The 54,434-nt window shown below is 45.3% G+C and carries 43 protein-coding genes (1 of these 43 only partly in view); 23 read left to right on the forward strand and 20 right to left on the reverse strand.

Features of this window, described 5'->3' with window-relative positions; genetic code table 11:
• From R7P35_RS08530 to R7P35_RS08555, 6 genes are all read left to right on the forward strand, one after another.
• Positions 1–145 carry the end of an ABC transporter ATP-binding protein gene (locus tag R7P35_RS08530; RefSeq protein ID WP_005380041.1) on the forward strand. 851 nt of this gene lie to the left of the window's left edge, so 145 of the gene's 996 nt are visible here — the last part of the coding sequence; its start codon lies beyond the left edge, outside the window; it ends in the stop codon at positions 143–145.
• A gap of 63 nt (positions 146–208) precedes the next feature.
• Entirely contained in the window at positions 209–1,948 is a 1,740-nt protein-coding gene (locus R7P35_RS08535) for a glycoside hydrolase family 9 protein (protein ID WP_053306756.1), read from the forward strand.
• A gap of 2 nt (positions 1,949–1,950) precedes the next feature.
• Positions 1,951–2,841 carry an N-acetylglucosamine kinase gene (locus R7P35_RS08540; protein ID WP_318091979.1) on the forward strand — a complete coding sequence of 297 codons (891 nt, stop codon included), beginning with the start codon at positions 1,951–1,953 and terminating at the stop codon, positions 2,839–2,841.
• Between the two features lie 8 nt (positions 2,842–2,849).
• Positions 2,850–4,769 carry a beta-N-acetylhexosaminidase gene (locus R7P35_RS08545; RefSeq protein WP_025768196.1) on the forward strand — a complete coding sequence of 640 codons (1,920 nt, stop codon included), beginning with the start codon at positions 2,850–2,852 and terminating at the stop codon, positions 4,767–4,769.
• A gap of 84 nt (positions 4,770–4,853) precedes the next feature.
• The gene (locus R7P35_RS08550; protein WP_025768195.1) at positions 4,854–7,262 is read left to right on the forward strand and encodes a GH36-type glycosyl hydrolase domain-containing protein; all 2,409 of its coding nucleotides are present in this window, start codon (positions 4,854–4,856) and stop codon (positions 7,260–7,262) included.
• 125 nt (positions 7,263–7,387) lie between these two features.
• Positions 7,388–8,800, forward strand: coding sequence for a phosphoglucomutase/phosphomannomutase family protein (locus R7P35_RS08555; RefSeq protein WP_025768194.1), 1,413 nt, complete (start codon positions 7,388–7,390; stop codon positions 8,798–8,800).
• Positions 8,801–8,957: 157 nt separating this feature from the next.
• Here the strand turns inward: R7P35_RS08555 and R7P35_RS08560 are convergent, their stop codons facing one another.
• The 10 genes from R7P35_RS08560 to hrpB all read right to left on the reverse strand — a co-directional run bounded on the left by R7P35_RS08560 (position 8,958) and on the right by hrpB (position 25,284).
• Positions 8,958–9,989 carry an ABC transporter ATP-binding protein gene (locus tag R7P35_RS08560; protein WP_005380055.1) on the reverse strand — a complete coding sequence of 344 codons (1,032 nt, stop codon included), beginning with the start codon at positions 9,987–9,989 and terminating at the stop codon, positions 8,958–8,960.
• Positions 9,989–11,614, reverse strand: a complete 1,626-nt coding sequence (locus R7P35_RS08565) for an ABC transporter permease (protein ID WP_170890512.1) — start codon at positions 11,612–11,614, stop codon at positions 9,989–9,991. Before R7P35_RS08565 ends, R7P35_RS08560 begins: the two co-directional genes overlap by 1 nt.
• 99 nt (positions 11,615–11,713) lie before the next feature.
• The gene (locus R7P35_RS08570) at positions 11,714–12,727 is read right to left on the reverse strand and encodes a Fe(3+) ABC transporter substrate-binding protein (protein WP_005386566.1); all 1,014 of its coding nucleotides are present in this window, start codon (positions 12,725–12,727) and stop codon (positions 11,714–11,716) included.
• A gap of 152 nt (positions 12,728–12,879) precedes the next feature.
• Positions 12,880–14,109 carry an ammonium transporter gene (locus R7P35_RS08575; protein ID WP_047102648.1) on the reverse strand — a complete coding sequence of 410 codons (1,230 nt, stop codon included), beginning with the start codon at positions 14,107–14,109 and terminating at the stop codon, positions 12,880–12,882.
• A 27-nt stretch (positions 14,110–14,136) separates the two neighbouring features.
• Positions 14,137–14,475 (reverse strand): P-II family nitrogen regulator, encoded by a 339-nt coding sequence (locus tag R7P35_RS08580; protein WP_005386570.1) that lies wholly within the window; start codon positions 14,473–14,475, stop codon positions 14,137–14,139.
• Positions 14,476–14,663: 188 nt separating this feature from the next.
• On the reverse strand, positions 14,664–15,032 hold the full coding sequence (locus R7P35_RS08585) for a YacL family protein (protein WP_054579081.1): 369 nt from the start codon (positions 15,030–15,032) through the stop codon (positions 14,664–14,666).
• Between the two features lie 99 nt (positions 15,033–15,131).
• A complete protein-coding gene (gene acnB, locus R7P35_RS08590) occupies positions 15,132–17,729 on the reverse strand; it encodes a bifunctional aconitate hydratase 2/2-methylisocitrate dehydratase (RefSeq protein ID WP_005380009.1) in 2,598 nt (865 codons plus the stop codon).
• A 268-nt stretch (positions 17,730–17,997) separates the two neighbouring features.
• Positions 17,998–20,328: a patatin-like phospholipase family protein gene (locus R7P35_RS08595; RefSeq protein ID WP_033905586.1), complete on the reverse strand. Its 2,331-nt coding sequence runs from the start codon at positions 20,326–20,328 to the stop codon at positions 17,998–18,000.
• Positions 20,329–20,450: 122 nt separating this feature from the next.
• Complete coding sequence (gene mrcB, locus R7P35_RS08600; protein ID WP_213904898.1) at positions 20,451–22,823, reverse strand: penicillin-binding protein 1B; 2,373 nt, start codon at positions 22,821–22,823, stop codon at positions 20,451–20,453.
• A complete protein-coding gene (gene hrpB / locus R7P35_RS08605) occupies positions 22,816–25,284 on the reverse strand; it encodes an ATP-dependent helicase HrpB (RefSeq protein WP_213904897.1) in 2,469 nt (822 codons plus the stop codon). The genes mrcB and hrpB overlap by 8 nt, the downstream gene beginning before the upstream one ends.
• A 66-nt stretch (positions 25,285–25,350) precedes the next feature.
• Between hrpB and sfsA the strand changes: the two genes are divergently transcribed.
• The 7 genes from sfsA to panC all read left to right on the forward strand — a co-directional run bounded on the left by sfsA (position 25,351) and on the right by panC (position 31,297).
• Positions 25,351–26,067, forward strand: coding sequence for a DNA/RNA nuclease SfsA (gene sfsA / locus R7P35_RS08610; RefSeq protein ID WP_017635909.1), 717 nt, complete (start codon positions 25,351–25,353; stop codon positions 26,065–26,067).
• Between the two features lie 136 nt (positions 26,068–26,203).
• Positions 26,204–26,650, forward strand: coding sequence for an RNA polymerase-binding protein DksA (gene dksA / locus R7P35_RS08615; protein WP_005386584.1), 447 nt, complete (start codon positions 26,204–26,206; stop codon positions 26,648–26,650).
• 95 nt (positions 26,651–26,745) lie between these two features.
• Positions 26,746–27,609, forward strand: coding sequence for a tRNA glutamyl-Q(34) synthetase GluQRS (gene gluQRS / locus R7P35_RS08620; protein ID WP_054576325.1), 864 nt, complete (start codon positions 26,746–26,748; stop codon positions 27,607–27,609).
• Positions 27,610–27,711: 102 nt separating this feature from the next.
• Entirely contained in the window at positions 27,712–29,079 is a 1,368-nt protein-coding gene (gene pcnB, locus R7P35_RS08625) for a polynucleotide adenylyltransferase PcnB (protein ID WP_005386589.1), read from the forward strand.
• A complete protein-coding gene (gene folK / locus R7P35_RS08630) occupies positions 29,076–29,561 on the forward strand; it encodes a 2-amino-4-hydroxy-6-hydroxymethyldihydropteridine diphosphokinase (protein WP_017635910.1) in 486 nt (161 codons plus the stop codon). The genes pcnB and folK overlap by 4 nt, the downstream gene beginning before the upstream one ends.
• Before the next feature lie 24 nt (positions 29,562–29,585).
• Positions 29,586–30,380 carry a 3-methyl-2-oxobutanoate hydroxymethyltransferase gene (panB, locus tag R7P35_RS08635; protein ID WP_005386592.1) on the forward strand — a complete coding sequence of 265 codons (795 nt, stop codon included), beginning with the start codon at positions 29,586–29,588 and terminating at the stop codon, positions 30,378–30,380.
• Between the two features lie 11 nt (positions 30,381–30,391).
• A complete protein-coding gene (panC, locus tag R7P35_RS08640) occupies positions 30,392–31,297 on the forward strand; it encodes a pantoate--beta-alanine ligase (protein ID WP_005380005.1) in 906 nt (301 codons plus the stop codon).
• Between the two features lie 53 nt (positions 31,298–31,350).
• Here the strand turns inward: panC and R7P35_RS08645 are convergent, their stop codons facing one another.
• From R7P35_RS08645 to R7P35_RS08660, 4 genes are all read right to left on the reverse strand, one after another.
• On the reverse strand, positions 31,351–32,280 hold the full coding sequence (locus R7P35_RS08645; protein ID WP_318091990.1) for a Kdo(2)-lipid IV(A) acyltransferase: 930 nt from the start codon (positions 32,278–32,280) through the stop codon (positions 31,351–31,353).
• A gap of 127 nt (positions 32,281–32,407) precedes the next feature.
• Positions 32,408–33,178: an ABC transporter permease gene (locus R7P35_RS08650; protein WP_005380002.1), complete on the reverse strand. Its 771-nt coding sequence runs from the start codon at positions 33,176–33,178 to the stop codon at positions 32,408–32,410.
• Positions 33,179–34,096, reverse strand: coding sequence for an ABC transporter ATP-binding protein (locus tag R7P35_RS08655; protein WP_005380000.1), 918 nt, complete (start codon positions 34,094–34,096; stop codon positions 33,179–33,181).
• Between the two features lie 250 nt (positions 34,097–34,346).
• The gene (locus tag R7P35_RS08660; RefSeq protein ID WP_005379997.1) at positions 34,347–36,017 is read right to left on the reverse strand and encodes a SulP family inorganic anion transporter; all 1,671 of its coding nucleotides are present in this window, start codon (positions 36,015–36,017) and stop codon (positions 34,347–34,349) included.
• Between the two features lie 281 nt (positions 36,018–36,298).
• On the opposite strand from R7P35_RS08660, the gene can reads away from it, so the two are divergent.
• Positions 36,299–36,967 carry a carbonate dehydratase gene (can, locus tag R7P35_RS08665; RefSeq protein ID WP_005379996.1) on the forward strand — a complete coding sequence of 223 codons (669 nt, stop codon included), beginning with the start codon at positions 36,299–36,301 and terminating at the stop codon, positions 36,965–36,967.
• A gap of 79 nt (positions 36,968–37,046) precedes the next feature.
• Here the strand turns inward: can and hpt are convergent, their stop codons facing one another.
• The gene (gene hpt / locus R7P35_RS08670) at positions 37,047–37,577 is read right to left on the reverse strand and encodes a hypoxanthine phosphoribosyltransferase (RefSeq protein WP_005379995.1); all 531 of its coding nucleotides are present in this window, start codon (positions 37,575–37,577) and stop codon (positions 37,047–37,049) included.
• A gap of 319 nt (positions 37,578–37,896) precedes the next feature.
• Here hpt and opaR point away from each other — a divergent pair, with 319 nt between their 5' ends.
• Positions 37,897–38,511, forward strand: coding sequence for a transcriptional regulator OpaR (gene opaR, locus R7P35_RS08675; protein WP_318091993.1), 615 nt, complete (start codon positions 37,897–37,899; stop codon positions 38,509–38,511).
• A 138-nt stretch (positions 38,512–38,649) separates the two neighbouring features.
• On the opposite strand, the gene lpdA is transcribed toward opaR, so the two are convergent.
• The 5 genes from lpdA to ampD form a co-directional block, all read right to left on the reverse strand.
• A complete protein-coding gene (gene lpdA / locus R7P35_RS08680; RefSeq protein WP_005379993.1) occupies positions 38,650–40,077 on the reverse strand; it encodes a dihydrolipoyl dehydrogenase in 1,428 nt (475 codons plus the stop codon).
• 267 nt (positions 40,078–40,344) lie between these two features.
• Entirely contained in the window at positions 40,345–42,237 is a 1,893-nt protein-coding gene (aceF, locus tag R7P35_RS08685) for a pyruvate dehydrogenase complex dihydrolipoyllysine-residue acetyltransferase (protein WP_005396678.1), read from the reverse strand.
• A gap of 19 nt (positions 42,238–42,256) precedes the next feature.
• Positions 42,257–44,920, reverse strand: a complete 2,664-nt coding sequence (aceE, locus tag R7P35_RS08690; protein WP_005379990.1) for a pyruvate dehydrogenase (acetyl-transferring), homodimeric type — start codon at positions 44,918–44,920, stop codon at positions 42,257–42,259.
• A gap of 48 nt (positions 44,921–44,968) precedes the next feature.
• Entirely contained in the window at positions 44,969–45,736 is a 768-nt protein-coding gene (gene pdhR / locus R7P35_RS08695) for a pyruvate dehydrogenase complex transcriptional repressor PdhR (RefSeq protein WP_005379989.1), read from the reverse strand.
• A gap of 405 nt (positions 45,737–46,141) precedes the next feature.
• Positions 46,142–46,693 carry a 1,6-anhydro-N-acetylmuramyl-L-alanine amidase AmpD gene (gene ampD, locus R7P35_RS08700; protein ID WP_042521337.1) on the reverse strand — a complete coding sequence of 184 codons (552 nt, stop codon included), beginning with the start codon at positions 46,691–46,693 and terminating at the stop codon, positions 46,142–46,144.
• 92 nt (positions 46,694–46,785) lie between these two features.
• On the opposite strand from ampD, the gene nadC reads away from it, so the two are divergent.
• The 8 genes from nadC to yacG all read left to right on the forward strand — a co-directional run bounded on the left by nadC (position 46,786) and on the right by yacG (position 53,990).
• Positions 46,786–47,673 carry a carboxylating nicotinate-nucleotide diphosphorylase gene (nadC, locus tag R7P35_RS08705; RefSeq protein WP_005386616.1) on the forward strand — a complete coding sequence of 296 codons (888 nt, stop codon included), beginning with the start codon at positions 46,786–46,788 and terminating at the stop codon, positions 47,671–47,673.
• Positions 47,674–47,934: 261 nt separating this feature from the next.
• The gene (locus R7P35_RS08710) at positions 47,935–48,384 is read left to right on the forward strand and encodes a pilin (protein WP_054574816.1); all 450 of its coding nucleotides are present in this window, start codon (positions 47,935–47,937) and stop codon (positions 48,382–48,384) included.
• A gap of 3 nt (positions 48,385–48,387) precedes the next feature.
• The gene (gene pilB / locus R7P35_RS08715; RefSeq protein ID WP_136976641.1) at positions 48,388–50,073 is read left to right on the forward strand and encodes a type IV-A pilus assembly ATPase PilB; all 1,686 of its coding nucleotides are present in this window, start codon (positions 48,388–48,390) and stop codon (positions 50,071–50,073) included.
• A 23-nt stretch (positions 50,074–50,096) separates the two neighbouring features.
• On the forward strand, positions 50,097–51,320 hold the full coding sequence (locus R7P35_RS08720) for a type II secretion system F family protein (RefSeq protein ID WP_005385411.1): 1,224 nt from the start codon (positions 50,097–50,099) through the stop codon (positions 51,318–51,320).
• 64 nt (positions 51,321–51,384) lie between these two features.
• The gene (locus R7P35_RS08725; RefSeq protein WP_136976640.1) at positions 51,385–52,254 is read left to right on the forward strand and encodes a prepilin peptidase; all 870 of its coding nucleotides are present in this window, start codon (positions 51,385–51,387) and stop codon (positions 52,252–52,254) included.
• A complete protein-coding gene (coaE, locus tag R7P35_RS08730; protein ID WP_213904896.1) occupies positions 52,255–52,869 on the forward strand; it encodes a dephospho-CoA kinase in 615 nt (204 codons plus the stop codon). It abuts the gene before it with no gap.
• Positions 52,870–52,896: 27 nt separating this feature from the next.
• Positions 52,897–53,637 carry a cell division protein ZapD gene (zapD, locus tag R7P35_RS08735; protein WP_136976639.1) on the forward strand — a complete coding sequence of 247 codons (741 nt, stop codon included), beginning with the start codon at positions 52,897–52,899 and terminating at the stop codon, positions 53,635–53,637.
• Positions 53,638–53,795: 158 nt separating this feature from the next.
• Positions 53,796–53,990: a DNA gyrase inhibitor YacG gene (yacG, locus tag R7P35_RS08740; RefSeq protein WP_017635922.1), complete on the forward strand. Its 195-nt coding sequence runs from the start codon at positions 53,796–53,798 to the stop codon at positions 53,988–53,990.
• Positions 53,991–54,434: the final 444 nt, after the last annotated feature.

Genomic DNA, 54,434 nt, shown 5'->3' on the forward strand with positions numbered 1-54,434 from the left:
AATCCCACTTTGGACACCAGAATCTGTCGGCTGTCCATTTGCTGGACGTTGTGTACACGCTACCGACAAATGTCGCGAACGACTACCAGGCGTCACTCAACTGTCCGACAACCACTTTGTCCGCTGTTACTTATTTGAAGATTAATCATAACGAGGGTCAGGTTCAGCCTGACCCACTCCTGTTTTTATCGTTTCCCGGAGACATTGAATGCTGCTACTGACTAACCACATTGGTTATGAACGTCTGGGCCCAAAGAAAGCCATTATCCAGACCGAACAACCACACTTGTCTTCTTACACTGCTCAATTGATTTGTGCCACTAGCGAGCAAACCGTGGCAACTTTTGCGGTTGAAGAACAAGGTAAAGTGGCGAACTGGCATCAGGGCTATTTCTACCTCATCGACTTTTCCTCTTTCACAACGTCAGGTGACTATTTCTTGCAAGTAGAAGATACGCGCTCTTCCTCTTTCATCGTTGGCGAACACATTCTGTTGGATCAAACTTTGTCAGATGTGATCCACTATTTCAAATCGCAACGTTGCGGCGGAATCTTCGATCAACAAGATCGACAACTTCCAGTACTAAACTCCAATAAAAAGGTTGATGTACACGGCGGCTGGTACGACGCATCAGGAGACGTTAGCAAGTATTTAAGTCACCTTTCATACGCGAATTATTTGAATCCTCAACAAACCCCAATGGTGGTTTGGAACATCCTAAAAGGGGTTTCGTTGCTTGAAGGAAGCGAAGACATTACAGCTTTCACACGTACACGTCTGATTGAAGAAGCCCTGTTCGGTGCAGACTTTCTTGTGCGTATGCAAAACGAAAAAGGCTTTTTCTACATGACGGTCTTTGACAAGTGGAGCAAAGATACTGCGCAACGCGAGATTTGCGCGTACGAAACTCAACTTGGTCACAAATTTGACGACTATCAAGCAGGCTTTCGACAAGGTGGCGGTGTCGCCATTGCAGCGCTAGCGGCAGCGTCGCGTTTAAGTGTTCACGGTGAATACGATCAACAAAAATACCGCAACGCTGCCGAAAATGGTTACTGGCACTTAAAAGAGCACAATACGCAGTACCTCAATGATGGGGAAGAAAACATTATCGACGAATACTGTGCGCTACTGGCTTGTGTAGAACTGTTTAAAGCAACCAAAGAAACTCGCTACTTGGAAGAGAGCCGTTTGTGGGCGCAACGTTTAGTTGCACGCCAAATGAGCGACGAGCAGATTCAACACTTTTGGTCAGCAAACCAAGACGGCAGCCGTCCATATTTTCACGCAGCCGAAGCTGGTCTACCAGTTATTGCCCTATGCGAATATCTATCAATTGAAGACGACTCAGCACGAGCGGAATCGGTAAAACGTATCGTCAACCTAGCGTGTGAGTTTGAGATCACAATATCGAATAAAGTGATCAACCCATTCGGTTACCCTCGCCAATATGTTAAAGGCGTAAATGAGTCAAAACGCGAGGCATTTTTTGTCGCACACAACAATGAATCCGGCTATTGGTGGCAAGGCGAGAATGCTCGACTGGGCTCAATCGCGACCATGGCGTACCTTGCTCAACCGCATATAGCGTCGCAAGAAGTACAGCAACAACTTTCTGTGTTTGCTCAAGATGCATTGAACTGGGTTGTAGGCTTAAACCCATACGACATGTGCATGCTAGATGGCCATGGTCGTAACAACCCTGATTACCTCCCTCAATATGGTTTCTTCAACGCAAAAGGTGGCGTGTGTAACGGAATCACTGGCGGCTTTGAAGACGAGGAAGACATTGCATTTAACCCACCAGCACAAAAAGAAGACGTGTTACAAAACTGGCGCTGGGGCGAACAATGGCTCCCGCATGGCGCTTGGTACTTACTCGCGATAATGAGTCAAGCTCAGCATGTTTCTCAGTTGGCGACCTCTAAAAATATGAAGGAAGAATAATCATGGGAATGTATTTTGCCGGTATCGATGGTGGCGGCACGTCATGTCGAGCCAGGATTAAAGATTCACAAGGTAATTTTGTTGGCGAGGCCAAAAGCGGCAGTGCCAACATCATGCTAGGTGCTGAAATAGCAATGGCTTCGATTCTTGAATCCATCACTTCGGCTACCGAGCAAGGCGGTCTAACACAACAAGATTTCGCGTCGATGCACGTCGGCTTAGCCCTTGCTGGCGCAGAGCACAAAGCATCTTGGCAAGCCTTCATGTCTCTTCCTCATCCATTTGCCAGTATAACTCTGAATACCGATGCTTACGGTGCGTGCGTTGGTGCGCACAATGGCGAAGATGGCGCAATCATGATTGCGGGAACCGGTTCTTGTGGCATTTACCTTAAAGGATTGGAGCAACACGTTGTCGGTGGTCGTGAGTTCCCTATTTCGGATCAAGGTGGCGGCGCAGTGATGGGGCTACGCCTAGTTCAGCAAGTTTTGTTAGCTGAAGATGGCATCAGAGAAAAAACGCCCCTAGCACAACACTTTATGACGCATTTCGAAAATGAGGTCGACAACGTGGTGGCGTGGTCAAAACAGGCGCTTCCTCGTGATTATGGGCAGTTTTCTCCGGCTATTTTCCAACATGCGGAACAAGGCGATGCACTGGCCATTGAAATACTGAAGCAAACCGCAGCGGATATAGAAATGTTTCTCGTGGCATTAAACAAGCGCGGCGCAACACGTATTTGTTTAATGGGTAGCATTGCTGAACGCATTTTACGTTGGCTCTCACCACCAGTTCAGCAATGGATTGTTGAGCCACAGTTTGACGCGATTGAAGGCGCAATTATGTTTGCTGGCAAACCAGAACATAACCTTTACTCGCTCAGTGCGGCGTAGGAGTAGATATGGAATATCGTGTTGATCTCGTGGTCCTTTCTGAGCAGAAACAAAACTGCCGCTTTGGCCTCACCTTTCATAACTTGAGCGACCAAGACCTAAACAGCTGGAGCTTAACTTTCGCTTTCGATCGTTACATTCTTCCAGACAGCGTTTCAAATGGTCAACTGACTCAAATTGGTAGTTTTTGCACACTTAAGCCAGAAGGGCTGGTACTGGCTGCCAACCATCACTATTACTGTGAATTCAGTATTGGTTCGAACCCATTCCGTTATTACTCGGATGGCTTTAACGAAGCGATGATCAACTTTGTCGTTGATGGAAACCCACAGCGCGCACAAGTGGATGTCACGCCTATCGTATTAGCTTCACCATACCGTGAACGCAGTGAGATTCCGGCAAGTTTAACCCATGCACAGCCCTTGCTGCCAAAACCAAACCATATTGAGGTCAGCGATCACTATTTTAGCTTTGATCATCATGCTGGCGTCGCGGTTTATTCAAGCCTGGCCAATTCAGCTAAAGAATGGCTACTTGAAGAGCTTAAGCGCATTCACCAATTTGAGTTCGCATCAGACAATGGCAGTCAGATCATCTTCAAAGGCAACCCAACCTTGGATGAAGGCGCTTACAAACTGAAAGTAGCCGAAGAGTCAATCAAAATTGAAGCAGGATCTTCGTCTGGTTTTACCCATGCTTGTGCAACGTTATTACAACTAATCAAAGTTGGCGATCAACCTAACTCAATGGAAGTAGTTTGTTGTTCAATCAAGGACAGGCCACGTTTTCGTTACCGCGGTATGATGCTGGATTGTGCTCGTCATTTTCACTCCGTTGAGCAAGTCAAACGCTTGATCAACCAACTGGCTCATTACAAGTTCAATACGTTCCATTGGCATCTTACCGACGATGAGGGTTGGCGAATTGAAATCAAATCACTGCCTCAACTGACCGATATTGGTGCTTGGCGCGGATTGGATGAGATCAATGAACCACAGTACACGCACTTTGATGAACGTTACGGCGGCTTCTACACGCAAGAAGACATCAAAGACGTTATCGAATTTGCATCGCAACGCGGCATCACCATCATTCCTGAAATTGATGTACCTGGTCATTGCCGAGCCGCCATCAAGTCGTTACCACACCTATTGGTAGAAGCGGAAGATACCACCGAATACCGCAGTATTCAGCATTACAACGACAACGTCATTAACCCTGCTCTGCCGGGGAGTTATGAATTTATCGACAAAGTGCTAGAAGAAGTCTCTGCACTTTTTCCTGCGCCTTACGTTCATATTGGTGCCGACGAAGTACCTAACGGCGTATGGTCAAAAAGCCCAGCATGCCAAGCACTAATGGAACAACTGGGTTACAGCGACTACAAAGATTTGCAAGGACACTTCTTACGTTATGCCGAAGACAAACTTCGTAAATTGGGCAAACGCATGCTGGGCTGGGAAGAAGCTCAACACGGCGACAAAGTCAGTAAAGATACGGTGATCTACTCATGGCTAAGCGAAGAAGCGGCCTTGAACTGTGCTCGCCAAGGCTTTGATGTGGTGCTGCAACCAGCACAAACCACTTACCTAGATATGACCCAAGACTACGCACCTGAAGAACCGGGCGTGGACTGGGCAAACCCACTGCCACTAGAAAAAGCTTACAACTACGAGCCGCTCGCTGAAGTGCCTGCCGACGACCCAATACGTAAGCGCATTTGGGGCATTCAAACAGCATTATGGTGCGAAATTATCAATAACCAACCTCGCATGGACTACATGATCTTCCCTCGTTTAACTGCAATGGCAGAAGCATGTTGGACAGACAAACAACACCGAGATTGGACCGACTATTTATCACGCTTGAAAGGCCATCTACCTCTGCTTGATTTGCAGGGAGTGAATTACCGTAAACCGTGGAAGTAATACAAAACTGATGTCGAAACATCACGCTTGAAGAGTTTTTAAATTTTGGCTGCTGATGCAGCTTCGTAAAAAGGAAAGACACAAATGAAATACGGCTATTTCGATAACGAGAATCGCGAATACGTCATCACTCGCCCTGACGTACCAGCACCATGGACCAACTACCTAGGTACTGAGAAGTTCTGTACGGTTATCTCGCACAACGCGGGTGGCTACTCGTTCTACAACTCTCCAGAATACAACCGTGTTACTAAATTCCGTCCAAATGCGACATTCGATCGCCCAGGACACTACGTTTACTTGCGTGATGATGAGACAGGTGATTACTGGTCAATCTCTTGGCAACCAGTTGCGAAGAGCCTAGACGAAGCAAACTACGAAGTTCGTCACGGCTTGTCTTACTCTAAATTTAAGTGTGAGTACAACGGTATTGAAGCTGAAAAGACGCTATTCGTACCAAAAGGCGAAGACGCTGAAATCTGGGATGTAGTGATTAAAAACACCTCTGACAAACCACGTACGATCAGTGCATTCTCATTTGTTGAGTTCTCATTCAGCCACATTCAATCTGATAACCAAAACCATCAGATGTCTCTGTACTCGGCAGGTACGGCTTACAACGAAGGCGTGATAGAGTACGACCTGTACTACAACACCAACGATTTCGAAGGCTTCTACTACCTAGCTTCAACATTTGACCCAGATTCATACGACGGCCAACGTGACAGCTTCCTAGGCCTATACCGTGACGAAGCAAACCCGTTAGCGGTAGAACAAGGTAAGTGTTTCAATACAGCACAAACGTGTTACAACCACTGTGGCTCTTTGCATAAGCAATTTACTATTCAGCCGGGTGAAGAAGTTCGCTTTGCTTACATTCTAGGTATCGGTAAAGGCAACGGTGAGCGTCTACGTGCTAAGTACCAAGACCTTGCAGAAGTCGACAACGCATTTGCGGGTATCAAAACACACTGGGATGAGCGCTGTGGCAAGTTCCAAGTGAAATCACCAAACGAAGGTCTAGATACCATGATCAACGCTTGGACGTTATACCAAGCGGAAACGTGTGTGGTGTGGTCTCGCTTTGCTTCATTCATCGAGGTGGGAGGCCGTACTGGTCTTGGTTACCGCGATACAGCGCAAGATGCAATCTCAGTTCCTCACGCTAACCCAGCAATGACGCGCAAACGTATCGTTGACCTACTGCGCGGCCAAGTAAAAGCGGGCTACGGTCTACACCTATTCGATCCAGATTGGTTTGATCCAGAAAAAGCGGATGTTAAACCATCTAAATCTCCAACCGTAGTTCCAACACCTTCTGATGAAGACAAAATTCACGGCATCGAAGACACTTGTTCTGATGATCACCTATGGCTAGTTCCAACCATCTGTAAGTACGTGATGGAAACCGGTGAGCACAGCTTCTTCGACGAAGTGATCCCTTACGCCGACGGTGGCGATGCAACGGTTTATGACCACATGAAAGCCGCGCTAGACTTCTCGGCTGAATACGTAGGTCAAACCGGTATCTGTAAAGGTCTGCGTGCAGACTGGAACGACTGTCTGAACCTAGGTGGCGGCGAATCGTCAATGGTGTCGTTCCTACATTTCTGGGCACTGCAGGAGTTCATCGACCTAGCTAAATACCTAGGGAAAGAAGCCGACGTTGAAAAATACACGGTGATGGCAGCAAACGTTCGTGAAGCGTGTGAAACCCACCTTTGGGACGAAGAAGGCGGCTGGTATATCCGTGGTCTAACGAAAAACGGCGAAAAGATCGGTACAGCGCAACAAAAAGAAGGTCGTGTACACCTAGAGTCAAACACACTTGCGGTACTTTCTGGTGCGGTATCTCAAGAGCGCGGCGAAAAAGCGATGGACGCTGTCGATGAGAACCTGTTCTCTGAATACGGCCTTCACCTAAACTCACCATCTTTTGCAACACCGAATGATGATATCGGCTTCGTAACTCGTGTTTACCAAGGCGTAAAAGAGAACGGTGCGATCTTCTCGCATCCAAATCCATGGGCTTGGGTAGCTGAAGCGAAACTGGGTCGTGGTGATCGTGCAATGAAGTTCTACGATGCACTTAACCCATACAACCAGAACGACATCATCGAAAAACGTATTGCAGAACCTTACTCATACGTACAGTTCATCATGGGTCGTGACCACCAAGACCACGGTCGTGCAAACCACCCATGGTTAACAGGTACATCTGGCTGGGCTTACTTCGCTGTTACCAACTTTATCCTTGGTGTGCGTACAGGCTTCGATGGCCTAACTATCGATCCATGTATCCCAACGAACTGGCCTGGTTTCGAAGTGACTCGTCAATGGCTAGGTGCAACGTACAACATCAAAGTAGTTAACCCAGACTCAGTAAGCAAAGGCGTTAAGTCGATTACTGTGAACGGTGATGCAGTGAATGGTGCCTCTGTCCCAGTTCAAGCGGAAGGTTCAGTAAACGAAGTTATCGTTACTCTAGGTTAATCATCTTTTGGGGGAGTCCTTCTCCCCTTTTGATTTATCCGGTGCATTTATGTTTTACAAGTGCATCGGTTCGCTAGCAAAGATTTAAGACGCGGTGGGATGCCGCTCTTATCGAGGATCGAATCATGATCAAATTTGGTACAGGCGGTTGGCGTGCATTTATCGGTGAGGAGTTCACCAAAGATAATGTACGTTTGGTCGCTCAAGCAGTTGCAAACATCACGAATAACGAATCGGTTGCTGATCGCGGTTTTGTGATTGGCTATGACCGTCGTTTTCTTTCCGATAAAGCAGGTCGTTGGTTCGCTGAAGTTCTAGCAGCAAACGGCATTGTGGTTAGCTTTATCGACAAATTTGTCCCAACACCTATCGTAATGTTTAAAGCGAAAGAAATGGGCTGCGCATACTCGGCATGTATTACCGCATCACACAACCCTGCCGATTACAACGGCATTAAAGTCTTCATTGAAGGCGGTCGTGACGCAGATGAAATCATCACCCAAAAAATCGAATCACAAATAGACGCGCTCACTGCGCACGATGTAAAAAGCGTCGACTTTGAACAAGCGGTTGAAGATAAGCTGATTGAAATCATCAATCCGATGAACGAATTCGTTGACTCAATCATCGACTTTATCGACATCGAAGCGATCAAGAAGGCGAATTTACGTGTTTTGATCGACCCAATGTTTGGTGTCGCGAAAAACGCACTGCAAACCGTATTAATCAACGGCCGCTGTGACGTTGATGTGATTAACGATGGCAAAAACCCAGATTTCGGTGGGTTAATGCCTTCGCCAAGCGCTGCAACACTCTACCGTTTGATGCACCTAGTGAAAGAGCAAGGTTACGATATTGGCATCGGTACTGATGGCGATGCGGACCGTCTTGGTATTATCGACGAAAAAGGTAACTTCATTCATCCAAATGAAGTGCTACTGCTGCTTTACTACTACCTACTTGAATACAAAGGCTGGAAAGGCTCCGTGGTACGTAACATCGCAACCACCCACCTTCTCGATAAAGTCGCCGAAGATCATGGCGAGAAATGCTTTGAGGTTCCTGTAGGCTTTAAGCACATCAGCTCCCAAATGGAAGCGGATGACTCACTGATTGGCGGGGAAAGCTCTGGTGGCCTAACCATTCGCGGCCACATCAAAGGTAAAGACGGCGTATTCGCATCAAGCCTATTGGTAGAAATGATTTCAGTAACCGGCAAGAAGCTGTCTGAGTTGCTGGATGAAATCTACGGCAAGTACGGCTATGCCTACATGGCAGAAGGCGATTGCAAGTTCAAACCAGCGCAAAAAGACGTACTGTTCAACAAGATTTATGTTGAAAAGCAGTTGCCTGAGTTCGAGTTTGAAATCGAAAAAGTCAGCTATGAAGATGGTGCGAAAGTCTACTTCAAGAACGGCGGTTGGATCATCGCTCGCTTCTCTGGCACTGAGCCACTGCTACGAATTTTTGCAGAGATGCAAGATAAGGACACTGCGGAACGTGTTCTTCAACAGTTTAAAGACTTCTTGTCTTTATAACTGAACCTTGTGCCCGCTTCGAGCACTATGATGAGAGTCAACGCTGTCTGAAAAGGCGCTCATCAACAGGAGAAGAGCACTTGCCCGGCTCCACAGCCGGGCTTTTTTATTGTATGTTGGGAAGTCGTAAACGAGATAGAAAAGATACTCAGGAGCGTTAAGCAAATGCCAGGACGCCTTGCGTTTCAATTTTCACCGCGACGGACTCACCTATATTTAATGCTTGCGAAGCTGTAGCTAACAAACGGTCACCATTCGCGTTAATCACATAACGGCAGTGATCACCCATAAAATGCTGTTCCAATACGGTTACCGAACTATCTTCATCGGATTGAATTTGCACATGCTGCGGTCTTAGCAGTAAAGAGCACTCCGCCTGTACTGGAATATCTTGTTGAGCCGTGGCTTCAACCACGCCCAAGTGGGTTTCATATTCTGAATTCGAAACCCGTTTAGCAGCAAGGTAACTGCCACCACCTAAGAAATCAGCGACAAATTTACTTGAAGGCTGGTAGTAAAGCTCAGATGCTGTGCCATATTGCTCGATGACTCCATTGTTCATCACTGCCATTTTATCGGCGAAAGCAAAAGCCTCTTCACGGCTATGCGTAACAAAAATGGCAGTCACACCTTGGGCCTTAAAAATCTTACGGATCTCACTTATCAACTCATGGCGAACTTGCGTATCAATATTAGAAAACGGTTCATCAAGTAACAATAAGTCTGGGCTGTAAGCTAATGAGCGAGCAATCGCAACACGCTGCTGCTGTCCACCAGACAATTGATGAGGATAACGATCGCCATAACCTTGAAGATGCACGAGTTCTAACATCTCTTGAACTTTGGCATTTTTCTCTTTTGTCGAGCACTGCTTTAAGCCAAAGGCAATGTTTTGCTCCACCGTCAAGTGAGGAAAAAGTGCGTAATCTTGGAAAATCATCCCGATATTACGCTGTTCTGGCGGCAACCAGTTTTCCCCATCATCAATTGTGACGCAATTTAGACTCATTTCGCCTGACGTTAACGGCAATAATCCCGCAACGGCCTTTAATAGTGTTGTTTTCCCACAGCCACTGGCTCCTAGCAAACAGACAATCTGCCCTTGTTCTACCTCAAGAGACAATGATTCGAGTACAGTTTGATCGTCATATTGGCACGTTAGGTTTTTAATTGATAATGCACAGCTCATCAGTGATTTTGCTCCAGTGAACGGTTAACAACAACAAGCGGGATCAACCCAACAAGAACCAACAGAACCGCTGGCAAAGCGGCCAATTCTAAATGCTCATCCGAGGCGAAGTTATAAACGTATGTGGCTAGTGTTTCAAAGTTAAACGGACGAAGTAACAAAGCCGCATTAAGCTCTTTCATCGACTCGATAAACACTAATAAAGCCGCAATCAGTGCACCGCGCTTAACCAGCGGAAAGTGCACGCGCCACAGCATGGCATTGGGCTTACAACCCATAGTGCGCGATGCCATATCTAACGACGGAGAAATTTTATTTAAATTACTTTCGATACTACCAATCGCTACCGCGGAAAAGCGCACAACCATGGCAAATACTAGTGCGAACATGGAACCAGAAAAGATAAGTCCCGGCCTTCCCCACTCCATGGCTTTAGCAACATCGTTGACACGATGATCCATAAACAGCACAGCGACCATCACACCGATGGCTAGTACCGTTCCTGGTACTGCATAGCCCATAGAAGAAAGACGCATAAATGCCAAGCTTTCTCGTTTACCACTGACTCGATGGGTAAAGTTAACGATCAGTGCGACAGCAACACCAATAATCGCAGCAATAACAGACACAACTAAGCTATTCCATGCGTATTCACGAAACTCTGAGGTCCAACTCTGCGCAAAATAAGTGATCGCATAATCAATCAGCTGTAGTAGCGGCAAAATAAAAGCGACTGAAACCAAGCCCCAACACCAAACCAGTGCGGTCCACTTTTTCCAGCCCGTCAACTCGTAACGAAAATCTTCGTGACTGTTAAATTGGCTTTGAAAAAGCTTTTGTTTACGGCGGCTGTATCGTTCGGCACTAAGAAGCAGTACTACAATGACGAGCATCATGGCAGAAATCTTGGCTGCCGCATTAAGATTAGAGTACCCCAACCAAGTATCGTAGACCGCTGTGGTTAACGTATTCACCGCGAAGTAACTTACCGTACCAAAGTCACCGATGGTCTCCATTGCGACCAATGATAAACCTACTGCGGTAGAGGGTCTTACTAACGGCATCGAGATGCGCCAAAAGCTTTCCCATGGAGAGCACTTGAGCAAACGCGCGCTTTGCAATAAAGAGACATTTTGCTCCATAAACGCAGCCCGGCACAATAAATACACGTAAGGATACAACACCAAAGCCAACACAAAGGTCACACCAGGCAACGTACGAATGTCAGGGAACCAATACTCGCCAGGTCCCCATCCGGTTACATCACGCAAAAAGATCTGAATCGGGCCTGCAAAATCAAACCAATCAGTAAAAATATAACCAATGATATAACCTGGCATTGCAAGAGGTAGCACCAATGCCCACTGCAACCATTTTTCGGTCGGCAGTTTACACATGGCCATTATCCAAGCGCTTGGAATACCAAGAATTAAGGACAGCACCATTACGCCAACAGTTAGCGCAACCGTGTTAAAAATATAAGTCGGCATGACCGTTGCCATTAAATGAGCAAACAAATCATCCGTTTCACCAATTGCGGTGTAGAAGATCGCTAAGATCGGCAAAACCAGTAGCAGAGTTATTACCCCACTACTGGTTTTCCATAAAGAGTGTTTATCTTTCATCGCCTAATTACTGCAAGGCTGTATGAAATACAAATGCTGTTGCAAATACATCTCATATCCTTTAATCAAATGGGGGTACTGTTATACCCCCACAAGGAATTAAAGGTCAAATTTCACTTCATCTAATAGCTTAATTGCCGCTTCGTGGTTGGCTGCAATATCGTCTAGAGAAAGCTTGTCTGCTTTAAAGTCACCCCAAGATTCCACAAGCTCAGAACGCTTCACGCCTTCTTTAACTGGGTACTCGTAGTTAACTTCTGCGTACATTTGCTGCGCTTTGTCACCCGTTAGGAATTCCATTAGCTTCACAGCATTGTCTTTGTTTGGAGAGTACTTCGCCATCGCCATACCAGAGATATTCACGTGAGTGCCTGTAGTCTCTTGGTTAGGGAAGTTGATGTAAACTGCATCAGCCCAAGCTTTTTGCTCTTTGTCGTTAACCATTTTACCTAGGTAGTAGCTGTTACCTAGAGAAACATCACATAGGCCTTCTTTGATCGCTTTAACTTGTGCACGATCGTTGCCTTGTGGTTTGCGAGCAAGGTTTGCTTTCACGCCTTCTAACCACTCTTTGGTTTCTGCTTCGCCATTGTGAGCAATCATTGCTGAAACTAGAGAAACGTTGTACGGGTGCTTACCGCTACGAGTACAAATTTTACCTTTGAACTCTGGCTTAGCTAAGTCTGCGTAGTTGAAATCTGCGCCTAGTTTACCTACGCGATCACGTGATGAATAAACGCTACGAGAACGTAGAGTTAGAGCAAACCACTCATTCTCTTTATCTTGGTATTGAGCAGGTACGTTTTCTTCAATGATTTTGCTATCGACTTTCTGAACTAAACCTTTGTTTGTCAGTTCAGCTAGACGGCTGATGTCTGTCGTAAGAATAACGTCAGCAGGGCTGTACTCACCTTCTTGAGCTAGCTTTTCTGCTAAGCCTTTTTTAGCAAATTTTACGTTTACTTTGATACCAGTTTCTTTAGTGAACTCATTGAACATAGGTTCAACTAGGAAAGGTTGACGGTAAGAGTAGACGTTCACTTCTTCAGCAGCCATTGCTGTTGGAGCTAGAGTAGCGCAAGTTAGTGCTGAAAGAGTTAGCAGTTTTTTCATTGTTTAATCCTTTACCATGCTAATGATAACGTTTATCAGTTGCGTTATTATATGTATGTTCAATAAGAAGACAATGACGAATATTAAAAAACCTGCTCATCGGAGCAGGTTTTATTGTGTTAAGTGTGTAACCATTTATTACAAGCTAATGATTATTTCACCGTAACAAACTCTGGGTAAGCACCAACACCACAATCATGCATGTCCATACCTTCCATTTCTTCATCTTCTGTAACGCGAATCCCAACGGTTGCTTTCAAGATTGCCCACACAACTAGGCTGGCACCAAATACCCAAGCAAAGATAACTACGGCACCTAAAAGCTGTGCACCAAACGTTGCATCACCGTTGCTCAGTGGCACTACCATTAGGCCGAAGAAACCACACACACCGTGAACTGAGATAGCACCTACTGGATCGTCAATTTTAAGTTTATCTAGAGCAATGATACTGAATACAACTAGTGCACCCGACACCGCACCAATCGCAACCGCGTACAGTGGTGATGGCGATAGAGGGTCTGCAGTGATGGCAACCAAGCCAGCTAGCGCGCCATTGAGAATCATCGTTAAATCGGCTTTACCCCAAGTAGTTTTACAAACGAATAGCGCCGCAATTGCACCGGCAGCCGCTGCTGCGTTAGTGTTTAGAAAGATCTGACCTACCGCTGTAGCATTCTCAAAATCTGAAACCATCAACTGAGAGCCACCGTTAAATCCAAACCAGCCAAACCAAAGGATAAAAGTACCCAACGTTGCCAAAGGCATGTTAGAACCTGGAATCGGATAGATTTCACCATTTTTACCGTACTTACCCTTACGCGCGCCAAGCAGTAACACACCAGCAAGAGCAGCAGAAGCACCTGCCATATGTACGATACCAGAACCCGCAAAGTCACTAAATCCAGCTTCTGCTAGGAAGCCTCCACCCCATGTCCAGTAACCTTCCATTGGATAGATAAACGCTGTTAAAATCGCAGAGAAAATCAAGAAAGACCAAAGCTTCATGCGCTCAGCTACCGCACCAGAAACGACGGACATGGCAGTTGCAACGAAGACAACTTGGAAGAAGAAGTCAGACTCTAAAGAGTGGTCGGCCCCTTCACCTTGAGTACCAATTAACGTACCAAATGAAGGTAACCAGCCTCCTTCTCCATTATCGACATACATGATGTTATAACCGACAATCAGAAACATCGTACATGCGATGGCGTACAAACAGATGTTCTTCGTAAGAATTTCTGTTGTGTTTTTAGAGCGCACAAGGCCAGCCTCTAGCATCGCAAAGCCTGCTGCCATCCACATTACCAACGCACCGGAAATGAGGAAGAAAAAGGTGTCAAGTGCGTAACGTAACTCGGTTACTGTTGTTGCTAATTCCATAATAAGTATCTCCAATCCTTTGAATTCTTAAAGTGCTTCTGCGTCCATTTCGCCAGTTCGGATACGCACCGCTTGGTTCAGATCGTAAACAAAAATTTTACCGTCGCCGATTTTTCCGGTTTGCGCAGCTTTTGTAATTGCTTCAACAACGCGATCTACATTGTCTGCGTGAGTCGCGATTTCAATTTTCACCTTTGGTAGAAAATCGACTTGATACTCTGCACCGCGGTACAATTCCGTGTGACCTTTTTGACGACCGAACCCTTTAACTTCTGATACTGTCATCCCTTCGATACCGACATCAGCCAATGCTTCTCGTACATCGTCTAATTTAAACGGCTTAATAATGGCATTGATTATTTTCATTGAGTTATCTCCGAAGCTTTCATCCTGAAACACTTCTTATAATCCAATCTACGTGCCAAGTTTTTAAGTTATTGAATAATAAAAGCTAACCTCAATTTACATATCTATAAACAAAAAGAGCGCACCATATCGGTGCGCCCTTTTCACAAATTTAAAGCAACGGCAGAGAAGTTACCCAAAACTGTGCATTAAATGTTCAAAAAGTCTTTCCACTGTTCGATAAGTGCCATGAAATCCTCTATCCCACAACTTGCTGTACTTTCTGCATTGTAGAAGTCGAACTCACTTTCCATCTCGACATCATATTCATGGGCTAATGCGTTTTCTTGTACAAGAACTTCGTCGCCCTGAATCATCAAGCTAATTTCCGTGCCTGTTAGGTTATGCTCCTGAGAAGGCGCTAAAAATGACCGCTCAATTAGCTTTTCAACTTGTGCAATCTTCATCGGATCTTTGCCAATTTCTTCTTGCAACCAGCGCCCTACAATCTCATGTCCCATGCTACATTTTACGTAGTACTCGCCCATCAACGTGTTACGAATGAATTCAAATTCCACCGAGATTGCCTATTTCGTATCAATTTGGTGCGAGTATAGCGAATTGCTCCCATAAAAAAAGCACCTCATGTGAGGTGCTTTTGAATTGTGCATTTCTGATTATGCTGGTTCTTGGAAGATCACTTCGTCCGCTTTCTTGGTGTATTGATCCATTTTATGGAAGTTCAAGTAGCGGTACGTATCCGTTGCCGTAGCGTCGATTTGCTTCGCGTATTCTAGGTATTCTTCTTTGGTTGGAATCTTACCTAGGATTGCACCTACTGCAGCTAGCTCAGCTGACGATAGGTAAACATTCGCACCAGTACCCAGACGGTTCGGGAAGTTACGCGTTGAAGTCGACATTACTGTTGATTTATCTGCAACACGCGCTTGGTTACCCATACAAAGTGAACACCCTGGCGTTTCAATACGCACCCCTGCACGTCCGAAGATACCGTAGTAGCCTTCTTCAATCAGCTGGTCTTTATCCATCTTCGTTGGTGGCGCTACCCAAAGGCGCGTCGCTAACTGGCCATTGAACTTATCAAGCAATTTACCTGCTGCGCGGAAGTGACCGATGTTCGTCATACAAGAACCGATGAACACTTCATCAATCGCTGTGCCTTGTACTTCAGACAACAAACGAGCGTCATCTGGGTCATTCGGTGCACATAGTACTGGCTCATTGATTTCAGCCATATCGATTTCAATCACATGTGCGTATTCAGCGTCTTTATCTGCTTGCATCAACTCAGGGTTTGCTAGCCACTCTTGCATTGCAGTAATGCGGCGCTCGATAGTACGGCGATCACCGTAGCCTTCAGAGATCATCCACTTCAGCATCACGATGTTAGAGTTTAAGTACTCTTCGATCGACTCTTGAGACAATTTCACAGTACAACCTGCCGCCGAACGCTCTGCAGATGCATCAGAAAGCTCAAATGCTTGCTCAACCGTTAGCGTTTCTAAGCCTTCAATCTCAAGGATACGGCCAGAAAATTCGTTGATCTTGCCCGCTTTTTCTACCGTTAGTAGACCTTGCTGAATCGCGTAGTAAGGGATGGCATGAACAAGATCACGCAGTGTGATACCCGGTTGCATTTCACCTTTAAAACGAACCAAGATTGACTCTGGCATGTCTAGCGGCATAACGCCTGTCGCAGCTGCAAAGGCAACCAAGCCCGAGCCAGCTGGGAATGAAATACCCAGAGGGAAACGAGTATGTGAGTCACCACCCGTACCGACAGTATCCGGCAGCAGCATACGGTTTAGCCATGAGTGGATAATACCGTCACCAGGACGAAGAGATACACCACCGCGGTTCATAATAAAGTCCGGAAGTGTATGGTGAGTGTTAACGTCTACTGGTTTTGGATAAGCCGATGTGTGACAGAAAGACTGCATGACAAGATCAGCAGAGAAGCCGAGACACGCCAAGTCTTTAAGTTCATCACGAGTCATAGGGCCAGTAGTATCTTGCGAACCTACTGTCGTCATTTTCGGCTCACAGTAGGTACCAGGGCGAATGCCTTCTACGCCACACGCTTTACCAACCATTTTCTGTGCAAGCGTGTAACCCTTGCCAGAATCTGCGATTTCACCAGGTTTACGGAATACATCCGAAGGCTCAAGACCTAGCGATTGACGCGCTTTGTCTGTCAAACCACGACCGATGATCAATGGGATACGACCACCAGCACGAACTTCATCAATCAGTACTTCTGTTTTTAGCGAGAACTCAGCTAGAACCTCACCAGTTTCGTGGTTGCAAACTTTACCTTCATATGGGTAAACATCGATAACATCGCCCATGTTGAGCTTAGTTACGTCAACTTCAATTGGTAGTGCGCCAGCATCTTCCATTGTGTTAAAGAAGATAGGGGCAATTTTGCCACCAAGCACATACCCACCAGCTCGTTTGTTTGGAACGTAAGGGATATCATCACCCATAAACCAAAGCACTGAGTTGGTTGCAGATTTACGTGAAGAGCCAGTACCAACAACATCACCAACGTAAACCAATTGATGACCTTTGTCTTTTAACTCTTCAATTTGCTTGATCGGGCCAATAGTACCCGGTTGATCAGGGTTTATTCCTTCACGCTCGTTTTTAAGCATCGCCAGTGCGTGTACTGGAATATCAGGGCGAGACCAAGCGTCAGGTGCAGGTGAAAGGTCATCCGTGTTCGTTTCACCTGTTACTTTAAATACGGTTAGAGTGACTTTTTCTTCAAGCTTAGGCTTAGAAAGGAACCACTCAGCATCAGCCCATGATTGAAGTACTTTCTGTGCATGCGCATTGCCTGCTTTTGCTTTCTCTTCTACGTCATAGAAAGCATCAAACATCAGCAGCGTATGAGACAGCGCTTTTACTGCGATCTCTGCCAGTGCTTCATCATCCAATAGCTCAACTAGTGGCTCGATGTTGTAACCACCTTGCATAGTGCCTAGCAGTTCAGCCGCTTTTTCACGACTCACTAATGGTGATTTAACTTCACCTTTTGCTACTGCTGTTAGGAAACCCGCTTTTACATAAGCAGCTTCATCAACACCTGGAGGGATACGGTTTTCAAGTAGGTCAAGAATGACTTCTTCTTCACCTTGCGGGGGATTTTTCAGAAGTTCTACAAGTCCAGCAACTTGTTCTGCGTCTAGCGGTTTAGGAACAACTCCTTCAGCAGCACGCTCTTCGACGTGTTTACGGTAGGCTTCAAGCACGACTTTTTCCTCTCATTGCGGTTCCTCCTCTATTATTACTATTGTTAAAGTAAAGGAGTGAACATCCTTGGAAACTTGGCTCTCCATTGCCCTTGTTTTCATTCAATTATGATTGAGAAACAGCGCCGTAGAGGCCAAACTGTGGGCAAAATAATAGCAAATTTAACCTTAAATTAAAATCTTATCATTTTGACCAACATAGCAACTTACGACTAAAGTTCTGCTAATTTTGACCAAATATGCCAAGTTTTTGCTTTCTCATACCCGGTTAATTAAACGATGTTCCTACGATCAAATACACAGCATCCAAATCTTGCTCAGTACGACCGTATGCCAACATTATTGGTCCTATTGGTGAGTCAACACCAAAGAAGATGGAGCCAGCATTGTAAAGCGGCGCTTCGTTTAGTTTCAGATCATTATCAGACCAAACACCGCCATATTCGACCGATGCGCCCAGGTAGACTGGAGCTTCAAACAATCCGAAATCATTATCAAACCACTTATATCGGTACACCAAACTGCTGAAAAATAAGTTCTGTCCGATCAGGCTATTTCTTGGGATTCCCGATAGGCTTAAGAAGCCGCCCAACTCTCTGGGATCAAGCGGTAAAGATGAGTTTTTACTCTCTACAAAACTATATTCAGCATGTCCGACTAAAGTATGACGCTGATGACTCACTGCACCTTTAAATCGTGCAGAGATTTCATAAACGGTATCTTCAATAATTTTGTCAGTCTCTAAAAGGCTAACGCCTTGAGGACTTTGATCATGAGACACTAAATATTCGAGATCGACTAACAGTCCACGAGTCGGAAATGCGAAATCATCAAGTGTATCCAGACGATAGTTGGCAAACAGGCCACGACGTTCAAAATCCAATTTACCAGCAGAAGCCAAAGTAGAAAGCTCAATATCTCCGGTTGAGTAGCGAGCGCCAAATCGAAGTTCTTGCCACAATGTGGGTTGGATACCTATCGCTAACTCTGTTGTAAAATCATCGTAAGTGACCGGAAAAAAGTCATTTACTGACTCTAAATCTGGTGCTTGAGGCTCTGTTAAAGGTAAGTTTCGGCTCTCACTGCCATAGGAAATACGCCCAGATACAAAAAGTTCTTGGCTAGATAAAACAGGGGAATACAACTCAGCTTCAATCAGCTTATCCGTGCCCATTTCTACGTTGAACGCCAACTCCGCGCCATGAGAGTTTAAATTGGTAAAGTTGGTCGATATTCCTATGCCGTACTGGCTATCTGTATCGAAGTCATCTTCAAGAAAAAATCGGAAGTTGAGATAATTAGGCCCCCACGACTTCTCGTTAACATCAAAAACCAACAATGTCTCACCATCCACCTCTTCAAAGTGATAAGTGATGAGCTCGAACCTATCTAACGCGTAGAGGTTTTCAACGGCTTTCTCAATTTCGGCCGTTGAAATACGACGTCCGGTTTCTAGTTCAATACGATTCGTCAATAGCACATCGCTGTAGTGCGTGTTATTTACAATCACAATGTCATCAACCACACGCTGATCGCCATAAATCAAAGTTTTACGAACTTCTTGTTTGCGATCGATGTATTTTTGATAGTCCGCGTTGGACAAGCGTAACTCTTTCAGCTTGTCTTTTAACTGCTTGGTAATATCGTACCCAGCTTGAAAAGCCCAAGGCATTTTGTCGAACTCGACGGTTTCCATGGTGCCCACATTGGGACGAATATAGATATCTTGAGGTTCAAGCTCGTCCACTTGCTGTTGTGTACTACGACGAACGAGATAGTTAGAGAGTTGATCCGCGACAGTAAACAGCCCCGTAAATTCATCTTCGGTTTTGTAATCGGTGCTAATATCGACGGCAATAACGACATCAGCTCCCATGGCGCGAGCCACATCGACAGGCATGTTATTGACGACGCCGCCATCGACAAGCATATGACCATTGAGCTTATAGGGAGGAAGTGCTCCTGGTACAGACATGCTAGCCATCATGGCATCCACAAGGTAACCATTACCCAGTACGACTTCTTCTAGGGCAAGAATATCAGTCGCAACAGAACGATAAGGAATGGCAAGCTCATCAAAAGAATCGAATCGCCCTAAGTTCCCTGTAGTCTCACGCAATACTCGCAACATGTTCTGGCCTTGCACCACACCCGTTGGTGCTCGTACCTCACCGAACCTTAAGCCGAGGTCGGTATTAATTTGATAGCGGTCTTCATACTCTTTGTCACGAACTCGACGTTGGCTACGGTCAACACGATCTCGATAACCGCTGCCCCAATCGACGGTGTAGATAAAACTCTCAATTTCATCAGCACTCATCCCCGTGGCATAGAGCCCACCCACATAGGCGCCCATACTGGTACCGGTCACAATATCGACAGGGATCTGCATTTCTTCCAATGCTTTTAAAACCCCAATGTGTGCCGCCCCTTTCGCTCCGCCACCAGCGAGCACAACCGCCACCTTTGGTCGAGGTTCCAAGTCATCCGTTTTTGTTAGAGAGTTTGCGAGGGAAACAGAAGGAGTGATCATCAAAAAGGTACTAACCCAAAGCGCAAAGTTGCGAACCGATGGGCTTGATAACAGCTTTTTGAACATTCACTTCTTCCTTTATTGAATATCTGATCAAGTAGGGCGTGCTAGCAGTACTGTACTAACACGCCCTAATATGTACTAAGAATTAATCAGATAAACAAGCTAATGTTGTTGATTTGGCGATGCTACCAATCAAATATGCTATTTAACCAGTTTGATTTCTTCTCACACTGTTGCTTTATCTGACCGGTTTTATCCCAAACCGGCAGTTTGTAATCACTACGGCAGTTCATTTCTAAACCTCCATCAGATGTAGGCTTGAACCCTAATGTGGTGATTTCTCTTGGCCATGGGAGCTCTAAGCGCTCAGGAATACGCTGCTTCAAGTACTCTGCGTACACTCGTAATGCACCACTCGACCCCGTTAGATTCACGGGTTTATTATCGTCGCGGCCTAGCCAAATTGTCGTCACCTCACGACCATCAACACCGACAAACCAACTATCGCGGTTGTCATTACTGGTACCCGTTTTTCCTGCCAATGCAGCCCAACCAAACTGGCTTTGTAAGAAGCGGCCAGTGCCTTGAGCAACCCCTTGTTTCATCGCGTAGGTCGTTAGCCATGCAGCTTGTTCATCCACGGCTCTTGATGAACGAGGCAAGGATTGATACAGCACATTACCTTCCATATCCATGACTGAGCGCAGAGCGGTCAGTTTTGCACGCTTACCTGAATTCGTCAGAGTCTGATACATCTGTGCGACTTCGAATGGCGTCAAAGAAAACGAACCCAAAAACATCGAAGGCACTGGGCGAATTTCGTCTTTGTTCACGCCCAAACGCTCTAAAGTATTGGACACTTCAGGAATGCCAAGTGCCATACCTAAGCGCACGGTTGGTACGTTAAGTGATTTCGCTAAAGCAATGTAAAGTGGCACATCACCACGATATTTTCTATCGTAGTTGCGCGGCGTCCACACGTTACCTTTACTGCTCTTCAGACTTAACGGCGTGTCGTGTAGCGTCGTGCCTAGGTTGTATTTATCCGGTTGTTCTAGAGCCGTTAAGTAAATCGCTGGTTTCACTAAAGAACCAATTGGACGACTGGCATTGAGCGCTCGGTTAAAGCCTTCATAACCGACACGTTTACCACCAACCATCGCACGGATTTCACCACTATGGCGATCAACGGCCACAGCAGCGGCTTCTAACTCTTTACCACCCCGTTTAGCTAGTTCTGGGATCTTTTTCGCGATAGCTTGTTCCATTTTGCTTTGCGATACTGGGTCCAGAGACGTAAACACGCGCAGTCCGGTCTCTGCTTTAAATCGCTCCCCAACTTTTTCTTTTAATTCAATGCTCAATTGTTGGAAATAAGCTGGCTGACGGCTCGCAATACGTGGCTTGCTTTGCGTATCGAGTGGACGACTTACAGCTTGTTCATACTGCTCTGAAGTCAACATGTTTTGCTGCATTAACAGGCGCAGAACGAGATCACGACGCTCTTTCGTTCTCTCAGAGTAACGAATTGGGTTGTAGTAAGACGGTCCTTTTACCATCCCAACTAACATCGCCAGCTGATCGATTCGCAACTCCTGAATTGGCTGCCCAAAATAGTAACGCGACGCCAAGCCAAACCCGTGGATCGCTTCACCTCCACTTTGACCTAGGTACACTTCGTTGAGGTAGGCTTCTAAGATACGATCTTTGCTGTAACGGTAATCCAAAATTAGCGCGATATACGCTTCTCGAACTTTACGCCACAGTGTTTTATCACGAGTCAAAAACAGGTTTTTTGCCAATTGCTGAGTCAGCGTACTACCACCTTGAACAGTACGACCGGCCTTAATGTTCGCAACCAATGCACGTGCAATCGCCAGCGGTGACACCCCGTCATGTTGATAAAAATCCCGGTCTTCGGTCGCAAGCAGTGCATCCACTAAAATTTCAGGGAACTGATCACGACGTAAGAAAAGACGCTGTTCATCACGGTCTTTCTCCAGCATGCCCAACATCTTCGGTTCTAGGCGCAAGTAACCAAGGTCTCCTCGAGATTCTAAAGACTGAATACGTTGCAAGCCGGAATCAGAGAAATGCAGCATAATGTGACGATCCGGCTCGGGACCATCGGCAAACTCGAATGGACGGCGAATCAATTCAATCCGAGTGGAAGAAGAGGAATATTCGCCTGGGTAACGAGGTTGACTCACTTTACGGTAATTCAACACATCTAGCTCGTTGCGCAGTTCTTGGATGGTGATATTCTCACCAGGGCTTAGATTCAAGATACGGGCATAAACTACCGTTGGCAGCTCAAACAGCTGGCCTTCAAAGCGTTCTTTCACCACACTATCTAAGTAAATCCCAACAAACAGCAAAACAGCGGCAAGTGCAACGCCAGCTTTCCAGCTAAACGACCACAGAACTTTCAACCACGAACGTTTCTCGTTAGTCGGTTTTTTACTCGGCGTACGTCGAGTCTGTTTTGCGGTTCCTTTATTGGTTGTACTTTTCTTCGCTGGCGCTTTTTTCGCGCTAGGCTTCTTGCTGTCAGTCATTATTCAATTGTCTTTTTGTTTTCGTTGTTGCTACATGATTGGCAGGATCATCTGGCCAAACGTGTTTTGGGTAGCGCCCTTTCATCTCTTTTTGAACGTCTTTGTAGCTTCCGTTCCAGAAAGCCGCCAAGTCCGACGTTACTTGCAATGGACGTTGTGCCGGTGAAAGCAGTTCAAGCACCAAACGCTTGCGGCCAAGAGCCACCGTTGGGGAACCACTCTCCCCAAATACTTCTTGCATACGCACCGATAATATCGGCTCGTGGCCATATTGGTAACGGATACGCTTCTTTGAACCTGTGGGCAGTTGGTAATGCTCAGGTAACCATTCATCCAGTTGTTGATTGAGTGGCCAACCTAATCGAGCATTAAGCGCTTCGACCAAGTTTATCTTGCTCAGGTCTTTAACCGAGCTGACAGACGTCATGTATGGCTCTAACCACTCCTCTAATGAATCCAGCAAACTGGCTTCATCAAACATTGGCCATGACTGCTCAGGTAACCATTCCACCGCACAACGAATCCGAGCCAACAAGCTCTCCGCTGCCGGTGTCCAGTTTAGACTCTGTAAGCCCTGGCGGCGGACATACGTGAGTAAAGCTTGTGTCATTTTTTCTTTGCCAGGGCTTGGCAACGGCTCGCGTTCAACGACCAGCAGACCGAGTTTTGTTTGTCGCTCAGCTATTAGACGGCCTCTTTTTTCATCCCAGTCCACTACTTCTTCAGACGAAAATAGCGTATCAAAGGTCGTTCGCAATATATTGACATCCAATTCACATGCCGAATGAATTTGACTTGAGCTAGAATGAGAACGCATTAAGTCAACGGCAACCAAATACTCACAGCCACCTAGCATGTCTTCCTGACGACATTCTGCACCATGACCATTAGCCAAAGTAAATCGCCCAAATTGATTTGTGCGCTGCTGCGCAATGCGATCTGGAAATGCCAAACTTAACACCAGCGGTAATGCATCTTCATCCACGCCTTTCAGGTCAAATACCGTATCCAATTTGTACGCTAGAGATTGAGCACGCTTGAACAACATCGACTTTTTTGGATGAGTACCAACAAGCCAACGATGCAAGCTATGAGCGATATTGGTAACATTTCTCTCTGGCTCTTCAATCAGTGCGACCGCCGCCAAAGCAGCATTTAACATCTTATCACTGTAAGATTGCGCTTTAATTAGCATCGCAGCCGCACGAGGCTCAACGCCTAGTTCATGCGCCTGTTTTCCTTCGGACGTTAATTGCCCTTTTTCCGTCAGTAGTCCCAATGACACCAATAGCTGCTTCGCTTGTTCCAATGACGCATTAGCGGGAACATCAAGCCACTTTAGATCGTGGATATCACTCGCTCCCCAAAAGGCAAGCTCCATAACTAAACTAGCTAAATCGGAATGCAAAATTTCGGGTTGGGGAACCAGCGGTTGCTGCTTGAACTGGTTTTCAGAATAAAGACGAACACAAATGCCCTCTTCTATTCGTCCCGCTCGTCCTGCACGCTGAATCGCTGAAGACTGTGCAATGCGTGTTTGCTCTAAGCGTGTTAAACCGTTTTTCAAATCAAAGCGGGCAATACGCTCTAACCCAGAATCAACCACGAGGCGAATGCCTTCAATCGTTAGTGAAGTTTCTGCAATGTTGGTCGCTAGAACGACTTTACGCTTACCTTGTTCTGCTGGCGTAATCGCTTTTTGTTGATCTGCAAAACTCAGTTGACCATAAAGTGGGCATATGTCGATATCATCCGCTAAATGAGACAACCGCTCTTCAACTTGTTTTATGGCACTAACACCCGGCAGGAAAGCCAACAAAGATCCAGATTCTTTGTTCATAAGACTTTCTATTGTTTTTGCCATACTCGTAGGTAAATGCTCGTTCACACCTAACGGCTGGTAGCGCATTGCCACATCAAAGCTCCGCCCTTCAGATTCAATGTAACTGGCTTCCGGCAACAACGATTGTAATGCTTGTTGGTCAAGCGTTGCCGACATTACCACCAGCTTGAGATCGTCTCGCAATGCCTCTTGAACTTCTAAACTGAATGCTAAAGCGGTATCGGCATGAATGCTGCGTTCATGAAACTCATCAAAGATCAGTAGATCAACCCCATCCAACTCCGGGTCCGTTTGGATCATCCTGGTCATAATCCCTTCGGTTACGATCTCCAGCTGCGTTGCAGAACTTACCTTTGCCTCGCCACGGACTCGATAACCCACGCGTTGACCTACTTGCTCTCCCAATTGCTCAGCAAGATAACGGGCAATGTTACGCGCCGCGAGTCGTCTTGGCTCAAGCATGATGATTTTTCCAGCAACCGAATGATTTAAGAGTAACTGCAAAGGGAAGTAAGTCGACTTACCGGCACCAGGCGCCGCTTTTAAGATCACTTGATGTTGATTTTTGACCGCCGTCAGCAACTCAGGCATCACGGCTTCAATCGGCAATTGTGACAAAGGAAATACCTTATGGTGTAATGGTGGCAACATTGTACATAAAAAATTTTTTGTCTAAATAAGCAAATGCATTTCACACCCGCTTTAGAGTCCGCCACTCTACTCAAACGTTATAAACGCTTTCTTGCCGATATCGAGCTCGATACTGGTGAAATCCGTACAATCCACTGCGCAAATACAGGTGCAATGACGGGTTGTGCAACGCCCGGAAACAAGGTTTGGTTTTCTACTTCCGACAACCCGAAACGAAAATATCCCAATAGTTGGGAGTTGAGTGAGACCGAACAAGGCCACCGTATTTGTATCAACACCGCGCGTGCCAATCAATTAGCCGTAGAGGCTATTGAAAATAATGTCATTTCAGAGCTTTGTGGTTATGACACACTTCAAACTGAGGTGAAATACGGCAATGAAAATAGCCGAATTGATATCTTGCTCAGCGCAGACGACAAGCCAAAGTGCTATATAGAAGTGAAAAGCGTCACTCTTCTTGATGAGACCGACTCTACTGGACAAGGATACTTCCCAGATGCGGTCACGACTCGGGGACAAAAACACCTGAGAGAGCTCACAGAAATGGCACAAAATGGAAGTAGAGCCATACTTTTATTCACTGTTTTACATTCAGGTATTGAAAAAGTATCCGCGGCGCACCATATAGACGCGAAATATTCACTATTACTCAAACAAGCACAAGACGCTGGAGTGGAAGTTCTCTGCTACAAAGCTGAACTGAGCGATACTGGAATGAAGCTGATTTCCGCTATTGATTTTATCAATTAAGAGAAAAAATGATGTCGTCTTCACATTGGCGATAACTTTGCGATTCAGTATTTGCTTGCACCGCCTCTTTTTGCTATAGATACCCGCCTTAAATTGACTGCGTAGCAGTTGACTAGGTGTAAGTAGGAGATGCTGTATGCCAGAATCAAAGAAGAAAACGATAGGCATCCTAGCCATTGCCGGCGTGGAGCCATATCAGGAAAAACCTGGTGAAGAGTACATGTCACCAGAGCAGGTTGAACACTTTACGAAAATCTTAACAGCTTGGCGCGACCAGCTAAGAGCTGAAGTGGATCGTACTGTTCACCACATGCAGGACGAAGCAGCAAACTTCCCAGATCCAGTTGACCGCGCCTCTCAAGAGGAAGAGTTCAGCCTAGAACTGCGTAACCGTGACCGCGAACGCCGTTTGATCAAGAAGATTGAAAAGACTTTGGATAAAATCAAAGAAGACGATTTTGGCTTCTGTGAGTCTTGTGGCGTAGAGATTGGCGTTCGCCGTCTTGAAGCACGTCCAACCGCTGACCTTTGTATTGACTGTAAAACACTTGCAGAAATCAAAGAGAAGCAAATGCAAGGTTAATCACCCAGCATTATGATTGTTGAAGGGAGCTCAGGCTCCCTTTTTGTTTTGGCTACCTTCGCACCCTATTTGTTTACTAAATTCGAGATACACGCATGACACGCTATGTAGGTCGATTCGCCCCATCTCCTTCTGGTCCACTGCATTTTGGTTCACTGATTGCCGCTCTTGGCAGTTATTTTCAAGCGAAAGCACAAAACGGAGCTTGGTTAGTACGTATTGAGGACTTAGACCCACCAAGAGAAATGCCAGGTGCAGCGCAACTTATCCTAGAGGCACTCAAGGCCTATCAGCTGCATTGGGATGGGAAAGTAGTATACCAGAGCGAACGTCACGACCTTTACCAAGCTCAAATAAACAAATGGCTCGAAAATGGAGAAGCCTATTATTGCCAATGTACTCGTAAGCAAATTAAAGAGCATGGCGGTTTTTATCCTGGCACTTGCCGCGATAAAAACTTGAAAGACGGCGCGATTCGCCTAAAAATGACCAAGCCTGTCGCTCATTTCCTCGACCAAAAGCGGGGAACCATTACTATTCCAGAGCAACTCGTTAATGAAGATTTCATTATTAAACGTCGAGATGGATTATTTGCTTATAATCTTGCGGTAGTATTGGACGACATCGACCAAGGCGTCACAGAAGTCGTGCGAGGTGCAGACTTAATCGAGCCGACAGGGCGTCAAATTAGCCTGTACCAAATACTTGGTCAGCCTGAAGTTAGCTACTTGCATTTACCATTGGCGATGGACAACAACGGCAATAAATTGTCGAAACAAAATCACGCGACGGCTATTGATATAGATACACCAAAACCTACTCTATTGCGCGCCATGACATTTTTAGGTTTCGAGATACCTGAAACCGTAAGGGCGACCAACATAGAAGATATTCTTCGTTGGGGCTGCGAAAACTGGCGGTTGGAACAGCTTCCAGCAGAGATCGAGATCACACCGTGATTCTCAAATGGCATTGTGTAGGCTATCATTAGCCGCAAATTAGGCCCTAGAGGCGTATAAAACTAACCAAAGCAAGATTGGATTAAACCCAGTTATTGCCAGATGCACATGAATACAAACGACTATACACCAAGCGAACCTGCCACAATTCCAGAGCTCGCTCTCAATGTAATAACTCGTGAAGAGCACAACATTTCGCGTAAGCAGATCAGTGATAATGCGCTGAAGGTACTGTACCGCCTAAATGGTGCTGGTTTCGATGCTTTTCTTGTGGGTGGCGGGGTTCGAGACTTACTGCTTGGACAAAAACCAAAAGATTTTGACATTGCGACCAACGCAACGCCGGAACAGATCAAACAGCTATTTCGTAACTGCCGTTTGATTGGTCGCCGCTTCCGCTTGGCTCATATTATGTTTGGCCGAGACATCATTGAGGTTGCGACATTCCGTGGTCACCACCAAGAGCAAAAGAATAAGAGCATTTCTCAGCAATCAAAAGAGGGTATGCTGCTGCGTGACAACGTCTACGGCACCATCGATGAAGATGCTGAGCGCCGTGATTTCACGATTAACTCGATGTACTACAACATCGCAGATTACTCGATTCACGACTACGCACGTGGTATTGAAGATTTAGAAGATCGCCTAATTCGACTGATTGGTGATCCAGAAACACGCTACCGTGAAGACCCTGTGCGCATGCTGCGTGCGGTTCGTTTCGCGGTAAAACTAGACTTTGATATTGAAGAAGACACCGCAGCGCCAATCGAACACATGGCACCGTTGCTCGGTGACATTCCGTCAGCGCGTCTTTTTGAAGAGTCACTCAAATTATTGCAATCCGGTCATGGCTTAGAAACCTACCACCTACTGCGTGAGTACAACCTATTCCAGCAACTATTCCCGACGATTGCAGCGCACTTTACAGAAGATTACTCCTCTCACACTGAGCAGATGTTGGATCTTGTCCTAGATTCTACCGACATGCGCATCGAAGATGGGAAACGCATCAATCCAGCATTTATGTTTGCTGCAATGCTGTGGTACCCACTGTGTGCGAAAGCCGATGAACTGATGGAAGAGCGCAACTTAGGCCATTACGACGCCATTATGGAAGCGAGCAACATCATTCTTGACGAGCAAGTTCGCACAATTGCCATTCCAAGACGCCACACCGCAACCATTCGCGAGATTTGGCAGTTACAGCTTCGTCTTCCACGACGTAACGGTAAACGTGCATTCCGTCTTATGGAGCTCAATAAATTTAGAGCTGGCTTTGATTTTCTTGAAATGCGCGGTGAAATTGAAGGTGGTGACACTCAGAAGCTTGCCAAGTGGTGGGAAACTTTTCAAAATGCAGGCCGAGAAATGCGTCAAGCAATGGCTGCCGACTTAGACGGTCAATCACCGAAAACAGGCCAGCGCCGCCGTAAAACTTATCGCAAGAAAAAGAGTAAGCCCAAATCATGATTACAGCGTACATTGCGGTAGGCAGTAACTTGGCGGATCCTGTCAGCCAAGCGAAGCAAGCGATTGAAGCATTAAAAACGCTGCCTAAATCAGAGTTTGTTCAAGCTTCTTCGCTATACAGCAGCACGCCAATGGGGCCACAAAACCAACCGGATTACATCAATGCGGTTGTGTCTATTAACACCAGTTTGACGCCTATTGAATTGCTCAATTGCACACAAGCTATAGAGCAAGAACAAGGGCGTGTCCGTAAAGACGAACGCTGGGGACCAAGAACCTTGGACCTCGACATTGTGCTTTATGGCAATGAGGTGATTAATTCCGAGAGGCTGATCGTTCCTCATTATGGAATGAAAGAGCGTGAATTCGTACTCTACCCTCTTGCGGAAATTGCACCAAGTTTACAACTCCCTGATGGGACCGAGGTCTCTGAACTACTGGAACAAGTAGATAGAAACGGCCTCAGTATCTGGCAGTCATAGCCAACTCCTAGTAAGGATAAAACCATGAAAAAAATGACCATCAACGACCTAATCAAGTGGAAGCAAGAAGGTCGTAAATTTGCTACTTCAACCGCTTATGATGCGAGCTTTGCCCAACTGTTTGAAAGCCAAGAAATGCCAGTACTTCTTGTTGGTGATTCTCTAGGTATGGTTTTGCAAGGTCACAACGATACTCTGCCAGTAACGGTCGATGATATCGCTTACCATACTCGTTGCGTACGTGCTGGTAGCCCAAATTGTTTGTTGATGGCAGACATGCCATTCATGAGCTACACCACGCCAGAGCAAGCTTGCGAAAATGCGGCTAAACTGATGCGTGCTGGTGCCAATATGGTAAAAATTGAAGGTGGTGACTGGCTTGTCGACACGGTGAAAATGCTCACTGAACGATCAGTTCCAGTTTGTGCTCATCTTGGTTTAACTCCTCAAGCTGTTAATATTTTTGGTGGTTACAAAATCCAAGGTCGCGATCAAGAAAAAGCAGACCGCATGGTAAAAGACGCATTAGCGCTGCAAGAAGCAGGCGCTCAAATCGTCTTACTAGAATGCGTACCAGCTGAGCTTGCTGAACGTATTACGCAAGTGCTTGACGTTCCTGTTATCGGTATTGGTGCAGGTAACGTAACAGATGGTCAAATTCTCGTAATGCATGATATGTTTGGTATTTCTGCCAACTACATGCCGAAATTCTCCAAAAACTTTCTTGCTGAAACAGGTGATATGCGCAAAGCCGTTACTAAATACATTGAAGATGTAGCCAACGGTGTATTCCCAGACGACGCTCATACCATTGCCTAGAGGATAAATGCATGCAAACTTTTGCGGAAATCTCAGCAGTTCGTGAACACCTTAAAACCTTTAAACGTGAAGGTCGTAAAGTGGCGTTTGTCCCTACCATGGGCAACCTTCACGAAGGCCACTTAACTTTAGTGCGTAAAGCACGCGAATACGCTGATATCGTTGTCGTAAGCATCTTTGTTAATCCGATGCAGTTTGATCGTGCAGACGATTTAAATAATTACCCACGCACGCTAGAGGAAGACTTAAGCAAGTTAACCTCTGAAGGGGTCGATGTGGTATTTACGCCAACACCAGAAGTTATCTACCCTGAAGGTCTGGATAAGCAAACCTTCGTCGATGTCCCTGGCCTATCAACAATTCTCGAAGGCGCGTCTCGACCAGGTCATTTCCGTGGCGTGACGACGATAGTGAATAAGCTGTTTAACATCGTACAACCGGATGTCGCGTGCTTCGGCGAGAAGGACTTCCAACAACTTGCTGTTATCCGCAAGATGGTTGATGACCTAGCAATGGACATTGAAATCATCGGTGTACCAACCGTACGTGAAATGGACGGTTTAGCAATGAGTTCACGCAATGGCTTGCTTACGCTGGACGAGCGTCAACGTGCGCCTGTACTTGCTCGTACAATGCGTTGGATCAGCAGTGCCATTCGCGGTGGCCGCGATGACTACGCATCGATCATCGAAGATGCAAGCGACCAACTTCGAGCTGCAGGTCTGCACCCTGATGAGATCTTCATTCGTGATGCTCGTACATTACAAGTGATCACACCAGAAACGACACAAGCTGTCATTCTGATGTCTGCGTTCCTAGGCAAAGCTCGTCTTATCGATAACCAAACGGTAGATATGGTTGTCGAAGCGAAGGAAGAAGCTGAATCTAACAATACAAACTCAGAGAGCGCAGAGTAAGCTCTGAGTCATAAAAGTAAAAAGGTCGACTCTTAGTCGACCTTTTTTATACTCTACGTATAGACGCAATCTAACCCTTCAGGGCGAGTTTTAAACCGCTTGTGCAGCCACATCCACGCTGGAATATCACGTTTTATCATTTTCTCAAGCTCTTGGTTCAAGATGCTTGCCGCTTTAACCGCATTACGTCTCTCGAAACGCTCGCTAATGTCTTTTCCAATGTACAGCGTGTAATGGTGATTTTTACTCACTGTAACGCCAGATATAACCGCGCACTTTGTTGCATCAATGAGAACACTAGACCCAACGGTACTCGCCGCTTGTTCAACAGCAAAAAACGGCGCAAAAACAGAATGGCTAACGCCATAATCATGGTCGGACAAATACCAAAGTCGATGACCCTTTTTCAGAACTTTGAGCATTGATTTCACGTCTTTTCGATCAATCATTTGATGTCCAAAACGAGTTCGACCTCGATGTTGAATAAACTCATAAGCAGGATTCGAATTTGGGCGATAAACGCCATAACCTTGGGCAAACTGGCTAAAAATACGAGCGGTTATCTCCAAGTTTAAATGGTGACTGCACACCACCAACACACCACGTCCATTCTTTTCCTCAGCGAGTAAACGATCTTTTCCAACAATAGAGGTTATCCGACGTATCCGCCAATCTGGCCAAAACCAAGCGATACCGGTTTCGATGATCGCCATTCCAGTATATTGAAAGTTTTTTCGTACTACGTCCTTACATTGCCAATCCGTAAAATCAGGGAAACACAGCTGGAGATTACGCAGAGCGATCTTGTATCGGCGCTTCATTACATGCATCGCAATACAGCCGATGCTTCTACCTAAGATTCGCAATACTACGTATGGCAGTACATTAACAAGAATCGCTAAAGATCCAAATGCCAGCCATACAGACCAATATTTGGGCTTAAGTAACTGATAGGAGAAAGGCGGCGGCGGGACAATATTCATAGGATCACTCATTTATTACAAATGATTGAAACCTACCATGATAAAAACCGAAAAATTGTATGGGTATGTATTGTTATGCATGCGAAAGAGCAGCGTGAATCGCCGCTCTTTGCTTTATGAGAATGGCTTAGCTTCTTAGCCCAATCCCTTTGGTTACTAGATAATGCGCAATGGCATACAGTGCAACAACAAACACTGCAAGTACACTAAATGAAGTGATAATGCCTACATCCGAGACACCTAAAAAGCCGTAACGGAACGCATTCACCATGTAGACGATTGGGTTGATCTTAGAAACGCCTTGCCAAAATTCAGGCAGAAGACTAATCGAATAAAAGACACCTCCCAAGTAAGTTAGAGGAGTCAATACAAACGTAGGGATGATCGAAATATCATCAAATGTTTTTGCGTAAACCGCATTGATCAAGCCACCGAGAGCAAATACCACCGACGTCATGAAGACAGTCGCGACAATAATGCCCCAGTGCTCCACTTGCAAATCAACGAACAAAAGTGACACACAAGTAACAATTGCACCGACCAACAAACCTCGAGTCACGCCGCCCATCACATAGCCAGCAATAATCACATAGTTTGGTACCGGTGCCACCAGCAGTTCTTCAATATTCTTCTGTAGCTTTGCACTAAAGAATGAAGACGCAACATTCGAGTATGAGTTGGTGATCACCGACATCATGATCAAACCTGGAACAATGTACTCCATGTAACTAAAGCCGCTCATCTCACCAATTCGAGAGCCAATAAGATTGCCGAAAATGATGAAGTACAACGTCATCGTAATGGCTGGCGGCACTAAGGTTTGCACCCAAATACGTGTAAAACGAGTGACTTCTTTGCTCAGCAAGCTGCGAAATGCCGTCCAATATAAACCGTACATTTAATTACTCCCCTCTCTTACAATGCTGACAAACAACTCTTCAAGTCGGTTGGCTTTGTTACGCATTGAGAGAACTTTAATGCCATGCTCTGTTAACTGACTGAATACCGAATTCAATCCTTGGCTTTTATCTAGTTCTATCTCTAAAGAGCCATCAACAATACTTTGTCGATTAACACCTTCAAGCTCAGGCACCTCGACTTCTGACTCAATATCCAAGATAAATGTCTCGACGCTTAGCTTACCTAGTAACGCCTTCATGGTGGTATTTTCAATCAGCTCACCACGATTAATAATGCCGATATTTCGACACAGCATCTCCGCTTCTTCTAGGTAGTGTGTCGTTAAAATAATCGTAATTCCTTGCTCTTGGTTGATCTCTTTCAGAAACCCCCACATTGAGCGGCGTAGTTCAATATCCACTCCAGCCGTTGGTTCATCTAAAATGAGTAATTGCGGCTCGTGCATCAAAGCTCTTGCGATCATTAAACGACGCTTCATCCCACCGGATAGGTTACGAGCACGCTCTTGGCGTTTTTCCCATAAATCCAATTTTTTCAGGTATTTTTCTGCTCTTTCTTTGGCTAACACTTTAGACACACCGTAATAGCCAGCTTGCTGCATCACAATTTGCTCAACGGTTTCAAACTGGTTGAAGTTGAACTCTTGTGGCACCAAGCCTAAATTCTGCTTGGCCAATTCGAGGTCGGTATCAATGTCATAACCGAAAACTTTCGTCGTTCCGGAGGTTTTATTCACTAAGGAGGAAATGATGCCAATCGTGGTCGATTTTCCTGCACCATTGGGACCCAGAAGCGCGTAGAAGTCACCCTTTTTCACTTGGAGACTTATACCTTTTAACGCCTCAAAGCCACCTGCATACGTCTTGCGCAGTTGTTCAATTTCTAATGCGTACATAAGGTCTTGATTGCCGTTTGTTTGTGATTACTAATACCGACTCATATTTAGCAGCGGTTTACTACAAAATCGCCTTGGGTATCGTATTGGAGGTCCATCAGTTTATCGTTGAATAACGATGATTACAAATAAACCTTTCGATAATATTGGAAATATAACCCTTACCTCGTAAAGGTTATCTCTGAGTAAGACAAAATAGAGCATAAAAAAACGCAACAGGACACTGTTGCGTTTTTAACTGTCAGAATGATTACGCCGTTATGCGCTGATACTGGTCTGCCTCAACATGTGCCACCGCCGCATTCAATGCTTCGTAACGGAATTGGTACATATTTTCATCAGGCACAAGGTCAATCACATGGAATTTCTCTAGCTGTTCTCGTGTTCGCTCATTCGGGCATAATAAATACACGGCACAATTGGCATCGAGAGCATCCTTAATCGCATTCTCTAACGCCAAACCGACGGTCACATCAATCATTGGTACATCCGTAAGATCGAGAATCATCACGTCATAGTCCGAAATACTAGAGTGCTGACGTGAAATGGCTTTAGAAACACTAAAGATCATCGGACCGGAAAGATAAAAGAACAGCACTTTACCATTAGCACGATCCAACAAACCACGCTCGCTGTCAGTCAGCGGCACATCATCTTCATCCGCGTCGCTGATCGCTTTTACTTGTCGCGCCTGCTCTCGGCTCAAACGCTCGATGATGATAATGTTCGAGATAAAGACGCCTAAACCCACCGCAACGATAAGATCAACGAATACTGTAAGCAACATAACGCCATACATCACCGCCATTCCGGAAAAGCTTACCTTATGTGCCCTCTGAATAAAGCTCCAGTCTAGGATGTTAAAGCCAACATACACCGCAATGCCTGCTAACACAGCCATCGGGATTGGCTCTGTTAATCCGCCAGCAACCAGTACAACCAACGCCAACATTAGTGCACGAATCACACCAGATAATGGCGAACGAGCCCCAACTTGGATATTCGTTACCGTCCCCATGGTAGCCCCCGCCCCCGGCAGCGCACCAAACAAGCCTGAGATCATGTTAGCTAACCCTTGACCTCGCAGCTCTTTATCTGAGTCGTGTTCTTTACGAGTTAATGAGTCACCGATAACCGCCGTTAACAAAGTATCAATACAACCTAATGTGCCGAGCACTAATGCATCAATGACCATCTCGACAAACATATCTGTGTCAATATAAGGGGCGACGAGAGAAGGTAACCCAGCAGGAATTTCACCGATACGACGAATATCTTCTGTATCAAAGAGAATCACAGACAATAAAGTCACCGCGACCAATGCCACGAGCTGTGCAGGAACGTATTTACGATATTGCTTAGGGAAGAAAAAAAGAATCCCCAAAGTCAGTAGTCCCAAAAACAACTCACTGAACTTAAGGTTAGAAATGGTCTCCGGCAAAGCAGATAACGTTCCGAGTACTCCCCCTGAAGGCGCAGCATGCCCCATCAAAGGCGATAACTGCAGAATGATAAGAATCACACCAATGCCAGACATAAACCCGGAAATAACGCTATAAGGCATTAAGGTAACGTATTTACCCAGTTTTAACGTCCCCAATAGGATTTGGAACGCGCCAGCCATCATGACAACCGTGAAAGTCATAGCCATGCCCGTTTCTGGGTATTTCGCCATCATACTGGTTAATACTGCGGTCATGATTACCGTCATTGGCCCTGTCGGTTCTGATATTAACGTATTAGAACCACCAAATAACGAGGCAAACAAACCGACCATTATTGCCCCCCAAAGGCCGGCCTCAGCACCGGCTCCGGATGCAACACCAAACGCTAACGCCAGAGGGAGAGAGATAATCGCCGTGGTTACCCCGCCAAATACATCCCCTTTGAAATTGATATCTTCAAAACGACTACCGAACACTGCTGATTTTCCCTGCATTCAATTTTAAAAAGTAAAATATCACTACTTTAACGAGCTAGGCGAAAATTTAAACCATAAATAGATTAAGGCTAAATTCACACCACAAATAGTTTCACCAGATTTTACTTTTTTCTTAATGAAAACTAGTCAGATGAGTCCTATCTGACGAATATTTAACGAGATCGAAATTGTAACATTGTGTATAGTTACAACACTGATCGCTTGCATGTGCACACAAACAGCGGCAGCGATTTTGTCTTTTAAGGGAAGTAGTTTGCAAAATGCCGGAAATAAAACAGTTATTTGAAAACAATTCGAAATGGTCTCAAGAGATCAAATCTGATCGACCTGAATACTTCGCAAAACTCGCTGAGGGGCAAAAGCCTGATTTTCTTTGGATTGGCTGCTCTGATAGCCGCGTCCCTGCCGAGCGACTAACCGGACTATACTCAGGTGAACTCTTTGTTCATCGGAATGTTGCAAACCAAGTTATCCATACTGATCTCAACTGTCTATCCGTCGTCCAGTACGCCGTAGACGTTCTTAAGGTTAAACACATCATTGTCTGTGGACACTATGGATGTGGTGGCGTAAATGCAGCCATTGATAACCCTAAGCTAGGTCTTATTAATAATTGGCTGTTACATATCAGAGATATCTATTTCAAACACCGCACTTACCTAGATCAAATGCCGCAACAAGATCGAGCGGATAAACTAGGCGAGCTTAATGTTGCAGAGCAAGTGTACAACTTGGGTAACTCAACCATCCTGCAAAACGCTTGGGAGCGTGGACAAGATGTTGAAATTCATGGTGTGGTATACGGAATTGAAGATGGTCGCTTAGAGTACTTAGGCATTCGTTCTAACTCTAAGGAAACCGTAGAAGCGTCTTACCAGAAAGCTCTTTCGACGATTCTAAATACAGATAACAAGCTGCTTTGTCGCTAAGTCATATCTAAAAGTTGAACAAAAAACGCCCATCTTAGATGGGCGTTTTTTTTTATATTTTTAATGCTGCTCTCAATGATTATTCTTGAGGTACAACTTTACCGATGTATGGTAAGTGGCGGTATTTCTGCGCGTAATCAATACCCACACCAACGACAAACTCATCTGGGATTTCGAAACCAATCCAATCCACAGGAACATTCACTTCACGACGAGATGGTTTATCTAGGAGCGTACAAATCGCGATAGACTTCGGCTCACGTAGCGAAAGAATCTCACGGATTTTATTTAGTGTGTTACCAGTGTCGATGATGTCTTCAACAAGCAGAATGTCTTTACCTTTGATGTCATCATCCAAATCTTTCAAGATACGAACGTCACGTGAGCTTTCCATCGTATTGCCGTAGCTTGACGCAGTCATAAAATCAACCTGGTGAGTTAGTTCGATAGCACGTGCCAAGTCTGCCATAAATACAAATGAGCCACGCAATAAGCCTACCAACACAAGATCTTCACTACCTTGATAACGCTCTGTAATTTGTTTGCCTAATTCACGAACTCGCTCCTGAACTTCTTGCTCAGAAATCATGACTTCTATTGTATGTTTCATACTGTGCTCAATCTAAATTTGTGGGTTGAGGTAAGTCGCACGCAAACGATCACCTAATCTTACGGCGTGTAGTGTATCACCACGTTCATTGGGTTGAAAGTCACATCCTGTTGCCAAAAAATCTTGGAAGAAGGTCTTAGTTTTATAAAGTTCATAGCTAAATTTATCAATAATAATGACATTACTGTATATAAATTGTTCTACAGATGTTGACCTTGTGCATATGCACCATTACACTCATCACTGCTTTAAGCAACTATTAAAATAATCAATTAGGGGGTTACCCCCAATATCAACTCAAATGGCAAGGAAAATGGATATGGACTCAATTGCAAAGAGACCTAGAACTAGGCTTTCTCCAATTAAGCGTAAGCAACAGTTAATGGAAATCGCATTGGAAGTATTTGCGCACCGCGGCATCGGTCGTGGTGGTCACGCAGATATCGCAGAAATTGCTCAAGTTTCTGTGGCGACTGTTTTTAACTACTTCCCTACACGCGAAGACTTGGTGGATGAAGTTCTCAATCACGTCGTACGTCAGTTCTCAAACTTCCTATCGGATAACATAGACCTAGACTTACATGCACGTGAAAACATCGCCAATATTACTAATGCGATGATCGAGCTTGTCAGCCAAGACTGTCACTGGCTAAAAGTATGGTTCGAGTGGAGTGCTTCAACACGTGATGAAGTATGGCCATTGTTTGTTTCAACTAACCGTACTAACCAGTTGCTGGTACAAAACATGTTCATTAAAGCAATTGAACGCGGTGAGGTGTGTGACCAGCACGATTCAGAACACTTGGCAAACCTGTTCCACGGTATTTGTTACTCACTGTTTGTCCAAGCGAACCGCGCTAAAGGTGAAGCGGAGCTGAAACATCTAGTGAATTCATACTTAGATATGCTTTGCATTTACAACCGTGAACACTAAAGCTTAGCTCGTAATATATGTCAGCCCACCGTTTGGTGGGCTTTTTATTGTCTGCTAAGCACACATTTATATTCCTATATAACAAGCATAAAAAAACCGCTGCAATGCAGCGGCTTCTATCATTCAGTCAGAAAAAGCTTACTTCTTCTTAACTGCTTTTTTGTTTGGCAGGTCAGTGATTGAACCTTCAAATACTTCAGCAGCTAGACCTACAGACTCGTGTAGAGTTGGGTGAGCGTGGATAGTCAGAGCGATATCTTCTGCATCACAGCCCATCTCAATTGCAAGGCCGATTTCACCAAGTAGTTCACCACCGTTAGTACCAACGATAGCACCACCGATTACGCGGTGAGTTTCTTTGTCGAAGATTAGCTTAGTCATACCGTCTGCACAGTCAGATGCGATTGCACGACCTGATGCTGCCCATGGGAATGTTGCTACTTCGTACTTGATGCCTTCTTCTTTCGCTTCTTTTTCAGTCTTACCAACCCAAGCCACTTCTGGCTCAGTGTACGCAATTGAAGGGATAACTTTAGGGTCGAAGTAGTGCTTCTTACCAGAGATAACTTCAGCAGCTACGTGACCTTCATGCACACCTTTGTGAGCAAGCATTGGTTGACCAACGATATCACCGATCGCGAAGATGTGAGGAACGTTAGTACGCATTTGCTTATCAACGTTGATGAAGCCGCGCTCGTCAATTTCTAGACCCGCTTTTTCACCGTCGATTAGCTTACCATTTGGTACACGACCGATAGCAACTAGAACCGCATCGTAACGCTCAGCTTCAGCTGGCGCTTTCTTGCCTTCCATTGAAACGTAGATACCGTCTTCTTTTGCTTCAACTGCTGTTACTTTCGTTTCTAGCATTAGCTTGAACTTGTCTTTGATACGCTTAGTAAATACTTTCACGATATCTTTGTCTGCTGCAGGAATTACCTGGTCAAACATTTCAACAACTTCAACTTTAGAACCTAGAGAGTGGTAAACCGTACCCATTTCTAGACCGATGATACCACCGCCCATGATAAGCAGTTTTTCTGGCACTTCTTTTAGTTCAAGAGCGTCAGTAGAGTCCCAAATACGTGGGTCTTCATGCGGGATAAATGGCAGTTTGATTGGACGAGAACCAGCCGCAACGATTGCGTTGTCAAAGTTAACAACTGTTGGCTCACCTTCGCCTTCTACAAGGATAGAGTTAGGGCCAGTGAACTTACCGTAACCGTTAACTACTGTTACGTTACGCATCTTAGCCATACCGCTTAGGCCGCCAGTTAGTTGGTTAACAACTTTTTCTTTCCAGATGCGGATTTTGCTGATGTCTGTTTGAGGCTCACCGAACACAACGCCGTGGTCAGCCATCGCTTTCGCTTCTTCAATTACTTTAGAAACGTGAAGCAGTGCTTTAGATGGGATACAACCCACGTTCAGACATACACCGCCAAGCGTGCTGTAACGTTCAACTAGTACAGTTTCAAGACCTAAGTCCGCACAACGGAATGCAGCGGAGTAACCAGCAGGACCAGAACCAAGTACAACAACTTGGGCTTTAATTTCTTTGCTCATTTTGACCTCTTGTAGTCATTATCCCTAACAGGCTGAGTGGGTATCGATTTTTTATGTTTAAGAGAGATTTGTTTTAAACAGTTATTTTCAGACCGCTAACAGTTTACAGAGATGTTAATGGTGTGAAAAGTAAATCAATTTAGCCTGTGAGCTAGACAACAATTCGATTGTGAAAACCCTGAACGAAGCAAGGCTGATAACCAAATTGTCGGTAATTATGATTAGCAGAGGCGGCTAAGTTGCCGCCTCTCATTCATCTAATTTCTATTACAGAACTAGACGACGAATGTCAGATAGACATGAGTTTAGGTAAGTGATGAAGCGCGCACCTTCAGCACCATCGATCACACGGTGGTCGTATGATAGAGACAGTGGAAGTTGTAGACGCGGTTCGAACTCTTTACCGTTCCATACCGGTTTCATTTCTGACTTAGACACACCTAGGATACCAACTTCGGGTGCGTTTACGATTGGAGTAAACGCTGTACCGCCGATACCGCCTAGGCTAGAGATAGTGAAACAGCCACCTTGCATGTCAGCCGCAGTTAGCTTACCAGCACGTGCTTTCTTAGAAACCGCCATTAGCTCTTCAGATAGCTCGTAGATGCCTTTCTTGTTCACGTCTTTAAATACAGGAACAACTAGACCGTTTGGTGTATCTACCGCGATACCAACATTCACGTATTTCTTCAGAATTAGGCTCTCACCGTCTTCTGATAGAGAAGAGTTGAACGCTGGGAACGCTTCAAGCGCTTTAGCTACCGCTTTCATGATGAACACAAGTGGTGTGATCTTCATGCCAGTGTCTTTCTTCGCTTCAATCGCGTTTTGCTCTTTACGGAATGCTTCAAGAGCCGTGATGTCTGCGTTATCCCACTGTGTAACGTGCGGGATCATTACCCAGTTACGGTGTAGGTTTGCGCCAGAGATCTTCTTAATGCGAGATAGCGGTTGAACTTCTGTCTCACCAAACTTGCTGAAGTCCACTTTTGGCCATGGTAGTAGACCAAGAGCCGCGCCGTCGCCTTTGCCAGATGCTGCTGCACCTGCGCCAGACTCAAGACGCTTAAGTGCATCTTTCACGTAAGCTTGAACGTCTTCTTTTAGGATACGGCTCTTACGACCAGAACCTTTAACCTTAGAAAGATTAACGCCAAATTCACGCGCTAGACGACGAACAACTGGAGACGCGTGAGCGTACTCATCGTTTTCTTTGAAATCGCCAGTCGCTGCTGGAGCTGCTGCCGCTGGAGCTTCTGCTTTAGGAGCTGGAGCTGCAGGTGCTGCCGCTTGAGCTGGAGCTGCTGCAGGAGCAGGTGCTGCGCCCGCCACTTCGAATACCATGATTAGTGAGCCAGTAGACACTTTGTCGCCAGCTGCAATCTTGATTTCTTTAACTGTGCCAGCGAATGGTGCAGGAACTTCCATAGAAGCTTTGTCACCTTCAACAGTGATTAGAGATTGCTCTTCTTCCACTGTGTCGCCAACCGCAACCATGATCTCAGTAACTTCAACTTCGTCGCCGCCGATATCTGGAACGTTCACTTCTTTTGCCGCAGACGCTGCTGGAGCTGCTGCCGCAGGAGCTTCAGCTGCCGCTGGTGCTGCTGGAGCGCCTGAACCTGCTGTTTCGAATACCATGATAAGTGAGCCAGTCGATACTTTATCGCCTGCTGCAACTTTGATCTCTTTTAGAGTACCTGCGAATGGCGCTGGAACTTCCATAGAAGCTTTGTCGCCTTCAACAGTTAGAAGAGATTGCTCTTCTTCGATGCTGTCGCCAACGGCAACCATGATTTCGGTAACTTCTACTTCATCACCACCGATGTCTGGTACGTGAACTTCTTTTAGTTCTGCCGCTGCTGCTGGAGCTGGAGCTGCTGCTGGAGCTGCTTCTGCCGCAGGAGCAGGTGCAGCGTCAGCTGCACCCTCGGCTTCGAAAATCATGATTAGAGAACCAGTAGAAACCTTGTCGCCTTCTGCAACTTTGATTTCTTTAACGATACCCGCTTGAGAAGCAGGAACTTCCATAGAAGCTTTATCGCCTTCAACTGTGATCAGAGACTGCTCTTCTTCAACCTTGTCGCCAACGCTTACAAGAATCTCAGTAACTTCAACCTCATCCGCACCGATGTCTGGTACATTAATTTCGATTGCCATTTCTTATCTACCTTCTTAATTAAGCGTATAGCGGGTTTGTTTTCTCTGTGTCGATGTCGAATTTCTTAATTGCTTCTGCAACTACAGATTTATCAACTTCGCCACGTTTCGCTAGTTCAGTTAGCGCTGCTACTACTACGTAACCTGCGTTCACTTCGAAGTGACGACGTAGGTTTTCACGGCTGTCTGAACGACCGAAGCCATCAGTACCAAGAACTTTGAAAGACTCAGCAGGAATGTATGCACGAACCTGCTCTGCGTAGTTCTTCATGTAGTCAGTTGCTGCGATAGCAGGTTCAGTACCCATTACTGTTTGGATGTAAGGTACTTTCGCTTCCGCTTCTGGGTGAAGCATGTTGAAACGCTCTGCATCTTGGCCATCGCGAGTTAGTTCGTTGAATGACGTTACAGAGTAAACATCAGAAGCAACACCGTAATCTTCGCTTAGGATTTGAGCTGCTTTACGTACTTCATTCATGATAGTACCAGAGCTCATTAGCTGAACTTTCGCTTTGTCGCCCGTGTAAGTTTCTAGCTTGTAGATACCTTTACGGATGCCTTCTTCAGCGCCTTCTGGCATTGCTGGCATTGCGTAGTTTTCGTTCATTAGCGTTAGGTAGTAGAACACGTTTTCTTGTTCTGGACCGTACATGCGACGGATACCGTCTTGCATGATTACAGCTACTTCGTACGCGAACGTTGGGTCGTAAGAAATACAGTTAGGAACCGTACCCGCCAAAATGTGCGAGTGGCCGTCTTCGTGCTGTAGACCTTCACCGTTCAACGTTGTACGACCCGCAGTTGCACCTAGTAGGAAACCACGTGCTTGTTGGTCACCAGCCATCCACGCCATGTCGCCAACACGTTGGAAGCCGAACATTGAGTAGTAGATGTAGAACGGAATCATTGGTAGGTCGTTTGTCGAGTATGAAGTCGCAGCAGCAACCCATGAAGACATAGCACCTAGCTCGTTGATACCTTCTTGTAGAACCTGACCTGAAGTCGCTTCTTTGTAGTAAGAAACAACGCCACGGTCTTCTGGTGTGTATGTTTGGCCGTGCGGGTTGTAGATACCGATTTGACGGAACAGACCTTCCATACCGAATGTACGTGCTTCGTCAGCAATGATAGGAACGATGTTCTTACCAATGTTCTTGTTCTTAAGTAGAACGTTTAGTGCACGTACGAATGCCATAGTAGAAGAGATATCACGCTTCTGTTCTTCTAGTAGTGGCTTGAATTCTTCTAGCTCAGGAACGATGAATTCTTGAGTGAATTTTGGTAGACGCTGTGGCGTGTAGCCGTGTAGCGCTTTACGACGAGCGTGTAGGTATTCGTACTCTTTTGAACCTTCTTCAAGTTTCAGGTACGGAAGTTCTTTCACTGCTTCGTCAGTTAGGATGTCTTGAAGACCTAGACGATCACGTAGGTGTAGTACGTGAGTCATGTCCATCTTCTTAACTTGGTGCGCGATGTTCTTACCTTCAGCCGCTTCACCCATGCCGTAACCTTTAACAGTCTTAGCTAGGATTACTGTTGGACGACCTTTAGTTTCTGCCGCGTTTTTGTATGCCGCGTATAGCTTAGAAGACTCGTGACCACCACGCTTAAGTGCGAAGATTTCGTCATCAGTCATGTCAGCAACAAGTGCAGCTGTCTCTGGGTACTTACCAAAGAAGTGCTCACGTACGTACGCGCCATCTTTTGATTTGAATGTTTGGTAGTCGCCGTCGATCGTTTCATTCATAAGCTGTAGAAGCTTACCAGTCGTATCTTTAGCTAGTAGTGAATCCCAGTTGTTACCCCAGATTACTTTCACTACGTTCCAACCAGCACCTTTGAACAGACCTTCAAGTTCTTGAATGATCTTACCGTTACCCATTACAGGGCCATCTAGACGCTGTAGGTTACAGTTGATTAGGAAGCATAGGTTATCTAGTTTCTCACGCGCAGCAAAAGAGATAGCACCACGTGATTCTGGCTCATCCATCTCACCGTCACCTAGGAACGCGTAAACGCGCTGCTCTGAAGTATCTTTAAGACCACGGCCTTCTAGGTACTTAAGGAAACGAGCTTGGTAGATAGAAGCGATTGGACCTAGGCCCATCGATACTGTCGGGAACTGCCAGAATTCAGGCATCAGTTTAGGGTGCGGGTATGAAGGAATACCTTTGCCGTCTACTTCTTGACGGAAGTTGTCTAGCTGCTCTTCAGTTAGACGACCTTCAACGAATGCACGTGAGTAGATACCTGGTGAAATGTGACCTTGGTAGTAAACTAGGTCGCCACCATCCTTCTCGTTTGGTGCACGGAAGAAGTGGTTGAAACATGTCTCGTAGAACGCAGCAGAAGACTGGAAAGACGCCATGTGGCCGCCTAGCTCTAGGTCTTTCTTAGATGCACGTAGAACGATCATGATAGCGTTCCAACGAATAATTGAGCGAATACGACGCTCAAGTGTTGTGTCACCTGGGTATGCTGGTTCTTGGTCTGCAGGAATCGTGTTGATGTAGTTAGTTGTGATACCTGTTGGCATATCAACACCGTCTAGACGTGCTTTATCTAGAACTTGCTCTAATAGGAATTGAGCACGCTCTAGACCTTCTTCACGTACAACTGACTCAAGCGCTTGTAGCCATTCTTGAGTTTCCAGTGCATCTACGTCATGCTTCATATCAGACATGGCGATCTATCCTTCTGTTGGTTGGATCTACTTATTTAAGTAACGCTCTTACGAGTCATTACCCTGCTGAATTCGACGTAGAGAACGCTCTCGTCGAGACTCTTCTCGAGTCAAATCCAACAATGTTTCTTCGATGTAAGCCAAGTGCGAGTGGGACATTTCTCGCGCCTTTTCAGGCTGACCAGAAACAATCGCATCCACGATATTGGCTCGGTGTTTACTGACTTTCTCGACCGCTTCTGGGCGGCGACGTAGTAATTTAAAATTTTGTAGAATATTTTGCTCAAGCAAAGGTGCTAAGCTTCGAACAATGTGCAACAAAACCACGTTGTGCGCGGCTTCTGTCAAAGCGATCAAAAATTGCATCACTTCCGCAGATTCAGCTTCGATATCGTTGTTTGCTTGCTCTTGGCTAATGCGTTCAAGGCAACCTTGAATACGCGCAAAATCTTCTTCGGTACCACGTAAAGCTGCAAAGTAAGCTGAAATTCCTTCCATTGCATGACGAGACTCAAGCACATCAAGCTGGGTTTCAGAATGACTAGACAACAAATTCAACAAGGGATCTGAAAAGCTCTTCCAGATATTCTCACTTACGAATGTTCCGCCACCTTGGCGACGAGTCAACAAACGCTTCGCTTCCAAGCGTTGAATGGCTTCTCGGACTGAAGGACGAGACACATCGAACTGTTTTGCCAGTTCACGCTCTGGAGGCAGTTGTTGCCCCGGAGACAATGTTCCTTCCACTATCAACCTTTCTAACTCTTGTTCTATAACATCAGAGAGTTTTGGCTGACGAATCCTTTGATAAGCCATAATTTATTGTTCTTCTACTCTTGCAGGTAATTGGTAATACCAATTTTAAGTTGGTGCAGAAATTAACATAATTAAAACGCCACTGTCCAGCCGAAAATTGACCTAAATCATAGAACGAGCTTACTTCCAACACTCTGATAACAATCGACTGTTAAAACAGCAATAGAATTGGTATGACCAATTACATAAAGCATACAAATGGGAAGTCGACGTGCTAGCAGTTTTGGAAAAGAAATACAGAAAATGACAAAATTATCAGTCTATTTATTCACCAAAACGGCATATGCGAGCGTAAAAATGTAGTTAACTTTTAACAATCATTAATATTTCTGGTATCAAAAAAAGGCATACCTGATCGTATGCCTTATTTATTTCGCTTTTTTGAATTTACACTTTCGCTACAAATCAACGCTGTATAAGCAGTCTATATTTCACCCAATCAAAGCTTAGACCAGGATCGCTTTTTCTCAAGGGCGCAATATATTGATGACCGGTAATTCGTGGCGGGGTGATTTGAGGATAAGACTGCATAATCACCTCAGTGATCTCTGCAAGTGATTGATATTGCGCTTCTGTGTAGGCAGTAAATTCTGTCCCTTCAAGCTCGATACCAATGGAATAGTCATTACAACGCTCCCTGCCCGCGAAACTGGATTGACCGGCATGCCATGCTCTATCAAGAAAAGAAACAAATTGAACAACCTCGCCGTTTCTTTTAATCAAGCAATGTGCAGAAACGCCCATTTTGTGAATAACTTCAAAAAATGGATGTTCATTTGGGTCTAGCTTGCCAGTGAAGAAGTCCTCTATATATGGTCCACCAAACTGCCCAGGAGGCAAACTGATGTTGTGTACCACCAGCAGAGAGATGTCGTTTATATCAGAGCGGGCATCAAAAAATGGTGACGGAACATGCTTTGCCTGTGTCAGCCAGCCATTCTCGATAATTGGGCGCATATCAACCTCTCTACTTTGCAAATTAACTGCTGAAATTATTGACACCGGAGAGTATCATTCGTTGCCATCTCCCTTTCAAGACAAGATTTGCGATGAAGAACACACACAACATTCAAGAACGCCTAGAATACCTTAAACAACAACTCCCTTTAGAGATCACTCGCTCTGTCGCTGATACCTTAAAAGAAGATCTAGGTGGCAGTGTCGACGCAGATAACGACATTACTGCATCTTTGATCCCTGCCGATGCGGTTAATGCCGCAACGATTATTACTCGTGAGCATGGTGTGTTCTGTGGTCAAGCATGGGCTGATGAAGTTTTTAAACAGCTCGGTGGCAAGGTCAGCATTGAATGGCACGTAAAGGACGGAGATAAAGTCGAACCTAACCAAACCCTTTGCACGCTGACAGGCCCTGCTCGTGACTTGTTAACTGGTGAGCGTAACGCAATGAATTTCATCCAAACGTTGTCTGGCTGCGCAACAGTTACCGCAGAGTACGCTGAAAAAATCGCGCATACTGAGTGTCGTCTACTAGACACACGCAAAACCATTCCTGGTCTGCGTAGCGCACTAAAATACGCCGTGACGTGTGGTGGTGGCTTTAACCATCGCATCGGCGTGTTCGACGCTTACCTCATTAAAGAAAACCACATTATTGCTTGTGGTGGCATCACTCAAGCCATCCAAAAAGCGAAAGAGCTTAACCCAGGCAAACCAGTAGAAGTAGAAACGGAAAGCTTAGAAGAGTTGAAACAAGCGATAGAGGCTGGTGCCGACATCATCATGCTCGATAACTTCACAAAAGAAATGATGCGTGAAGCCGTAGCGATTAACGCAGGTCGTGCCGCTTTAGAAAACTCCGGCAACATTACGCTAGAGACCATCGCAGAATACGCAGAAACCGGTGTCGATTACATTTCGGTAGGCGCGTTGACTAAGCATTTAAAAGCGATGGATCTTTCGATGCGCTTCAAATAATAAAAGCAACACAATCTCAATTACTTCAACTAACTCAGTGAGTTGTGAGTAACTCATCATTTAAAAGGGCCAATTGGCCCTTTCTTTTTATCCACTAAAAAATAGTACTACTCGCAAAACTCTGCATGCGATATGCAACTTTTCACCAAAGAGTTTTATCTCACTCGAGAGCCCATCCCTTCCCCATTTTCAACCCACCTTAACTCTCCATAATCTTTCGCCAATGCAAGAGCATTATTAATTTTTAAGAAAGGGTTAAAAATGAAAAACAGTAAACATAAAGAACAACAGGGTTTTACTCTGATTGAATTAATGATTGTGGTGGCCGTTATTGGTGTTTTAGCAGCGATTGCTATCCCTCAATACCAAAACTATGTGGCCAAGTCAGAGTTGGGGGCTGGACTAGCAACAATAACCTCAGTACGAACTAATGTTGAAGATTACATTGTTACAAATGGTAGTTTTCCTGATGGTACAACTGCTGGCCAGCTAACAACTGACTTAGGAGTGATTCAGCCAAACAATGGTGCAATAACTTTTGATGACGCCAATAGCAACATCCTGTTAACTTTTGCCGGTTCTGGAAATAGCCCTGACGTAAATAATGCAAAAATAGCACTAAACAGAGCGGCTGGTGGTACATGGACATGTAAAGCCACCCTAGATGCTAAACTACTTCCAAAATCATGTTCTAAGGATGCTAATTTATAGAATATGTTAACCAACCTATCCACGGCTCTTCGCCAAAAAGGGTTACTGACGTTTTCCCAAGAAGAATCGTTAATAGAGCAAGTCAAAGCTTCTGGCATTTCGATGCCGGAAGCTTTACTCAGTTCTGGATTCTTCACGTCAAGCGAACTCGCTGAGCACTTAAGTTCTCTCTTTGGTTTAAATCAGCCCGAGTTATCTCAGTACGAGTATGCTTCGCTTTGTCAGCAACTTGGCCTTAGGGAATTAATCACACGGCATAACGCACTCCCACTCCAGCGTACGTCTTCAACGTTATTACTCGCCGTTGCCGACCCCACCAACCAACAAGCAGAAGATGATTTTCGCTTTGCCACTGGTTTACAGGTTGAATTGGTCTTGGGGGATTTTAGTCAACTCAGCGCGGCAATTCGACGCTTGTATGGTCGTTCATTGAGTCATGAGAAGTCCGGGTTAAAAGAGATCAACCAAGAAGAGTTAGCCAATCTGGTTGACGTGGGCGCAGATGAAATCGACAACATTGAAGACTTGAGCCAAGATGAGTCTCCTGTTAGCCGTTACATCAACCAAATTCTATTGGACGCTGTGCGCAAAGGCGCATCCGATATCCACTTTGAGCCTTATGAAAAGATGTACCGCGTGCGCCTACGCTGTGATGGCATCTTAATTGAAACACAGCAGCCACCAAGCCACTTAAGTCGCCGCTTATCCGCTCGTATCAAAATCCTCTCTAAGCTTGATATTGCAGAGCGACGTTTACCACAAGATGGGCGTATTAAGCTCAAGTTGAATCAAGACACCGCAATTGATATGCGTGTATCCACGCTGCCTACTCTATTTGGAGAGAAAATTGTACTACGACTGCTCGACAGCAGCTCTGCGTCATTGGATATCGACAAGCTTGGTTATAGCGAACAACAAAAACAATTGTACTTGGATGCGCTGCGTCGCCCACAAGGCATGATTCTGATGACAGGCCCAACAGGGAGCGGTAAAACCGTTTCTCTATACACTGGGCTAAGTATCCTCAATAAGCCAGAAATCAATATTTCCACGGCAGAAGACCCAGTAGAAATTAACTTATCGGGCATTAACCAAGTTCAGGTTCAGCCTAAGATTGGTTTTGGTTTTGCCGAAGCCCTGCGCTCTTTCTTACGTCAAGACCCGGATGTGGTAATGGTCGGTGAGATTCGTGACTTAGACACCGCCGAAATCGCTATAAAAGCATCGCAAACCGGTCACTTAGTACTTTCAACCTTACATACCAATTCTGCTGCTGAAACGGTTATTCGTTTATCAAACATGGGCGTAGAAAGCTTTAACTTGGCCTCATCTCTTAGTTTGATTATTGCCCAGCGCTTGGCCCGTAAACTGTGCTCGCACTGTAAACAATCACAAGAGCTTACCGTTCAGCTACAACACCTTGGAATTCAAGCAAGCGACAACATTTTTAAAGCCAATCCCGATGGATGTAATGAGTGTACCCATGGTTATTCCGGCCGAACGGGGATTTATGAAGTGATGCGCTTTGATGAATTTCTTTCCGAAGCGCTTATTAAAGGCGCCTCGGTACATGAACTAGAAAAACTCGCCATCGCAAATGGTATGAGCACGTTACAAATGTCGGGCATAGAAAAACTCAAACAAGGGATCACAAGTTTTAGTGAACTACAGCGCGTACTTTATTTTTAATCCTTTAATCAGCAGTCACATCCATGAAAAGCACTACACCACAACTTAAAAACTTCCGCTGGAAAGGCATCAACAGTTCAGGCAAAAAGACGTCTGGACAAACCCTCGCGATGACGGAAATTGAAGTACGCGAGCGTCTAGACGCACAGCACATCAAGATCAAGAAGTTAAAGAAAAGCAGTATCTCGTTTCTCACTAAACTCAGCCATCGCGTGAAAGGCAGAGACATCACGGTGTTTACCCGTCAGATTTCGACGATGTTGATAACCGGTGTACCCTTAGTTCAAGCTTTAAAATTGGTCTCAGAAAATCACAAAAAAGCAGAGATGAAATCCATTTTGATGAGCGTGACACGCGCCGTTGAAGCGGGGACGCCCATGTCAAAAGCCATGCGCACTGCAAGTGAACACTTTGACCCACTCTATACCGATCTTATCGCCACAGGTGAGCAATCCGGTAACTTAGCAGAAGTGTTCGAGCGCTTAGCCACCTACCGAGAAAAAAATGAACAACTCCGTGCGAAAGTGATCAAAGCACTGATTTACCCAGCTATGGTAGTGCTAGTCGCGTTAGGTGTGTCGTTTATCATGCTCACCAAAGTCATTCCCGAGTTTGAAAAAATGTTTGTTGGTTTTGGTGCTGATTTACCTTGGTTTACCAGGCAAGTATTAGATCTTTCCGTCTGGACACAAAACTGGAGTCCGTTTATCGCACTAGGCTCCATGAGTTTATTCATCTCGGCGAGAATCCTCTCTAAACGTTCAGATTCTTTTCGCTTAATGCTCAACCGCTCTGTGCTTAAATTTCCTGTTCTGGGCCCTGTATTATCAAAAGCCGCTATCGCCAAATTTAGTCGAACACTCGCCACAAGCTTTACAGCGGGTATTCCAATTCTAACCAGTTTAAAAACCACATCAAAAACCTCAGGAAACTTACATTATCAGCTCGCCATAGAAGAAGTGTACCGTGATACCGCCGCAGGTATGCCAATGTATGTAGCCATGCGCAACTGTAATGTGTTCCCTGAATTGGTGTTACAAATGGTTATGATTGGTGAAGAGTCTGGTCGACTTGACGATATGCTCAATAAAGTTGCAACAATCTACGAGTTTGAAGTCGACAACACCGTCGACAACCTTAGTAAAATTCTAGAGCCACTAATTATCGTATTTTTAGGTATCGTTGTTGGCGGATTAGTGACAGCAATGTACTTGCCAATCTTTAACTTAATGAGTGTATTGGGCTAGAATGAGCTGTTAATTCCTTTAAAACAGCATCTTGCTGATTTCACTCATCGCTCAAGAGACAAATATGGAAGTATTCCAGTACTACCCTTGGCTATTCGTTGTGTTTGCCACCATCTTCGGTCTGATCGTGGGTAGCTTCCTCAATGTGGTTATTTATCGACTACCTAAAATCATGGAACTAGAATGGCGACGCGAATGTGCAGAGTCATTTCCTGAATACAAAATAGAACCTCCTAAAGAAGTGCTGACCTTGAGCGTCCCACGCTCCTCCTGTCAGAAGTGCGCAACGCCGATACGTATTCGAGACAACATCCCTGTGATTAGCTGGCTGCTTTTAAAAGGCAAATGCCACAACTGTCAGACAGCCATTAGCGCACGCTATCCACTGATTGAACTGCTCACTGCGTTCTGCTCAGGCTTTGTCGCTTACCACTTTGGTTTTAGTTACTTTACCGTTGCCCTACTCTTTTTCACTTTTATCTTAATCGCCGCAACATTTATCGATCTCGATACTATGTTGTTACCTGACCAATTAACATTACCATTAACTTGGGCTGGCATTGCCTTAGCATTAGTCGAAATAAGTCCTGTTACTCTACAAGATTCTGTCATTGGTGCTATTGCTGGTTACCTATGTCTCTGGTCCGTTTACTGGGGCTTTAAGCTACTTACTGGTAAAGAAGGAATGGGATATGGTGATTTTAAACTACTAGCAGCACTAGGGGCTTGGCTGGGCTGGCAGTCACTGCCGATGATCATTCTACTTTCTTCTGTGGTTGGCATCGCATTTGGCATCATTCAACTACGCTTGCAAAAACAGGGAATTGAAAAAGCTTTTCCTTTCGGTCCTTACTTAGCAATTGCTGGTTGGATAAGCTTAATTTGGGGCGACCAGATTTTAAACTGGTACTTTACTTCAGTTCTAGGAGTGTAAATGGCTTTGGTTATTGGTTTAACAGGTGGTATCGCTAGTGGAAAAACAACCGTCGCGAATCTGTTCAAACAACAATTTAAAATCGATATCGTCGATGCCGACATTGTAGCAAGAGAAGTTGTCGAGCCAGGTACTCCCGGCCTAAACGCGATTATTGAACACTTTGGTCACGATATCGTTCGTGAAGACCAAACTTTAGATCGCGCAAAGCTGAGAGAAAAAATCTTTTCGAATTCAGATGAAAAAGCATGGCTCAACGCACTGTTGCACCCGATAATTCGTGAAAAGATGATCGAAGATTTGCAGCAAGTCACTTCAGAGTATGCGTTACTTGTGGTGCCGTTGCTCGTAGAAAACAAGCTAGATAGTTTGTGTGATCGCGTTCTTGTCGTCGATGTAGAACCGAATACACAGATATCTCGCACGATGAAACGAGACAATGTGAGTGAAGATCAAGTTCGCGCCATCCTTGCCTCTCAAGCATCAAAAGAGCAAAGGCTCGCGCTTGCAGACGATGTGGTTAAGAATAATCCAAGTGACCCTGATCTTTTGCTTCAAATCACAGATTTGCACGAAAAGTACCTAGCCATGTGTAAGAAAAATCTGCGAAAATAGGAACGAAACTCACAAAGGCTTATGTCGATGACCACGCACAAATTTGAACATCCGTTAAATGAGAAAACTCGTATTTATCTAAGAGTGGAGTCTCTGCTGCGTCAGGCTCACTTGGCCTCTGGGTTTAGCGAAAATCATCAGTATCAACTGTTTTTCCGTGCGTTATTCGATATGGTTGAGATCTTCGAACAAATCCAACTGAAAAGTGAACTGGCTAAAGATCTTGAGAAGCAGCGGCTGTCGTACCGCCATTGGCTCAATGTTGATGGTGTCGATCAAGACGCATTAAATACCCTACTAAAAGAGATAGATGTCGTTCATAGCCAACTAATGGGTGCTGAACGTTTTGGCCAAGCATTAAAAGAAGATCGCTTCCTAAGCTCTATCCGTCAACGCTTTAATCTACCGGGTGGTTCATGCTGTTTTGATCTGCCAGCATTACACTACTGGCTTCATCTACCTATTGAACGTAAAAAGCGTGATGCACAACAGTGGCAAGCAAGCTTAAAGCCCTTATCTGATGCGCTTTCGTTATGGTTAAAGCTCACTAGAGAGACCGGACATTTCAAAGCTCAAATCGGTCGTGCAGGTTTCTTCCAAAGTGACGCTGATGAAGCCAACATTCTAAGACTTCACATCCCAATGGAATATGGCGTGTATCCTATGATTTCAGGCCATAAAAACCGCTTTGCGATCAAGTTCATGTCGTTTGAAAACGGTCAAGCGTGCACACAAGATATTGAATTTGAACTTGCTGTGTGCAGCTAAGACGACACTACGCCTCGCCTCCATAATCTAAAATTCAACGCTTTATTGCGCTTATATTTGATAAAATTTCGTAGCAGCAATAGCGCGTTGAATAAGCCATCTTTAATTCGTTTAGGTATACTACCCTTTAACACCAATTAGTAATGGGACGCTCAACTATGTCTAAAGTTACCATCGTTCAATGTCCACAATGTGGCGCCGACGTAGAATGGGGAGAACAAAGTCCTCATCGCCCTTTCTGCAGTAAACAATGCCAAATGATTGATTTTGGTGAATGGGCAGATGAAGAAAACACCATCCCAGGCGCACCCGATATGTCCGATAGTGATGGCTGGTCTGAAGACCAGTATTAAATTGAGACCTAGGGTAAAGGAATACCCTAGGTTCCTTCTTGGGGAATCTGAATCACGCTCCTTCGTCGCTGTCCAGAATGACGAATTTGAACCTCAGTGCTATATAATCTTTGACCATCATTTTCCGTCATTCCGAGGAGCCATAGCGACATCAGGAATCTACTCACAGTAAGGATGAAGCTAACAACTTAAACACTTGCATGCTCGACTAGTAGATTCTGAATCACGCTCCTTCGTCGCTGTCCAGAATGACGAATTTTAACCACGGTACTCTATAATCTTTGACCATCATTTCCTGTCATTCCGAGGAGCCATAGCGGCATCAGGAATCTACTCATAGCAAGGATGAAGCTAACAACGTAAACAATTGCATGCTCGACTAGTAGATTCTGAATCACGCTCCTTCGTCGCTGTCCAGAATGACGAATTTTAACCACGGTACTC

This window comes from Vibrio sp. Vb0304, assembly GCF_033338995.1.
Taxonomy (GTDB): domain Bacteria; phylum Pseudomonadota; class Gammaproteobacteria; order Enterobacterales; family Vibrionaceae; genus Vibrio; species Vibrio alginolyticus.

What these genes read in the sequence shown, in the direction of transcription:
- R7P35_RS08535 (WP_053306756.1), top strand. Translation starts at nt 209, where the DNA reads ATGCTGCTACTGACTAACCACATTGGTTATGAACGTCTGGGCCCAAAG.
- R7P35_RS08540 (WP_318091979.1), top strand. Translation starts at nt 1,951, where the DNA reads ATGGGAATGTATTTTGCCGGTATCGATGGTGGCGGCACGTCATGTCGA.
- R7P35_RS08545 (WP_025768196.1), top strand. Translation starts at nt 2,850, where the DNA reads ATGGAATATCGTGTTGATCTCGTGGTCCTTTCTGAGCAGAAACAAAAC.
- R7P35_RS08550 (WP_025768195.1), top strand. Translation starts at nt 4,854, where the DNA reads ATGAAATACGGCTATTTCGATAACGAGAATCGCGAATACGTCATCACT.
- R7P35_RS08555 (WP_025768194.1), top strand. Translation starts at nt 7,388, where the DNA reads ATGATCAAATTTGGTACAGGCGGTTGGCGTGCATTTATCGGTGAGGAG.
- R7P35_RS08560 (WP_005380055.1), bottom strand. Translation starts at nt 9,989, where the DNA reads ATGAGCTGTGCATTATCAATTAAAAACCTAACGTGCCAATATGACGAT.
- R7P35_RS08565 (WP_170890512.1), bottom strand. Translation starts at nt 11,614, where the DNA reads ATGAAAGATAAACACTCTTTATGGAAAACCAGTAGTGGGGTAATAACT.
- R7P35_RS08570 (WP_005386566.1), bottom strand. Translation starts at nt 12,727, where the DNA reads ATGAAAAAACTGCTAACTCTTTCAGCACTAACTTGCGCTACTCTAGCT.
- R7P35_RS08575 (WP_047102648.1), bottom strand. Translation starts at nt 14,109, where the DNA reads ATGGAATTAGCAACAACAGTAACCGAGTTACGTTACGCACTTGACACC.
- R7P35_RS08580 (WP_005386570.1), bottom strand. Translation starts at nt 14,475, where the DNA reads ATGAAAATAATCAATGCCATTATTAAGCCGTTTAAATTAGACGATGTA.
- R7P35_RS08595 (WP_033905586.1), bottom strand. Translation starts at nt 20,328, where the DNA reads ATGTTCAAAAAGCTGTTATCAAGCCCATCGGTTCGCAACTTTGCGCTT.
- mrcB (WP_213904898.1), bottom strand. Translation starts at nt 22,823, where the DNA reads ATGACTGACAGCAAGAAGCCTAGCGCGAAAAAAGCGCCAGCGAAGAAA.
- sfsA (WP_017635909.1), top strand. Translation starts at nt 25,351, where the DNA reads ATGCATTTCACACCCGCTTTAGAGTCCGCCACTCTACTCAAACGTTAT.
- dksA (WP_005386584.1), top strand. Translation starts at nt 26,204, where the DNA reads ATGCCAGAATCAAAGAAGAAAACGATAGGCATCCTAGCCATTGCCGGC.
- gluQRS (WP_054576325.1), top strand. Translation starts at nt 26,746, where the DNA reads ATGACACGCTATGTAGGTCGATTCGCCCCATCTCCTTCTGGTCCACTG.
- pcnB (WP_005386589.1), top strand. Translation starts at nt 27,712, where the DNA reads ATGCACATGAATACAAACGACTATACACCAAGCGAACCTGCCACAATT.
- folK (WP_017635910.1), top strand. Translation starts at nt 29,076, where the DNA reads ATGATTACAGCGTACATTGCGGTAGGCAGTAACTTGGCGGATCCTGTC.
- panB (WP_005386592.1), top strand. Translation starts at nt 29,586, where the DNA reads ATGAAAAAAATGACCATCAACGACCTAATCAAGTGGAAGCAAGAAGGT.
- panC (WP_005380005.1), top strand. Translation starts at nt 30,392, where the DNA reads ATGCAAACTTTTGCGGAAATCTCAGCAGTTCGTGAACACCTTAAAACC.
- R7P35_RS08645 (WP_318091990.1), bottom strand. Translation starts at nt 32,280, where the DNA reads ATGAATATTGTCCCGCCGCCGCCTTTCTCCTATCAGTTACTTAAGCCC.
- R7P35_RS08650 (WP_005380002.1), bottom strand. Translation starts at nt 33,178, where the DNA reads ATGTACGGTTTATATTGGACGGCATTTCGCAGCTTGCTGAGCAAAGAA.
- R7P35_RS08655 (WP_005380000.1), bottom strand. Translation starts at nt 34,096, where the DNA reads ATGTACGCATTAGAAATTGAACAACTGCGCAAGACGTATGCAGGTGGC.
- can (WP_005379996.1), top strand. Translation starts at nt 36,299, where the DNA reads ATGCCGGAAATAAAACAGTTATTTGAAAACAATTCGAAATGGTCTCAA.
- hpt (WP_005379995.1), bottom strand. Translation starts at nt 37,577, where the DNA reads ATGAAACATACAATAGAAGTCATGATTTCTGAGCAAGAAGTTCAGGAG.
- opaR (WP_318091993.1), top strand. Translation starts at nt 37,897, where the DNA reads ATGGACTCAATTGCAAAGAGACCTAGAACTAGGCTTTCTCCAATTAAG.
- lpdA (WP_005379993.1), bottom strand. Translation starts at nt 40,077, where the DNA reads ATGAGCAAAGAAATTAAAGCCCAAGTTGTTGTACTTGGTTCTGGTCCT.
- aceF (WP_005396678.1), bottom strand. Translation starts at nt 42,237, where the DNA reads ATGGCAATCGAAATTAATGTACCAGACATCGGTGCGGATGAGGTTGAA.
- aceE (WP_005379990.1), bottom strand. Translation starts at nt 44,920, where the DNA reads ATGTCTGATATGAAGCATGACGTAGATGCACTGGAAACTCAAGAATGG.
- pdhR (WP_005379989.1), bottom strand. Translation starts at nt 45,736, where the DNA reads ATGGCTTATCAAAGGATTCGTCAGCCAAAACTCTCTGATGTTATAGAA.
- ampD (WP_042521337.1), bottom strand. Translation starts at nt 46,693, where the DNA reads ATGCGCCCAATTATCGAGAATGGCTGGCTGACACAGGCAAAGCATGTT.
- nadC (WP_005386616.1), top strand. Translation starts at nt 46,786, where the DNA reads ATGAAGAACACACACAACATTCAAGAACGCCTAGAATACCTTAAACAA.
- R7P35_RS08710 (WP_054574816.1), top strand. Translation starts at nt 47,935, where the DNA reads ATGAAAAACAGTAAACATAAAGAACAACAGGGTTTTACTCTGATTGAA.
- pilB (WP_136976641.1), top strand. Translation starts at nt 48,388, where the DNA reads ATGTTAACCAACCTATCCACGGCTCTTCGCCAAAAAGGGTTACTGACG.
- R7P35_RS08720 (WP_005385411.1), top strand. Translation starts at nt 50,097, where the DNA reads ATGAAAAGCACTACACCACAACTTAAAAACTTCCGCTGGAAAGGCATC.
- R7P35_RS08725 (WP_136976640.1), top strand. Translation starts at nt 51,385, where the DNA reads ATGGAAGTATTCCAGTACTACCCTTGGCTATTCGTTGTGTTTGCCACC.
- coaE (WP_213904896.1), top strand. Translation starts at nt 52,255, where the DNA reads ATGGCTTTGGTTATTGGTTTAACAGGTGGTATCGCTAGTGGAAAAACA.
- zapD (WP_136976639.1), top strand. Translation starts at nt 52,897, where the DNA reads ATGACCACGCACAAATTTGAACATCCGTTAAATGAGAAAACTCGTATT.
- yacG (WP_017635922.1), top strand. Translation starts at nt 53,796, where the DNA reads ATGTCTAAAGTTACCATCGTTCAATGTCCACAATGTGGCGCCGACGTA.